A 56656-nucleotide genomic window follows, 5' to 3' on the forward strand; every position below is an offset into this window, starting at 1 on the left:
AAGGCGCTGTACACGCGCCTGGGCGGGGCGCGCAGCACGCGGTGCAGGGTGACGGTGCGGGGGCTTGTGTCAGAGCTCATGTCAGAAGCCCAGGGTCTGGCCGTCGGGGTTGCGCGGGTCGGAGTAGCCGTACATCACGCCGTCGCGCACCTGGATGGTCTGCGTGCGGCCCATGGCGGCCTTGAGCGCCAGCTTGTGGCCCTTGCCCTTGAGCAGTGCCAGCGTGTCGGGGCTGAAGCCTTTTTCGATGCGCAGCTCATCGGGCTGCCACTGGTGGTGGAAGCGCGGCGTGGCGGCAGCTTCGGCCGGGTTCATGCCGAAATCGATGGCGTCAACGACGGTTTCCAGCACGGTGGTGATGATGCGCGCGCCGCCCGGGCTTCCGGTGACCAGCCAGGGCTTGCCGTCCTTGAGCACAAACGTCGGCGTCATGGACGACAGCGGGCGCTTGCCGGCCTGGATGGCGTTGGCGTCGCCACCGATCAGTCCGTAGGCGTTGGCCACGCCGGGCTTGGCGCTGAAATCGTCCATTTCGTTGTTCAGCACGATGCCCGTGCCGGGCGCGACGATGCCGCTGCCGAAGTTGGTGTTGAGCGTGTAGGTCACGGCCACGGCGTTGCCGGCGGAATCGACCACCGAGAAGTGCGTGGTCTGGTCGCTCTCGTAGGGCTGCGGCTTGCCGGGTTTGATCTCGGCCGCCGGGCGCGCGCGGTCAGGGTTGATCGTGGCGGCCAGCTGCTTCGCGTAGGCTTTTGAGATCAGGCCCTGCGTGGGCACCTTGACGAAATCGGTGTCGCCCAGGTATTCGGAGCGGTCGGCGTAAGCCAGCTTCATGGCCTCGGCCATGTGGTGGAGGGTGGCCGCGCTGCCCGCGCCCCACTGGGCCATCGGCCAGCCTTCCATCATGTTCAGAATCTGCACCAGGTGGATGCCGCCCGAGCTGGGCGGCGGCATGGTCACGACCTGATAGCCCCGGTAGCTGCCGGTGATGGGCTTGCGCTCGACGACCTTGTAGTTTTTCAGGTCATCGGCCGTGATCAGGCCCCCCGCCTTGGCCATTTCGGCGACGATTTTCTCGCCGATGGGGCCGGTGTAAAACGCGCTGGCGCCGTCTTTGGCGATCAGGCGCATGGACTGCGCCAGATCCTTCTGCACCAGCAGATCGCCCACCTTCATGGGCTCGCCGTTGCGCCAGAAAATGGCTTGGGTGGCGTCCGATTTGGCCATGGTTTTCTTCTCCTGGCCCAGCACCTTGGCCAGAGTTTCGCTGACCGGGTAGCCCTTGTCAGCCAGCTCGATGGCGGGCGCCATGACCTTGTCCAGCGGCAGGCTGCCCCAGCGCTTGAGAGCGTGGGTCAGACCGGCCACGCTGCCGGGCACGCCCACGGCCAGGTGGGTGTAGAGCGAGCGCCCATCGACCACATTGCCCTTGTCATCCAGATACATGTTGCGGCTGGCGCGGCCGGGGGCCATTTCGCGGAAATCCAGCGCGATGTCCTGGCCGGTTTTTGCGTCGTGGACCATCATGAAACCGCCGCCGCCCAGGTTGCCCGCGTTGGGCAGGGCCACGGCCAGGGCAAAGCCCATGGCGACCGCCGCGTCCACGGCGTTACCGCCCTCCTGCAGCATTTTCAGGCCAGCGCGCGAGGCCAGTTCCTGCTCGCTGGCGACCATGCCCTTGCGCGCCACCACGGGGTGGAACACGTCCATATCAAAGTCATACGCCTTGGCGGCGGCCTGCGCGGCGGCGGTCTGCTGCATCGGCGGCGCCGAAGCGGCCGGGGCCATGCCCATGGGGGCGCTGGCGCAGGCGGCCAGGAAGGCCGAAAGGCTCAGGACGAGCATCGTGCGGGTGGGTGTCATGTCTGTCTCCTGTGTTTTTTGATCGGTTCAGCCCGGTTCAGTCCGGTTGGGCTCAGTTTGTCTCAGTTGGGGTTGCCGTAAAAGATGTACTGGGTGAAATCGCTGATTTCAAAGTACACGCGCTTCTCGCCCGGATCGACCAGGCCGTTGTTGTTGGCGTCGTAAATGCCATAGCCGAAGCGGTACTGGCGGAAGCCGCCGTCGCTGGTGCCCGTGGCGGTGGACAGCTTGTCGATTTTCAGGAAGCGGCGCACCACGGTGCCTCCGCTGTAGATCTCCAGAATGCCGTCGGTGCCGGTCCAGTTCTGGACGCTGCGCTTCATCTGGTTCTGCTGCTCCTGCGTGCAGGACGCCAGCAGGGCGCTGGCGCCGATCAGGCCGATCAGGGCGGCGCGCCTCAGGGGGAATTGTTTCATCGCGGTCTCCTTGGGGTGTTGGGGGTCTCTGTCGGGATCAGTCGAGTTTGGTGCCGAAAATCTTGTCGCCCGCATCGCCCAGGCCAGGCACGATGTAGGCGTTTTCGTCCAGATGGCTGTCGATGGCCGCTGTCCAGCAGCGCACGTCGGGGTGGGCCTCGTAGAGGCGCTGGATGCCCTCGGGCGCGGCGACCAGCACCAGCGCGCGGATGTCCTGGCAGCCCTGGCGCTTGAGCATGTCGATGGTGGCGATCATCGAGCCCGCCGTCGCCAGCATGGGATCCAGGATGAGGGCGGTGCGCTCGCTCAGGTGGCCGACAAAGCGCTCGAAATAGGGCTCGGGCTGCAGCGTTTCGTGGTTGCGCGACAGGCCCACCACGCTGACTTTGGCGCTGGGGATCATGTCCAGCACGCCGTCCAGCATGCCCACGCCCGCGCGCAGGATGGGCACCACGGTGACTTTGCGCCCGCTGAGCTGCTGCACCTCCACCGGGCCGCACCAGCCGGTCAGCGTGGCGGTTTCCAGCGGGAAATCGGCCGTGGCCTCGTAGGCCAGCAGGCGGGCGAGTTCCTGGGTGACTTCGCGGAATTTCTTGGTCGAGATGGGGTGTTCGCGCAGCAGGCCGATCTTGTGCTGGACCAGCGGGTGGCGCACGGCGATGACATTGGGCAGGGACATGAAAAAGCTCCGGACAGGTCAGGGATTCAGCCAGCTGGCTTGCGCTGGCGCAGGGTTTCGTAGAGGCAGATGCCGGCGGCGACAGACACGTTGAGGCTGTCTACCGTGCCGCGCATGGGAATGTGGACCAGATGGTCGCAGGTTTTGCGCGTGAGCTGACGCATGCCCGGGCCTTCGGCGCCCAGCACCCAGGCCACCGGGCCGGACAGGTCGATGTCGTAGAGCGAATCGGGCGCATCGTCGCTGGTGCCGATGATGCGGATGTCGCGCTCTTTCAGCTCGGTCAGGCTGCGCGCCAGGTTGGTCACCATCAGGAAGGGCATGACCTCGGCCGCGCCGCTGGCCACCTTGGACACCGTGGCGTTCAGGCCGACCGCGTGGTCCTTGGGCACGACGACCGCGTGCGCGCCCGCCCCATCGGCCACGCGCAGGCAGGCGCCCATATTGTGCGGATCGGTCACGCCGTCCAGCACCAGCAGAAGCGGTGGGCCTTCCACCTCGTCCAGCACCGCGTCCAGGCTGTGCTGACGTGGCAGCTCCTGCACCTGCGCGACCACGCCCTGGTGGCGGTCATTGCCCGCGAGCTGGCGCAGGCGCGTGGCATCGGCGTGCTGCACAGTCAGGCCCGCGGCCTCGGCGCGCTGCAGCAGCTGGCGCATGCGGCCGTCGTGGCGCTCGGGCTGCACATACAGCGCGCCCACCGTGGCCGGAGCCACCTTGAGGCGGACCGTCACCGCATGAAAACCGAACAGAATGCGCGTGCCAGCCATGGCCGTTTCCTTTCTTCAGACTCCGACCCAATGGCGCAGAGCCCACAGGCCGCCCAGCAGCAGCGGCTGGTGCAGCAGATAAATGCTCAGCGTGTGCGAACCCAGCCAGCGCAGGCCAGCCGGTCCGGCCGGACAATGGCGCAGTTGCCGCACCCAGCCCGGGCGCCGCTGCAGCGCCTGCGCGCAAGCATACCCGATGAAAAAGGGCGCCAGCCACGGGGCCAGCGGCACGTAATCTTCCGTGATGGGCTTGTGCGTCACAAGGCCCAGGGGATTGGTCCAGCGCGTGTCAAACCACGGGTGCTGCACGCCCAGCCACAGCGCCAGCACAGCCGCCGCCAGAGCCAGCCACAGCAGCGGCTGCGCGGCCAGCGCCCTGCCAGCCGGGCCGCCCCAGCGCAGCAGCACCGCGCGCAGCCCACGCTGGATCAGCAGCATCGCCGCCACCGCGTGCAGCACGCCAAAGCTGATCCAGCTGCCCGGAAAAATCGCCCACGAGCCCAGGCTGACCAGCGCCGCACTGCCCGCAATCTGCGCCCAGCGCCGCCAGAAGCGCCCCGCCCCGCGCTGCGTGGCATCGCCCAGCGCCACCGCCGCGCCCGAGCACAGCAGAAACAGGCTGACGATGGCCACGCGCTGCAGCGTCCAGATCGGGTCGGTGTAGAAGTTGAACGGCGGCCGGATGAAGCCCAGCCAGTTCAGATCAAAGCTGAAGTGAAACGCCACCATCCACAGCACGGCCAGGCCGCGCAGCGCGTCGAGCTGCGGCGTGCGGCCATCACCCGGCATGGGCGGCCCCTTCGGCTGAGGCCACACCGGCCAGATCGGCCAGCCACTGCTGCACCTCGGGCCAGCGCTGCAGCCGCGTCATGGGCGGCAGCGCGCCCAGCAACTGGCGGCCATACGATTTCTGCACCAGACGCACATCGGCGATGACCAGCAGACCACGATCGGTTTCGGTGCGGATCAGCCGCCCCGCGCCCTGCTTGAGCGCAATCGCCGCATCCACGAGCTGCAGTTGCGCGAAGGCATTGCCGCCTGATTCGGTGACGCGGCGCTCGCGCGCCCGGAAAATCGGGTCGTCCGGCGGATTGAACGGCAGCTTGTCGATGACCACGCACTGCAGCGCTTCGCCGGGCACGTCCACGCCCTCCCAGAAGGTGTGCGAACCCACCAGCACCGCGCGGCCCTGCAGAAAGCCTTCGACCAGCGCCGATTTGGGCTGTTCGCCCTGGACCCAGACGGTGAGCGGCGGCGCCAGCGGCCCGCCCGGGTCCAGCGCGGCCTGCGTGGCGCGCAGTTCGGCCAGCGTGGTGCGCAGCAGCTCGCCGATCTGGCGCATGGCGCGCAGCGAGGTCACCAGCACAAAGGTGCGTCCGCCCAAGCGGTGCGCCAGGTGGGCGCCCATGCGCGCCACGCTGTCGGTGTGCGCCGGATCGCCCGGCAGCGCCAGGTGCGAGGGCACCCACAGGCGGGCGTTTTTGGGGTAATCGAAGGGGCTGGGCACCACCAGGCGCTGCGCCCACTCCAGCCCGGCGGCGTGCGAGAACCAGCGCAACTGGGGCTCGTTCCCCAGCGTCGCCGAGGTGTAGACCCAGGCGCGCGGCCCCAGCGCCCGCTGCTGCGCCAGCAGGTCGCGGATGTCCAGCGGAGACTGCAGCCAGCGCAGCTGCTGGCCGACCTCCAGCCAGCGCACGTGGTCCAGCGGCAGCGGCTGGGCCAGCGTCTGCACGCGGGCCAGCAGCTCGTTGCCGCGCTCGATCAGGGCGTCGATGTCGGGGCTGATCTCGCGCACCGACTGCAGCGCCGCCTGCCAGCGCTGGAAATCCTGCGCCCAGGACCAGTCCAGCTCGGCCCAGTCCAGCGTGTCGGCCGGGATGCGCAGCGGCTGCTCCTGGCGCGTGGGCAGGCGCGTGACGTCGTGGCCCATTTCGGCCAGACGGGCAAAAGCGCGGTCGGCGAAAGCGGCGGCGCTGCGTTCCAGCGCCAGCAGCAGCTCGTCCCAGGGCTGCAGGCCTTTGGCGTGCAACGCGGCCACGGGGTGGGCCTCGCGGGCCAGCTCCAGCACCTGCGCGGTGCTGAACTGCACGCCCAGAAACGCCACGCCCACGTCGATGAGCTGGTGGGCCTCGTCGAAAACCACGGTTTCCACACTGGGCAGCAGCTCGGCAAAGCCGGTCTCGCGCAGCGCCGCATCGGCAAAAAACAGGTGGTGATTGATGACGACCACGTCAGCGTCCATGGCGTTGCGCCGGGCGCGGTTGACGAAGCAATCCTTCGCGTGCGGACAATCGGCGCCCAGGCAGCTCTCGCGGGTCGAGGTGACGCGGGCGCGCAACTGCACCGCCTGCTCGATGCCCGGCATGTGCGACAGATCACCGTCCATGGTGCGGCTGGCCCAGCGGGTGATGCGCTCCAGCAGTTTCTGCTCCCAGACCGCCAGCGGCATGTCGGGGCCGTCCTGCAGCTGGGCCAGATGCTCCTGGCACAGATAGTTGGCCCGGCCCTTGAGCAGCGCCACCTGCACCGGCACGCCCAAAAGATCCCGCAGGCGCGGAATATCGCGGGCGAAAAGCTGGTCCTGCAGGCTTTTGGTCGCTGTGCTGATCAGGGCGCGGCGCCCGGACAGCATCACCGGCACCAGATAGCCGTAGGTCTTGCCCACGCCCGTACCGGCTTCAACCAGCAGCGTGTCGCTGGCTGCGATGGCCTGCGACACCGCCTGCGCCATGTCCTGCTGGCCGGGGCGCGGCTGGTAGGTCACGCCGCCCAGATGGGCCGCCAGCGACAGCGTGCCGCCGGGCGCAAACACATGCGCCACCTGCGCCGCCAGGTCGCCCCCGCCGCCGCTGCCCTCAACCTTTGCGCTGTCCGTGCCTTGCATGCCCTGCCCTTTCAGGCCCGCATTGTGCCTGCATGTGGGCCGCAGATGCCCGGGGAATCAGGCCCTGTTCGAACGACCATCCCTGTCCGCACCACGGGGCTTTGGGCTAAGCTAGACAACCATGAGCCAGACCCTCGCCGCGCCCCCTGCCACGCCTGCCCCAGCCGCCCAAGCCTCGAAAAAAGGCCACCGGCTGGAGATCGTCACCGCCATCAACCAGGGCGACCGCGAATACCAGCAGGATCAGGTCGAAATGGTGCCGCACCACCGCGTCAACGGCTGCCTGGCGCTGCTGCTGGCCGACGGCATGGGCGGCAAAAGCGGCGGGCGCAAGGCGTCCGAGCAGGTCATCATGACCTCGCGGCAGATTTTCGACCGCTTCGTCGTCGGTCAGGACAAGGCCACCAGCATCCTGCTGCAGATGGTCAGCGAATCGCACCTGATGATCCGCCTGACGGCCATCACGTCCGAGGAAGAACCGCACAGCACCTTTGCCGGCTGCATCATCGAACCCGACCTGACCCTGAGCATCGCGCACGCGGGCGACAGCCGCGTCTACCACTTCCGCGACGGGAAAATGCTCAGCTGCACCAAAGATCATTCCTACGTGCAGCAGCTGGTTGACGAGGGCCGCGTGCCGCTGGCCGAAGCCGCAGCCCACCCGCAGGCCAACCTGCTGGTCGGCTGTCTGGGCACCCAGCACGAGCCGCCGCAGACGTCCAGCACGGCGCAGCTTGCCGTGGGCGACTGCGTGCTGGTCTGCAGCGACGGCTTGTGGCATTACTACAAGCCCGAAGAGTTCGCCCGCGTCCTGACCGCCCTGGCGCCGCGTGCCGCTGCCGAGCTGTTGATGACCAAGGCCCGCACCCGCGCCAACGGCCGGGGCGACAACCTGAGCATGGCGCTGGTGCGCGTCGTGCCCATGCCCTGACGCTTCAGTTTCAGCGACTGCGGCGCTTCAGGCCAGGGCCAGAATCTCCTGCGTGATCACCGCCCAGTGGGCGGACTCGACGGGCATCACCGACAGCCGGTTGCCGCGCGCCAGCACGCGCAGACCCTGCAGCGCCGGGTGCGCGCGCAGTTCCGCCGGGGCGACCAGGCGGGTGCGCGCCACAAAGCGCACGTCGCGCTGCAGCCAGCGCGGCGCGTCCGGGCGGCTGGCCGCATCAAAGTACGGGCTGGCCGGATCGAACTGCGTCGGGTCAGGAACCGCAGGCGAGATGATCTCGCACAGCCCCGCAATGCCGGGCTGCGGGCACGACGAATGCCAGAACAGCGCCAGATCGCCCTCGCGCATGGCGTCGCGGATGAAGTTGCGCGCCTGGTAATTGCGCACGCCAAACCAGGGAAAGGCCGCCTGCGGCTGTGCCTCCAGGTGCTGGATGCCGACCTCGTCGGGCTCGGATTTCATCAGCCAGCAGCTGGCGCCCTCAATGGTGGCGCGCTGCAGTCGTTCGGCCAAGGTGCTTCGGCTTGGGTTTTGGGTCATCCGGGCGTCTCCAGCAGGCTCAGGCGCTGCGTGGCACAATCGCCAGCGCCTGATTGACAACAATCAAATTCACCACCAAACACCAAGGATAGACCATGGAACGCACCCTGCCCGCCCTGCCTTACGCCATCGACGCGCTGGCCCCGCACTACTCGCAGGAAACGCTGGAGTACCACCACGGCAAGCACCACAACGCCTACGTGGTCAACCTGAACAACCTGCAAAAGGGCACCGAGTTTGAAGAGATGGCGCTGGAAGACGTCGTGCGCAAATCCAGCGGCGGCATCTACAACAACGCCGCGCAAATCTGGAACCACACCTTCTTCTGGAACTGCATGAAGCCCCAGGGCGGCGGCCAGCCCAGCGGTGCGCTGGCGGCAGCCATCAATGCCAAGTGGGGCAGCTACGACGCCTTCAAGGAAGCCTTCGCCAAGAGCGCCGTGGGCAACTTCGGCAGCGGCTGGACCTGGCTGGTCAAGAAGGCCGATGGCAGCGTGGACATCGTCAACACCGGCGCGGCGGGCACCCCACTGACCACCGGTGACACCGCCCTGCTGACGGTCGACGTGTGGGAACACGCCTACTACATTGACTACCGCAACGCGCGTCCCAAGTTCGTCGAGACTTTCCTCAGCAGCCTGGTCAACTGGTCTTTCGCTGAAAAGAACTACGGCTGATGACTGCCCCTGCCACCGCCGCACCTGAAAACGCCGCCCCCGAAAGCGCCGATACGGTCAGTGACCTGCTGGATGCCGTCTGCCCGGTGCCGCAGGACGAAACCGTCGTCATCCTGCAGGGCGGCGGCGCCCTGGGCGCCTACCAGGGCGGCGTGCTGGAAGGTCTGCTGCCCGCGCTGGAGGCGCGCGGCCGTGAGATCGACTGGGTGGTGGGCACGTCCATCGGCGCGATCAACGCGGCGCTGGTCGCGGGCAACCCGCCCCAGCAGCGCCTTGAGCGCCTGCACGCCTTCTGGGATCGCGTCAGCCAGCCCGACATCGAGAGCCTGAGCGACAACCCCTGGACGCGCTGGGCGCAGTCCTGGGGCAGCGCCTGGTCGCAGTTCCTGGATCTTCCCGCGACAGCGCAGGCCCCGTCACCCGCGCCGGACGCAGGCGGCGCCACGCCCGAGCAGCAGCTACAGGCCACGCGCCAGGCGCTGGTCACCATGGCGCGCGGCGTGCCCGGCTTTTTTGTGCCCGGCACGCAGACGTCCAGCCATCTGGCAACGCTGTCGCCATTCATCTTCAACCCCGATCTGCCACCCGAACAGGTGGGCGTTTACGACACCTCGCCGCTGCGCGAAACGCTGCTGGAGCTGGTGGATTTTGACTGGCTCAACAGCCCGCAGGCGCCGCGCCTGACGGTGACCGCCGTCAACATCCGCACGGGCCAGCCTGCGCAGTTCGACAGCCGCCACACGCGCATCGGCCCCGAGCACATCATGGCCAGCGGTGCGCTGCCGCCGGGCTTTCCGCCTGTGGCCGTCGAGGGCGAGCTGTACTGGGACGGCGGAATTTACTCCAACTCGCCGCTGGACATCCTTCTGGAAGACCCGGCGCGCAACAACACCCTGTGCTTCCTGGTCGACCTGTGGGACGCCAAGGAAGAGGCGCCTGTCAACCTGGCGCAGACGCTGCGCCGCGCCAAAGACATCCAGTTCGCCAGCCGCACCTGCGAGCAGCTGCGCCAGTACCAGCAGCTGCAGTCGCTGCGCCGGGGCCTGGCGCGCCTGGCCGAGCACCTGCCCGACGAGGTGGTGATGGATCCGGCGATGCGCGAGCTGCTGGGCCAGGCCTGCCGCCACAGCACCGACATTGTTCACCTGACCATGGACGCGCTGCCTGGCGACACCCAGTTCAAGGACATCGATTTCAGCCAGCACACCGTGCGCACGCGCTGGGACATGGGCCGCGCCGACATCGCCCGCGCCATGCGCGCCAGACGCTGGCGCAGCGAGAACGACGACCCGCTGGGCCTGCGCATTCACGCCTTCTGATCAGCCCAGCACGCTGGCCGGGCCGGAGGCCTCGTCGCTGCGCGGCATGGCGCGGCAGGCTTGTAGCGCCTGCTCGAAAGCGGCAAAGTGGTTGCTCTCGCCCACCAGTTTCAGAATGCCACCGCGTTTCAGCCGCGCCTGCACGCGCTCACTGGCACCCGACAGCATCACCCGCACGCCTTTGGCCTGAAAGCTGCGGATGACCCCGGCGAGTGTTTCCAGCCCCGTCGCGTCGATGTATGGCACCCAGCGCAGGCGCAGGATCAGCACTTTGGGTGTCACCAGCGCCGATTCCAGCGCGCGTCGGAAGTTGTCGGCAGCGCCAAAAAAGAAGGGGCCATCCACGTTGAAGACCAGCAGGCCTTCGGGCAGCGCCTGGCCCGCATCCAGCCCGGCCTGCTGACCGATTTCCTCGGCGCTGGCCTGACGCACCTCCATGCTGGCCGCCATGCGCCGCAGAAAATGGAAGCTGGCCAGGATCACGCCAATGTTCACCGCGATGACCAGATCCGCAAACACCGTCAGCGCCAGAGTCACCAGCAGGATGACGATGTCGGCGCGCGGCGCGTGGCGCAGCAGGTGGACCAGGTGCGGCAGCTCGGACATATTCCAGGCCACGACGAAAAGAATGGCCGCCAGCGCCGCCAGCGGCACGTTTTTGGCCAGCGGCGCCAGAAAAAGCAGCACCGCCACCAGTGTCAGCGCATGCACCACACCCGCCAGCGGGCTGGTTCCGCCATTGCGGATGTTGGTCGCCGTGCGCGCGATCGCGCCCGTGGCCGCAAAGCCGCCAAACAGCGGCGAGAGCACGTTGGCCACGCCCTGCCCGATCAACTCCTGGTTGGAATCGTGGCGCGTGCCCGCCATGCCGTCAGCCACCACCGCCGACAGCAGCGACTCGATGGCGCCCAGCATGGCGATGGTGAAGGCCGGGCCGATGAGCTCGACCAGGCGCGCGAAAGTCATCTCCGGCCACTGCAGCGTGGGCAGGCCGGACGGGAGCTCGCCAAACGCCGAACCAATCGTGTTCACGCCCTGAAACTGAAAAATACCCTGAGCAATCGTGGCCACCACCAGCGCCACCAAAGGCCCGGGCACGCGCGCCATGCCCGGGATTTTTTTCGAGAAAATCACCAAGGCCAGCGACATCAGGGCCAGCAGCGTGGTCGTCACATGAAACTGCGGCAACGACTGCAGCAGGTGCCAGAACTTCTCGTGAAAATGACCGCCGCTGACGGCGGGCAGCCCGAAAAACTCCTTCCACTGCCCCACCCAGATGATGATGGCGATGCCCGTGGTAAAGCCCGTGATGACCGGCGCCGGAATAAAGCGGATCACCGCGCCAAAGCGCGCCAGCCCCATCAGCAGCAGCATCACCCCGGCCATCAGCGTGGCCACCTGCAGCCCGGCGATGCCGTAGCGCGCCGTAATGTCCGCCAGAATGACGATGAAAGCGCCGGTCGGCCCGGCGATCTGCAACCGGCTGCCGCCCAGCAGCGACACCGCCAGACCCGCCACGATGGCGGTGTAAAGGCCCTGCTCGGGCTTGGCGCCCGAGGCGATGGCAAAGGCCATGGACAGCGGCAGCGCCACCACCCCGACAATCACCCCGGCGACCAGGTTGGCGCCCCAATGCCTGCGCTGCAGTAGCCCGGCTCGGGCCGCTTCAAGGATGACGATCATGCCGGTGCTCCCCACCAGCGTCCTGCTGGCCCGTGTACCACCGGCGCATTCTAGGCACGGCAGGCCTGGTGCAGGCTGACGGCCGGGTTGATCAGGCCCAGGCCGACCAGCCCTGCTCGACAGCCTGGACGGCGGCGTCGCGCACAGCCGCATCGACAAAAGACGCCTGCGCGGCAGCCAGCGTCATCCCGCGCAGCTGCGCCGGGCTCAGGCCCAGGCGGGTGTGGGCGGTGCGCAGCTCGTCGGTGAGCGTCACGCGCGACATCAGCCGGTTGTCGGTGTTCACCGACGCGGACAGACCCGCCTGCAGCATGGCGGGCAGCGGGTGCTGCTCCAGACGGGGCACGGCGCCGGTGTGCACATTGCTGCTGGGGCAGACCTCGAAGTGCAGGCCCATGGCCCGGGCCTGCTGCAGCCAGGCGGTCTGCTGCAGGGGCTCCAGTGCATGCATGACATGAATGCCATGGCCGATGCGCCGGGCGCCCTGCTGACCGGCTTCGAGCACGCGGTCGCCGCTGTCGGCCTCGCCCGCGTGCAAGGTCAGCGCCAGACCTGCCTCGCGGCACAGCGCCAGCGCCCCGGCGTGCTTGTGCGCCGGGTGACCGCGCTCGGGGCCCGCCAGGTCGAAAGCGACGACGGGCCAGCCCTCGTCGCGCAGCGCAATGGCGGTGCGCGCCATCTCCAGCGTCATCCAGGCGCTTTCGTGGCGCATGGCGCAGAAAATGAACCCCGTCGGCAGCGCACTGGCCTTCAGGCCGCGCATCAACGCACGGGCGGCATCGGCGGCGTCCAGATCCGGGCCCACCAGCAGCGAGGGCGCCATGCGAAACTCGGCCAGCACGCAGCCCTCCAGACGGGCGTCCTCGGCGGCCTCGAAAGCCACGCGCTCGGCGGCGGGCACGGTCGCCATGGCGCGCACCGTCAGATCAAAGCCCTTCAGATACTCCAGCAGGCTGCCCGAATCGGCGTTGGCCGCCATCCAGGCGCCCAGCGCTTCGGGGCCGTCGCAGGGCACGGCAATATCGGCCTGCTGGCACAGCGCCCACAGCGTGTCGGGCCGCAGCCCGCCGTCCAGATGCTCGTGCAGCAGCACCTTGGGCAATGTGGGCAGGGCCGCGAGGAAGGCGGCGTCCGTGTGCGGAGGATTCAGGGGAGAAGAAGTCATGGTGTGCGGGCCTGTCGGCCGTCGTCAGAATCAGCCGCGACACTAGCAGAGGCTGTGACGCGGGGCAAATCGGGGCATGCTCTTTATGGTTTCAGACACCCTGTCCGCCCGGGTCTCGTGACGGTCAAACATCCGGATGGCGATATCCCGACACCCACGCTATACAGCATCCAGCGCCAGGCGGGCTGGCGCAAGTAAACCAATCAGGTGGCCACCATGAAATTCACAGTTGTTCTGCACTCGGACGATGGCCTGCGCTACGGCGTGTGTGTTCCCGATCTTCCGGGGTGTTTTTCAGCAGGAGATGACCTGGATGATGCGCTCGCCAGTGTGCAGGAAGCCATTGATCTTCATGTCGAAACGCTGATCGAAGATGGCTCGGATATTCCGGCCAGGGCGCCTATTGCGCAGCATCAGGCCAATCCGGATTACGCGAACGGCGTGTGGGCGGTCGTCGATGTTCCGGTGGAAAAGTACCTGGGACCGGCTGAAAAAATCAACATCACCGTGCCCAGACTGCTGCTGGGCCGGATCGACGAATACGCCCGGTCGCAGGGGGCCACGCGCAGCGGTTTTCTGGTTCAGGCGGCGCGTGCCGCCATGGCGGCGGGCAAAAGAGTCTGAAGCGGACAGCGCCGCCCAGCGCAATCAGGATCGCTCACACCGGCCCCCGCCCCAGCAGCACTTCCAGCACGAAGCGCGATCCGGCATAAGCCAGCAGCAGCAGCAGGGCCGAGGCGTACAGCCAGCGCCGGGCAGTGGCGCCGCGCCAGCCCTGGCGCCAGCGGCCCAGCAGCAGCACGGCCAGAACGGCCCAGGACAGCAGCGAGAACACCGTCTTGTGCGTCCACGCCCAGTCCGGGCCCGAGACCGCGCCCAGCACGATGGCCAAAGCCAGCACGGCACAGCCCGCCTGGACGAAGCGGAAGGTCAGCCGCTCCAGCCGCAGCAGCGGCATGCCGCGCAGCCAGGGCGGCGGGTGGCCGTGGCGCAGCGCGCGCTCGGCGCGACCCAGCAGCACGGCGTGAACCACCGCCACCGCCACCAGGGCGTAGGCGCACACGCCCATCAGCCAGTGCAGAGGGGCCCAGATATTGGCCGCGCTGGCCTGGTATTCGCCCGGGAAAAGCAGCGCCAGCATTACCCCGGCCAGGCCCAGCAGGGCCAGCGGCTGGCGCAGCGTCTGCCAGGGCGAACCCAGGCCTTCCATCAGGTGCACCAGCAGCACCAGCCACACCGTGGCGGAGAGCACAGACCCGAAACCGAAGTGCGGCCCCGGCTGCAGCTCGCGCAGGCCGGTCAGATCAAAGGCCAGCAGCAGGCCGTGCATCAGCCAGGCCAGCAGCAGCACGCGGTCGCGCACGGGCTGGGCGGGGGCCGCATCGGGCGCAGCGTGTGCAGCAGGCAAGGGCTGGACGGAGCGGCTGGCGCGCAGGTAAGCCAGCAGCGCGACCCCGGCGGCCAGCCAGGCCACCAGGGCGAGGACGTGGGCGCTCGACGGCCAGGCGTTGGGGTTCGCTAGAATCATGGGCCAAGTTTACTCCGGCGACCTGTGTCCCTGCGGGGCGCCCCCTGGACAGGCTTGTCCGGTCTCTTTTTCTGATTTTTCGCGAAAGCCACCATGGCCTCCAACCTGTCCGACCGCCTGTCCAGGCTGGTCAAAACCATGCGCGGTCAGGCGCGTATCACCGAAACCAACGTCGCGGACATGATGCGCGAGGTGCGCATGGCGCTGCTCGAGGCCGACGTCGCGCTGCCCGTGGTGCGCGATTTCATCGCCCGCGTGAAGGAAAAGGCGCTGGGCCAGGAGGTTGTGGGCTCGCTCAACCCCGGCCAGGTGCTGGTGTCCATCGTCCACAAAGAGCTGGCGCGCACCATGGGCGAGGGCCAGCAGGAGCTGCACTTCCCCGCCAACCCGCCCATGGTCATCCTGATGGCCGGTCTGCAGGGCGCGGGCAAAACCACGACCACGGCCAAGCTGACGCGCTGGCTGATCGAGAAGAAAAAGAAGAAAGTCCTCACCGTCTCGACCGACGTCTACCGCCCGGCGGCCATGGACCAGCTGCGCACCGTGACCGCTCAGGCGGGCGGCGAGTGCTTCCCGGCCCGGCCCGACCAGAAGCCGGTGGACATCGCCCTGGCCGCGCTGGACCAGTGCCGTCGCCAGTACTTTGACGTGCTGATTGTCGATACCGCCGGGCGCCTGGCCATCGACGAGGCGCTGATGGCCGAGATTCGCGACCTGCACGCCGCCGTGCGCCCCACTGAGACGCTCTTCGTGGTCGACGCCATGCAGGGCCAGGACGCGATGAACACCGCGCGCGCCTTCAAGGACGTGCTGCCGCTGACCGGCATCGTGCTGACCAAGCTGGACGGCGATTCGCGCGGCGGCGCGGCGCTGTCGGTGCAGCAGGTGACGCAGACGCCGATCAAGTTCGCGGGCGTCTCCGAGAAAATCGACGGTCTGGAGGCCTTCGACCCGGATCGCCACGCCGGACGCGTGCTGGGCATGGGCGACATCGTTTCGCTGGTCGAGAGCGTGCAGCAGAACGTGGACGTGGCCGCCGCGCAGAAGCTGGCGGCCAAGGTCAAATCGGGCGAGAGCTTTGATCTGAACGATTTCCTCAGCCAGCTCGGTCAGATGAAGAACATGGGCGGCCTGTCCAGCCTGATGGACAAGCTGCCCGCGCAGCTCGCCAGCAAGGCCGGGAATCTGGACATGGACAAGGCCGAGCGCGACGTGCGCCGCATGGAGGCCGTCATCCTGTCGATGACGCCGCTGGAGCGCACGAAGCCCGATCTCATCAAGGCCAGCCGCAAGCGCCGCATCGCCGCCGGAGCGGGCGTGCACGTGCAGGAGGTCAACAAGCTGCTCAAGCAGTTCGAGCAGATGCGCGACATGATGAAGAAAATGAAGGGCGGCGGCATGATGAAAATGCTCAAGCGCATGGGCGGCATGCGCGGCATGTTGCCGGGCATGTAAACCGCCATGGCTTACGACCACGGCAGCCGCGACCTGGGCCTGTCCAACCCGCTGCGGCTGGAAGGCCTGCTGCGCGCCATCGCCAGCGGCCTGATCGCCCTGGTCGGCGCCTGGGTGCTGCTGCGCGTTTTTGGGGATCTGGGCCGTCACCCGCTGCAGGCCTGGGTGAATGCCGGGGCGGGCCTGGCGCTGCTGCTGTGGGGCCTGAAGGGCCTGGCGGGCGGACTGCAGTCCACGCTGCGATTTTTTGTCGGGCGATCGGTGCCGGTGTCGCTGGCGCGCAATCTCAACCCCAGCGAAGCGCGCAACGCCGAGGCCGAAGCGCCGCACACCGCCTACGCCGCCCGCGACCTGGAAGCCATGCTCATGGGGCGCAAAAACCCCACGCTGGGCGAGCCCGTCGGCGTGCTGGCGCAACTGCTGCACAGCCTGTGGCCGCGCCTGATCGGTCTGCCCTGGGCGCTGCGCAACATGGCGCAGGACCTGGCCGGGCTGATCGCCGACAGCCTGATCGCCGTGCTGTGCGCGGCGCTGGCTGCGGGCGTGGCGCGCTCGGGGCTGATGGGGGCGGCCGGGCAGGTGCTGGCGCCGCTGCTGTCCATCATCCTGCTGGTCTACCTGCTGGCGCTGTGGCTGAGCCGCAGCAGCGACCTGGCGCGCACGACCACCGTGCTGCAGCCCAGCCGCAGTCTGGCCAGCCTGCTGTGGGTGCCCGCGCTGGCGCTGCTGGCCCCGGCGGCGCTGGTCTGGGTTTATGGCGGGCTGGGGGCGGCGGCACGCGCGCAGCTGCAGACTTTTTCAGCCGCACTGGGCCAGCTCAACGCGGGCGGGCTGCTGGCCATGCTCTTCATTGCGGGCACCGTGGTCTGCGCCATCACCGTGCTGCTGCTGCGCGAGCGCCTGCGCGGTGTGGATGCGCAGACCGAGGTCAGCGAACACCGCAGCCACCTGCAGGAGGCCGTCCACCCCGGCGACATCTTCATCCATCTGGAAAACCAGGTGCTGGCCAACCGGCGTTACCGCGACATCCCCAACCGCATCTACCAGAGCCTGGAGCCCGAACTCAGCGACGCCAGCCAGGGCAAGGGCAGCTTTCGCGGACAGCTTCTGGCGGAAACGCAACCGGCCTGGGCGCCGCTGTCGCTCTCGCCCGCCACCCGGCAGCTGCGCCTGCTGGGCAGCGGTGTGGGTCTGGCGCTGACGGTGCTGGCCGCGCTGTGTCTGGCCTGGCTGGCTGGCGCCGTGGGTCCGCTGGCCGATCACCTGCGCAATCCGGTGGAGGGCCGACCGCTCGCGCTGCAATCCGAGCTGTCCAACCTGTTCCAGCTGGCCTGTCTGGGGCTGGGGCTGCTCGCGCTGGGCCAGGTGCTGGTGCGCGCCACCCACGTTTTCTGGGCGGAGATGACCTTCGACAGCCTGCTGCTGTGGGTGCGCGCCGAGGGCACCTGGACGGAAAGCCGCCTGTCCACCGGCATGGCGCTGCACGATTCGACCCGCTCCGAGAACGTCGTCGTGCGCGCCAGCATCAGCCCGTGGATCCTGTGCGCGCGCCTGGTGACCAGCACGCAGGCCAGCAGCGGCACGAACAACCTGGAGCAGCCGCGCCTGGTGCTGGCGCTGCACCCGACGCCGGACGAGCTGGGCGGCATCGTCGATGAGATCAGCCACTTCCTGCGCCAGCGCGAGAACCTGGCCGGCATCGTCAACGCGGGCGACCTGGGCCAGGCGCACACCCTGCACCAGATCAACCAGCACAGCCGGCACGGCGGCACTTCGCCCCACGACGACGCGGCCGCCGCCCGTCTGCCCCGCACCAGCGACGCGCCCGGGTCCACCGGCGACGCGGGCCTGAACGGGGCGCGCTTTCATCCTGACGACGACATCCGCTGATTTTTCTCCCTATTTTCTGACCGGATTTTTATGACTGCCACACCGCACATCCCCGCTCACGTTTTCAAGGCCTACGACATCCGGGGCACTTCCGGCACAGCGCTGACACCCGATTTCGCCTTCCTGCTGGGCTGGGCTTTTGGCGCACGCGCGCAGGAACTGGGCGAGCGCCAGGTCGTGGTCGGCCGCGACGGCCGCCTGTCCGGCCCGGAACTGGCGCAGGCGCTGCGCGAGGGGCTGATGGCGTCCGGCGTGCGCGTGCTCGATCTGGGCGCCGTGACCACGCCCATGCTCTACTTCGGGGCCGCCACCGCTGCGCCTGATCTGGGCACCTCGGGCATCCAGGTGACCGGCAGCCACAACCCGCGCGACGACAACGGCTTCAAAATGGTCATGCAGGGTCGCGCCATTTACGGCGACGAAATTCAGGGCCTGCGCCGCCACATGGACGCCGCCGTGGCCGCGGGCCGCGCCACCTGGCCCACGGCCGATGACGCCAACGTGGCCCGCCTGCTGAGCCAGCTGGACATCGAAACCGCCTACCGCGAGCGCATCACCAGCGACTGCCGCCTGGCGCGGCCGCTCAAAATCGTGGTCGATTCGGGCCATGGCATTTCGGGCGCCAGCTCGCCCGCCGTACTGCGCGCGCTGGGCTGCGAGGTGATCGAGCTGTACAGCAACGTGGATGGCAACTTCCCCGATCACCATCCCGATCCGTCCAAGCCCGAAAACCTGGCCGACCTGATCCGCACCGTGAAGGACAGCGGCGCAGACCTTGGCATCGCCTTTGACGGCGACGGCGACCGCCTGGGCCTGGTCACCCGCGGCGGCACCATCATCTACCCCGACCGCCAGATCATGCTTTACGTGCAGGACATCCTGCGTGCGCGGCCCGGCGGTACCATCATCTATGACGTGAAATGCAGCCAGCGCCTGCGCCCCTGGATCGAGGCGGCGGGCGGCCAGGCGCTGATGTGGAAAACCGGCCACTCGCTGATCAAGGAGCAGATGCGCCAGCGTCAGGCCGTGTTTGGCGGCGAGATGAGCGGGCACATTTTCTTCGCCGACCGCTGGTACGGCTTTGACGACGCCACCTACAGCGCGGCGCGGCTGCTGGAGATTCTGTCGCGCCACGACGACCCCAGCGCCGTGCTGGACGCCCTGCCCGACAGCCACAGCACGCCCGAGCTGAACGTCGCCTGCCGCGAAGGCGAGGCGCCGCAAGTGGTGCAGGCGCTGCTGGCCCAGCCCGCCATGCCGGGCGAGCTGGAACGCATCACGCTGGACGGCCTGCGCATCGAGTTCGCTGACGGCTTTGGCCTGATCCGCGCCTCCAATACCACACCGGTGCTGGTGCTGCGCTTCGAGGGAACCAGCCCCGAGGCGCTGCGGCGCATCCAGGACGGCTTCATGCAGGCGCTGCGCCAGGTCAAGCCCGACGCGCAGGTCGGCCAGGCCGCGCACTGACCGCGCCATCGATGCCGGTGCCGGTCCTGAGTCTGCGCCAGCGCCTGGCCCTGGCCGCTTACGGCCTGGCCACGACGCTGCTCACGCCCCTGGTGCTGCTGCGCCTGGTGCTGCGAAGCCGCGTCGAGCCGCTCTACCGCCACGCTCTGGCGCGGCGTCTGGCGCTGGGGCCGCGTCCTCAGGCGGCGGGGCCCGGTACACCGCGCCTGTGGCTGCACGCCGTCTCGCTGGGCGAAACCCGCGCCGCGATTCCGCTGCTGAATGCGCTGCGCCAGCAGCATCCCGGCCTGCAGCTGCTGCTGACGCACAGCACCGCCACTGGCTGGGAGGCCGGGCGGGCAATCCTGCAGCCCGGCGATCACCAGACCTGGCTGCCCTGGGACAGCCCAGGCGCCACGCGGCGCTTCATCCGCACCTGGCAACCCACGCTGGGCGTGATGATGGAGACCGAACTCTGGCCCCTGCTCGTGCGCCGCGCCACGCAGGGCGGCGTGCCCATCGTCATCGCCAACGCCCGCCTGAGCGAGCGCAGCCTGCGCCGCGGCCAGCGTTTCGCCGCGCTGCTGCAACCCGCCGCGAGCTGTCTGGCCGGGGCGCTGGCGCAATCCGCAGACGATGCGGCCCGACTGGCCCGCATGGGTGTATCGAGCGTCCCCGTCTGCGGCAACCTGAAGTTTGATCTGGCCCCGCCCGCCGCCCGCCTGGCCCAGGGCCGCGCCTGGCGGGCGCAGCACGGCCGCCCTGTGCTGCTGGCCGCCGCCACCCGCGAGGGCGAGGAGGCCGAGCTGCTCGCCGTGTGGCGGCAGGCTTTCGCGGCGCACAAATTGGCACAGGTCGAAAGCACGGCATTGGGCGACAGCGCGGCTCAGGGCGAAAGCGCCTGGCCCACGCTGCTGCTGGTGCCGCGCCACCCGCAGCGCTTTGACGAGGTCGCCCGGCTGATCGAAGCCAGCGGTGCCCGTCTGCTGCGGCGCAGCGCGCTGGATGACAGCCTGCAGGCCGCAGAGCCCGCAGAGCAAACTGCCACAGCCGCATCGTCCGGGCCGACTGTGCTCCTGGGCGACAGCCTGGGCGAGATGCCCATGTACTACGCCATGGCCGATCTGGCCCTGCTGGGCGGCAGCTTCCAGCCGCTGGGCGGGCAGAACCTGATCGAATCGCTGGCCTGCCACTGCCCGATTGTGCTGGGCCCTTCGACCTTCAACTTCGCGCAGGCGGCCAACTGGGCGCTGCAGCACGGTCTGGCCCGACGCTCCACGGGGCTGGAGGCTGCCGTGACGCTGGTGCTGGCCGCACTCGCTGCGTGGAATACCGCCCCGACAGCCCCTCAGCAACTGCCCTGGCCGCGCCCTTCAAGCCGGGATTTTGATGTCGCGCTGGCCGAGCACCGGGGCGCGGCGCAGCGTCAGGCGCTGGCGCTGGCGCCCTGGCTGCCCCAAAGCGCGGCGCGGCGCACGCCGGGCTGAACTCCCCCTTCCAGCCTCGCGGCCTTCCCCATCTGGAGGATACGCGCCCAAGGGGTCCTCCCCTAAAATGTCAGGATGAATCATCCTCACACGCCTGCCTCACCCCGGTTGCTGGACGGGCACGGCCGTCACATCCACTATTTGCGCGTCTCGGTCACCGACCGCTGCGACATGCGCTGCACCTACTGCATCCCCGAAGGATTCCGGGGGTTTGAAGAGCCCGAACACTGGCTGACGCTGGACGAAATGGCCCGCCTGGTCGGTGTTTTTGTCGGCATGGGCGTGAACAAGGTGCGCCTGACCGGCGGCGAGCCGCTGCTGCGCCGGGGCGTGACCGGTCTGGCCGCCACCATCAGCGCCCTGCCCGGCCTGCAGGATCTGTCGCTGACCACCAACGCCTCGCAGCTGCACCGCATGGCGCAGGGCCTGAAAGACGCGGGCGTGAGCCGCCTGAACGTCAGCCTGGACAGCCTGCGCCGCGAGCGCTTTGCCGCCATCACCAAACGCGACGTGCTGGACGATGTGCTGCGCGGCATCGCCACCGCCAGCCGCGTCGGTCTGGCGCCGGTCAAAATCAACACCGTGGTTCAGGCCGGGGTGAACGACGACGAACTGGACGATCTGGTGGCGTTCGCGCTGGAACACGGCCTGATCCTGCGCCTGATCGAGCCCATGCCCATGGGCCACACCGGCCAGGCCGCGACCGGGCTGGACCTGACGCAGCGTGGCGCCGAGCTGGCCCAGCGCTTTGGCTTGATCCCCGAGGCCGACCCCATGGCTGCGGACAGCAGCGCGCGCTCTGCGCTCGAAGCACCCGGCGCGGGCCCGGCGCGCTACTGGCACGCCCCCAAGAGCGCCGCCCGGAACAGCACTGCAGGCCGCATGAGCCTGGGCGTCATCACCCCGCTGTCGCAGCATTTCTGCGCCACCTGCAACCGCGTGCGTCTGGGCGTGGACGGCACGCTTTACCTGTGCCTGGGCCAGAACGATGCCGTGCCGCTGGGCCGGCAGTTGCGCGAAGGCGCCAGCGACGCCGACCTGCGCGACGCCATCCTGCAGGCACTGGCCCACAAGCCCGAGCGCCATCACTTTGTCGAAACGCCCGGGCAGATCGTGCGTTTCATGTCCCAGACCGGAGGCTGAACGTGGCCGAACCCCTGATCAGCGTCGATGATTTCATCGCGCAGCTGCCGCGCTGGCTGACCGAGCCAGGCTGGCGCGCCCGCGACGGCGCAGCGCAATCCCTGCCGCTGGACCACCTGCTGAGCCGCCACCTGGCGCAGGACGTGATCGCGCCCATGGCCGTGCCCGCATTTGACAACAGCGCCATGGATGGCTATGCGCTGGCTGCGCCTGAAGGCGATAACGCACAAACCGCGCGCTACACCGTGACACAGCGCATCGCCGCCGGGCAGACCGGCCAGCCGCTGGCGCCCGGAGAAGCGGCGCGCATTTTCACCGGCGCGCCCGTGCCGCCCGGCAGCACGCACATCGTCATGCAGGAGCACGCGCAAGTCAGCGACGGCGTTCTGGTGCTGGACGAGCGCCCGCTCTACCCCGGCCAGCACATCCGCCGCCGGGGCGAAGACCTGACGCAGGGCCAGACCGTGCTGCGCGCGCAGCAGGCGCTGCAGGCCGTTGATCTGGCGCTGCTGGCCTCGCTGGGCCTGAGCCACGCCAGCGTGCGGCCGCGCCTGCGCGTCGCGCTGCTGACCACCGGCGACGAGCTGACCGAGCCCGGCCAGCCGCTGGCGCACGGTGGCGTCTACAGCAGCACGCGCCACGCGCTGCGCCCGCTGCTGACCGCCTGGGACGCTGAGCTGGTTCAGGTCGTGCACGTGCGCGACAACTTCGACGCGATGCGCCAGAGCCTGCTCGACGCCGCCGCCTGCGCCGATCTGGTGCTGAGCACCGGCGGCGTTTCGGTGGGGGGCGAGGATCACGTCAAGGACGCGCTGGAGGCTGTCGGCGCGCTGCACAGCTGGCGCGTGGCCATGAAGCCCGGCAAGCCGCTGGCGCTGGGCCGCATCAGCACGGCGCAGGGTGCCGTGCCCTTCATCGGCCTGCCCGGCAACCCGGTGTCCAGCCTGGTCACGGCGCTGCTTTTCGTGCGTCCGGCGCTGGCGCTGCTGGGCCTGCCCGCAGCCGGGCTGGATCGCCTGGCGCACCGGCCCGGTCTGCAGCTCTGGCCGCAGGCGGTGGGCGGCGTGCTGGCGCAGGATGTGCAGGGCGATCTCAAACGCTGCGAGTTCCTGCGCCTGACGCCCGATGCCGACGGCCGCCTGCGCCCGCTGAGCCGCCAGGGCTCGGGCGTGCTGAGCAGCGTCGCGCAGGCCAGCCACCTGATCCGCGTGGATGCGGGACAGACTCTGGCGGGCAGCAGCGTCCAGCCCATCTGGTCGCTGCACGAACTGATGACGCGGCCTCTGGATCTGTCCACCCAGATCGCCGCCGGAGACGCTTCATGCTGACCGTGCTGCTGCTGGCTTCGCTGCGCGAGCGCCTGGGCTGCGCCCGGCTGGAAGTGCCACTGCCCTCGCCGGCTCCTGACGCCCAGGCGCCCACGGTGCGCGAGCTGCTGGCCGATCTGCACACGCGCGGCAACGACTGGGCCGAAGCGCTGGCCGAGGGCGGCCCCTGGCGCGTGGCCGTCAACCAGCGCTTCGCACGACTGGATCAGGCCGTAGCGGATGGCGACGAGATCGCCTTCCTGCCACCCGTCACCGGAGGCTGAAATGGATCAGACCCCGACTCACCTCCCCACCACCGTCCACATTGCCGTCCAGGCAGAAGCCTTTGACGTGGGCGCCGCCTATGGCGCGCTGGCCGGCCGGGCGGACGTGGGCGCCGTGGTGCAGTTTGTCGGGCGCGTGCGCGACCTGCCCGGCAGCCCCACGCAGGCGCTGGAGCTGGAGCACTACCCCGGCATGACCGAGCACGCCCTGCACGATCTGGCGCAGGCCGCGCAGGCGCGCTGGCCGCTGCAGCACATCAGCATCGTCCACCGCATCGGGCGGCTGGAAGCGGCCGAGGACATCGTGCTGGTGCAGTGCGCCAGCGCCCACCGCGCCGCCGCTTTCGAGGCCGCACAGTTCCTGATGGACCGCCTGAAAACCGACGCGCCCTTCTGGAAGAAAAACCACAGCGCCGACGGCAGCCACTGGGTGGACGCCAAAGCCAGCGACGAGACCGCCGCACAGCGCTGGGTCTGATCGCCCGCCGCCGCGTCAGGCCCGGAACTGCGACGTAATCGGGTAGCGCCAGTCGCGACCGAAGGCACGGTGCGTCACGCGCGTGCCGGGCGCCGACTGGCGGCGCTTGTACTCGTTGATCTTGATCAGGCGGGTGATGCGCTCGACGTCTTCCGGCTTGTGGCCCAGCGCGACGATCTCGGCGATGCTGCGGTTGTCCTGCATCCAGTGCGCCAGGATGTCGTCCAGCACCTCGTAAGGCGGCAGGCTGTCCTGATCAGTCTGGTCGGGACGCAGTTCAGCCGAAGGCGCCCGCGTGATGATGCGGTCGGGGATGACCCAGGTGTGCTGCGCCATGCCGTGGTGGGCATGGCCGGGGTCGTGCGCCACGCTGTCATCCCTGACCGGCTGCAGCACCAGCCCGGGCGGTGCGGGCTGCAGATTGCGCCAGCGCGACAGGCGGTAAACGCGCGTCTTGCAGACATCCTTCAGGGGCGCAAAACCGCCGGCCATATCGCCATAGAGCGTGCAGTAGCCGGTGGCCATTTCGCTCTTGTTGCCGGTGGTCAGCACCATACCGCCCAGCTTGTTGGACAGCGCCATCAGCACCATGCCGCGCGCGCGCGCCTGCAGGTTCTCCTCGGTGGCGTCCAGCGGGCGGCCTTCAAACAGCGGAGCCAGACTGGCCTCAAAGGGCGCGACCAGCGGCGCAATCGCCACCACATCGTGGCGCACACCCAGACGCCGGGCCATGATGGCCGCGTCCGACTGCGAAATGTCGGCGGTGTAGTCCGACGGCATCATCACCGTGCGCACGCGGGCCGCGCCCAGCGCCTCGACGGCCAGCGCCAGCACCAGCGCCGAATCGATGCCGCCCGACAGCCCCAGCAGCACCGAGGGGAATCGGTTGTGATCGACGTAATCGCGCAGGCCCAGGACCAGCGCGTCCCAGATCTGGCGGTCCTCGTCGGGCAGCGGAGCGATGTCGCCCGCGAAAGCCAGGCCCGCGCCGGACGTCCCAGCCACAGCCCGCGACAGCAGCAGCGTCACCTCCTGGAACGACGGCGCACGCGCCGTGATCTTCCCCTGCGCATCCAGCGCGAAGGAGGCGCCGTCAAACACCAGCTCGTCCTGGCCACCGATGCCGTGGGCGTAAACCACCGGCAGGCCGCAGTGGCGGGCCAGATCGGCCATGCGGTGCTCGCGGTCCTGCGCCTTGTTCAGGTGGAAGGGCGAGGCGTTGAGCACCGCCAGCACCTGCGCGCCTGCGTCGCGCAGCAGCAGGCCGGTGCGGTCGAACCAGGCGTCTTCGCAGATCATCAGCCCGACGCGCACGCCGTTCACGGTGAAAACCAGTGGTTCCAGCCCCAGGTCAAAGCCGCTGGCGTAGTAGCGGCGCTCGTCAAACACCTGGTAATTGGGCAGCTCGCGCTTGACCGCACGCGCCAGCACCTGGCCGCCCGCCAGCACCGAAGCGGCGTTGACGCACAGCGGCTGCTGGCGCGACTGCGGGAAATCGCTGGGCGGCACGGGCAGCGGCGCGGGGTGGCCCAGCGCCAGGTGCAGGCCGTCGCAATCGGCGAGATCGCGCGCCAGGGCGCCCAGCGCGTCGTCGCAGGCCTGCATGAAGGCGGGCCGCAGCTGGAGATCCTCAGGGGGATAACCACACAGCGCCAGCTCGGGCGCCAGCACCAGGCGCGCGCCCTGCTGCCAGGCGGCGCGGGCCTGGTGGGCCAGGCGGCGCGCATTGCCATCCAGATCGCCCAGCACCGGATGGAACTGCAGCACGGCCAGCCATGGCCCGGGGGAATTCAAGTCTGTCATGATGACGCCATGTCTACGGATCGCACGGATTATCTCATCACCCTGGCCAGCGACCCGGCGCAGATCCCCGCCGCGCAGTGGGACGATCTGCTGGCGCGCCAGGCCCGGCCCACGCCCTTCATGCGCCACGCCGCGCTGGCCGCCATGCACCACAGCGGCAGCGCCTGCACGGACACCGGCTGGCAGCCGGCCTTCATCGCGCTGTTCGACGCCGCGCAGCCCGAGCGCCTGCGCGCCGCCTGCCCGATGTACATCAAGAGCCATTCCTACGGCGAATACGTCTTCGACTGGGCCTGGGCCAACGCCTACGCCCGCCATGGGCTGGATTACTACCCCAAGGCGCTGATCGCTGTGCCCTTCACGCCCGTGCCGGGCAGCCGCCTGCTGGCCGACAGCCCCGCCGACCGCGCCGCGCTTTTGCGCGTGGCGCTGCAGGTGGTGCGACGCAACGGGATGTCCTCGCTGCACCTGCTGCTGGGCGACGACGCCGACCGCGCGGCGGTGCTGGCCAATCAGGCCACGGAGGCCTCGCTGGATGAGGCCAGCGACGCCCCGCCCACCTTCCTGCTGCGCGACGGGCTGCAGTTCCACTGGCAGCGCAGCGACATGCCGGGCGTGAGCGATTTCGACGATTACCTGTCGCGCCTGCAGCGCAAAAAGCGCAAAAACATCGTCCAGGAACGCCGCCAGGTGGCGCAGGCGGGCGCTGTCGGCACGGTGCGCCTGCTGGCCGATCTGGATGCGGACGAGCTGCAGGACCTGGTCACCTGCTACGCCCACACCTATCACGAGCGCGGCAACCCGCCCTATCTGACGCCTGCTTTTTTCGAAGCCATGCACCGCGACATGGGCCGCCAGTGGCTGGTCTCGCAGGCTTGGCTGGGCCAGCCCCTGCAGCGCGAGCGCCTGCTGGCCAGCGCCCTGCTGGGTCTGGACGAAGGCCCCACGCCGCGCATTTACGGCCGCAGCTGGGGGCGCCACCCGCAGCACGCGCACCTGGATCTGCCCGGTCTGCACTTCGAGACCTGCTACTACCAGCCGCTGGAGTGGGCGCTGGCTAACAAAGTGTCGGTGTTCGAGGGTGGCGCGCAGGGCGAGCACAAAATGGCGCGCGGCTTTCTGCCCGTGCCGACCTGGTCGGCGCACCACATCGTCCAGCGCGATTTCGCCCGCGCCATCGCCGATTTCGTCGACCGTGAAGGCGAGGCCGTGCAGGATCATCTGGATGAGCTGGCGCGGCGAACGCCGCTGCGCACCGATCACAACAAGGAGACACCATGACATCCGATGCCTCTTCCCGCGCCGCCAGAACAGCGTTTCAGGACAAACTCCGCACCCCCGCCGAGGCGATCGGGCTGCTGCGCAGCGGCGACACGGTCGTCGTGCCCACCGGCGCGGCCGAGCCGCCTGCGCTGCTGACGGCGCTGTCTGATGCGCGCCAGCGGCTGGAGGACATCAGGATCAGCCAGATCCTGCCCGCACGCCACTACGGCTATATGAATGAGGCCAGCGCGGCGAACGTGCGCGCCAGCGCCTACTTTCTGAGCGGCGCCGTCCGGCCCGCCGTGCAAGGCGGCTGGGCGGATTTCATCCCCTGCCATTTCTCGGAGATTCCGCTGCTGATCCGCCAGGGCCTGCTGCCCGCCGACGTGGTCTTCAGTCTGGCCTCGCCCATGGACGAGCACGGCTATTTCTCGCTGGGCCTGGCCGCCGACTACACGCTGGCCGCCATCGTCCGCGCCCGCGTCGTGGTGCTGGAGGTGAATCCGCTGGTGCCCTTCACCCACGGCAGCTGCCAGGTGCATGTGTCGCAGATCAGCGCCTGCGTCGAAGACAGCACGCCGCTTTTTCAGGTGGGGCTGCCCGCCATCGGCGCGGTGCAGCAGGCGATAGGTGGCCACGTCGCCGACATGATCGCGGATGGCGACACGCTGCAGATCGGCTACGGCGCCATTCCTGATGCGGTCGTGATGCAGTTGACCGACAAGCGCGACCTGGGCATCCACACCGAAATGCTGGGCGACGGCCTGCTGCGCCTGATCGAAGCCGGGGTGGTGACCAACCAGCGCAAGACGCAGCACCCGGGCAAGAGCATCGCCACCTTCGCGCTGGGCTCGCAGGCGCTCTACCGCCACATGCACCGCAACCCGGGCATCGAGCTGCACCCCGCCGACATCACCAACGACCCCGCGCTGGCCGGTCTGAACGACCATCTGGTCGCCATCAACGCCACGCTGCAGATCGATCTTCTGGGCCAGTGCGGCTCGGAAAGTCTGGGCGGCACGCCCTATTCCGGCACCGGTGGCCAGTGCGATTTCGTCCGCGCGGCCAACCGGTCCAAAGGCGGAAAAGCCATCATCGTGCTGCCTTCCACCGCCAAAAACGACACACTGTCGCGCATCGTGCCTACGCTCACGCCCGGCACGCATGTCAGCACCGGCAAGAACGAGGTCAACTACGTCGTCACTGAATACGGCGTGGCCCAGCTGCGCGGCAAAAGCGCCCGCCAGCGCGCCCAGGAGCTGATCGCCATCGCCCACCCCGATTTCCGCGCCGAACTGCGCGACGGGGCGAAGCGGCTGGGGGTGATGTGAGGGGGTCGGTCGCTGCGTATGATCAGCGACGGCATCCCACAAAATGAGCAAGGCGCCGTGGACGCCGAAACCATTGATCTGGTCTGATCCGCCACGGAGAAAACGCATGGACACTCGCCCCATACACCCCATCCGCACTGACGCAGACTGCAGGGCCGCCTCCGGCGACTGCACCAGCGCCTGGGTATCCCTGCAGAGGTGCTCATTGCGCCAACGGCGACAGGATGATTTGAGAGAGCCGCCGGGGTGATCACCGCACCCCCTGGGGTTACACCCGATACAACGATTTTGCTCAGGCTTCCTATGATGGCGGAAATTTTTCGCAATGCCATCGAATTTCAGGATGGATATCTTTCCTGGAGAAGTCTGAATGAAAAAATCAACTCGAAACCGCGCGCAGGCGCTGACTTTGGGCCTGGCGGGTGCGCTGGCCCTGGCGGCCTGCGGTGCTGGGCTGAACAGCGTCGTACCTGCCCTGCCGCAGGCCAGTGCGCTGAAAGACTGGCCCAGCAGCATCGCCAGCGTCATCGTGCCCGATGCGGCGCAGGAGGCTGAAATCAGCCGCATCGTGGCGGGCATGTCGCTGGCGCAGAAAGTGGGCCAGATGACGCAGGCTGACATCCGCTCCATCACGCCGGAAGAGGTCAAAACGTACTACATCGGCTCGGTGCTCAACGGCGGCGGTGCCTGGCCCAACAACAGCAAGCAGGCCAGCGTGGCCGACTGGCTGGCGCTGGCCGACAGCTACTGGCAGGCGTCGATGGACACCGACATGGCCGTCAAGATTCCGGTCATCTGGGGCACGGACGCGGTCCATGGCCACAACAATGTGTACGGCGCGACGCTCTTCCCGCACAACATCGGCCTGGGCGCCGCGCACGATCCCGATCTGGTCGAGCGCATCGGCGCCGCCGTAGCGCGCCAGGTGGTCGCCACCGGCATCGACTGGACCTTCGCGCCCACGCTGGCCGTCGTGCGCGACGACCGCTGGGGCCGCACCTACGAGGGCTTTTCGGAAGACCCGGAGATCGTCGCCAGCTACGGCGGGCGTTACACCACCGGGCTGCAGGGCCGCTTCGCCGCGTCGGGCCGCCCGACCGTGGTGGCCACCGCCAAGCACTTCATGGGCGACGGCGGCACCGACATGGGCAAGGACCAGGGCGAAACCAAGGCCAGCGTGCTGGACATGATCAACATCCACGCCCCCGGCTACACCACCGCGCTGGCGGCGGGCGCGCAGACGGTGATGGCCTCGTTCAGCAGCTGGACCTACCAGGGCCCGGCGCCCGACGGCACGCCGCTGAACTTCAAAAACGTCAAGATGCACGGCAACAAATACCTGCTGACCGACGTGCTCAAGAACAAAATGGGCTTTGACGGCCTCGTGGTTTCGGACTGGGATGGCATCGGCCAGGTGAAATACACCGACGCCAGCGGCGTGGAAAAGCAGTGCAGCAACGCCTCGTGCCCGGCCGCGATCAACGCGGGCATCGACCTCATCATGGTGCCCAACGACTGGAAGGCCTTCATCGCCAACACCATCGCCTCGGTGCAGGCGGGCGAGATCCCGCAGGCGCGCATCGACGACGCCGTGAGCCGCATCCTGCGCGTGAAAATGCGCTCCGGCCTCATGAAGGTGCAAGGCGGCCAGACCGTTTCGACCAAGCCCTCGCAGCGCAGCGGCGCCGGAGACGCCAGCGCCCTGCAGGCGCGCGATCTGGCCCGCGAAGCGGTGCGCAAATCGCTGGTTCTGCTCAAGAACAAGGGCGGCGTGCTGCCGCTGGCGCGTGGCCAGAAAATTCTGGTTGTGGGCAAGAACGCCGACAGCCTGGCCAACCAGAACGGCGGCTGGTCGCTGAGCTGGCAGGGCACGGGCAACACCAACGCCGATTTCCCCAACGCCGATTCGGTGCTGGCGGGCATCCGCGAAGCGGCGGGTGAGAGCAACGTCGTCTACTCGGCTACGGGCAAGAACGTCAACATCAGCGATTTCAAGGCCGTCATCGCGGTGATCGGCGAAACGCCTTACGCCGAAGGCGTGGGCGACATCGGCAAGGCCGGAACGCTGGCGCACGCGCAGCGTTATCCCGAAGACCTGGCCGCACTGGACGCCGTCAGCGGCAAAGGCGTGCCGGTGATCACCGTGCTGGAAAGCGGCCGCCCCGTCTGGGTCAACCGCGAGATCAACCGCAGCGACGCCTTTGTCGCCGCCTGGCTGCCCGGCACCGAAGGCAAGGGCGTGGCCGACGTGCTGTTCCGCAAAGCGGATGGCAGCGTCAACTTCGATTTCAGCGGGCGCCTGTCCTTCTCCTGGCCCAAAACCGCCTGTCAGGAGCCACTGAACCGCGGCGACGCCAGCTACGATCCGCTCTTCGCCTACGGCTACGGGCTGAACTACACCAGCAGCAGTACCGACGTGGCTGCCCTCGACGAAACCGTGCCCACGCTGGGCTGCGGCCAGAGCGCCGCCACCGGCCCGGCCGCGACCGACGATCTGGTCGTTTTCCGCCAGGCCGAAACCGCGCTCTACCCGCTCTTCATCGGCACCCCGGCCAACTGGGCGATGCCGGTGGGCAGCGATCTGAACGCGGTGGTGAAATCGTCGGACGGCAACGTCACGGTCCAGACCAGCCAGCTCAACGTGCAGCAGGACGCCAAAAAAGTCACCTGGACGTCCACCGGCCAGTTCATGGCGCAGTCAGTCGGCGTCAAAACCGACTACAACGGCTATCTCAGCGCCAACGCCGCGCTGGTCTTTGACGTGGCGGTGCACCAGGCGCCCCAGGGCAACGTGAAAATGCGGGTGGACTGCGGCTACCCCTGCATCGGCGAGGTCGATACCACCCGAGCGCTGCGCAGCCTGCCGCTGGACACGAAGAGCACGGTGAAAATTCCGCTGTCCTGCTTCATGGCCAAGGGCACCGATTTCTCGGCGGTGGATGTGCCTTTCCTGGTCTTCACCGAGAAGCCCTTCTCGGCCACCTTCGCCAACATCCGCTGGCAGATCGGTGCCGCGAACGATGCCGACGCGCAGACCTGCGACAGCCTGGTTCCGCCGCCCGCCGCCACGGTAGACCCCCTGCCCGGCCCCAGCGCCACGCTGTTCGGCCCGGATGGCAGCACGCTGGGCGGCTTTGCGCTGGCCACCTGGTCGTCCAACAACAGCCACGTGGTCGCCGACACCGCCACCACGCCGGGGGTGATGGACCTGAACTTCCTGGCCGACGGCGCCAACGGCACCGCGACCCTCAGCGGAGGCCCCGTCAATCTGGCCAGTTACGCGGCCAGCGGCCTGCTGACGCTGGACGTGAAGGTGCTCAGCTGGGGCAGCAACACCAAGGGCCTGGCCCTGAAAATGGAAAGCCCCGGGACCGACTGCCGCAACATCGACTACGGCGTGCCGCAATCCGCCATCCCGGCCGACGGGCAGTTCCACAGCCTGTCGCTGAAAATCGCCGACATCGCCGCGCAGAAGGCCGCCGACTGCTTCTCGCTGGAGAACATCTCGGTGCCCTTTGGCATTTTCCCGGTCTGGGACGACCAGCAGGGCGTGCACATCCAGGTGCGCAACGTGCGGATCAGCACGCAGTAAGCCCGCGCGACCAGCGTGGGCCAGCGCCCGCCACGGCCTGGGCCGGGCGGGCGTTTTTCATGGGCGCGAGATAATCCGGGCTTCGCTCACTGCCTCGCCCCATCGCCCATGCCCACCCTCATCCTCGCCGGAGCCGGTCACGCCCACCTCGCCCTGCTGCAGCGCCTGCGCCGCCAGACGCTGCCGTCCGGCTGGCGCGTGGTGCTGGTCTCGCCGCCGGAGCCCCTCACCTACTCGGGGATGCTGCCCGGCTGGCTGGCCGGGCACTACGCGCTGGACGAGCTGCAGATTCCGCTGCAGCGCCTGATCGCGGACGGGCCGGTCGAACTGCACCCCGGCCTGATCGTGCGGCTGGACGCGGCACAGCATCAGATTCATCTCGCCAGCGGCGAAGCACTGGGCTACGACCTTCTTTCACTCGATGTCGGCGGCGTGCTGGCGGATTTTTCGTCCGCGAAGCCCGGTCCGCACGGCGCGAAGCCCGGTCCGGTGGGCGCGATGCAGATCCTGCCGGTGCGCCCGCTGGACACCTTCATCGCGGGCTGGCAGGCCTTTGTGGATGGCCGGGAAGCACAGGCCGGGGCGCAGTCAAGCCCAGCCTTCGCGAGAATCGCCGTGGCCGGGGGCGGCGCCGGGGCCATCGAGCTGGCGCTGGCCGCTGCCCACACACTGCGCCGCTGGCCGAAGATCGAAGTCCACCTGATCGCACCGCAGAGCAGCCTGCTGGCCGGGCACGCTCCGGGCGTGCGACGGGCGGCGATCCAGGAACTCGGCAGGGCGGGCATAGCCCGGGTCGATGCCCGCCTGGTGCGCGGGGCCAGCGGCCCGGCCCTGTCCACCGGCCAGGCGCTGGAGGCCGATCTGCTCATCGTCGCCACGGGCGCGCAGGCGCAGCCCTGGCTGGCGGACAGCGGTCTGGCTGTGGATTCGGGCGGCTTCGTCCAGGTCGATGCCACGCAGCGCAGCTCCAGCCACGCCGACGTTTACGCGGCTGGCGATGTCTGCGCGCGGGTGGATGGCCCGTTTGCGCGATCGGGCGTCCACGCCGTGAAGGCCGGCCCGGCGCTGACGGACAACCTGCTGGCGCGCATGGCCGGGCGGCCCGCCACAGCGCTGTACCGGCCGCGCCGCAGCACGCTGTATCTGCTGGCCTGCGGGCCACGCCGGGCGGTGCTGTCCTGGGGAAAGTGGCACAGTGCGGGCGCGCTGGAATGGCAGCTCAAGCGCTGGATCGACACGCGCTTCATGACCCGCCAGCGTTGTGGGCTGTAAGAAAGACGCCCGCCGCGCGTCTAAAGCAGAACACGCCCTGGGATTCATCCGCCCCAGGCCCTCGCAGCACCGCATCCGGCCCCATTCTTCATGAAAAAAATCCTCCTTCTTGCGGCGATCGCCGTCGCCATCGCCGCGTTTTTTGCGCTGGGCGGGCCGCATCTGCTGTCCCTGGACGCGCTGCGTCAGAACCATGCGGCGCTGCAGGCCTGGCGGGACGAATCGCCGCTGCTGGTGGCCGGGGCGTTTTTTGGGCTTTACACGCTGGTGACGGCGCTGTCCATGCCGGGCGCCGCCATCCTGACGCTGGCGGGCGGCGCGCTGTTTGGCCTGCCGCTGGGGCTGGGGCTGGTGTCTTTTGCCTCGTCGCTGGGCGCAACGCTGGCTTTCCTCAGTTCGCGCTACCTGCTGCGCGACAGCGTGCAGCGCCGCTTTGCCAGCACGCTGGCGGGCGTTAACGCGGGCATGGCACGCGATGGCGCGTTTTACCTGCTGACGATGCGCATGGTGCCGGTTTTCCCGTTTTTCCTGATCAACCTGGTGATGGGGCTGACGACCATCCGCGTCGGGACGTTTTACCTGGTCAGCCAGATCGGCATGCTGGCCGGAACGGCCGTGTACGTGAACGCGGGCACGCAACTGGCTGCGCTGAACAGCCTGTCGGACATCGCGTCACCCGGCCTGCTCGCGTCGCTGGCGCTGCTGGGCGTGTTCCCGCTGCTGGCGCGCTGGGTGCTGAACCTGCTGGCGCGCCGCCGTGTGTACGCGCGCTGGACGCGGCCGCGCCACTACGACCGCAATCTGGTCGTGATCGGCGCGGGCGCGGCCGGGCTGGTTTCGTCCTACATCGCCGCCACGGTGCAGGCCAAAGTCACTCTGGTCGAAGCCAGCCGCATGGGCGGCGACTGCCTGAACTACGGCTGCGTGCCCAGCAAAGCGCTGATCGCCAGCGCCAAAGCCGCGCACCAGATGCGCCACGCCAGCCGCTACGGCCTGCAGGATGTGGCCCCGGTGTTCTCTTTTGCCGACGTCATGGCGCGGGTGCAGCGCGTGATCCGGCAGATCGAACCGCACGACAGCATCGAGCGCTACACCGCGCTGGGCGTGGATGTGGCCCAGGGCCACGCGCGCATCGTCGACCCCTGGACGGTGCTGATCCGCCGCCCGGATGGCAGCGAGCAGCGCCTGACCACGCGCAGCATCGTCATCGCGGCGGGCGCGCGGCCCATCGTGCCCGATCTGCCGGGGCTGGATCAGGTCAGCCACTACACCAGCGACACGCTGTGGGAGGCTTTTGCCGCGCTGCCCGAGCTGCCGCGCCGCATCGTGCTGCTGGGCGGCGGGCCGATCGGCTGCGAGCTGGCGCAGGCCTTCGCCCGGCTGGGCGCGCAGGTGACGCAGGTCGAGCGCGGTGACGCGCTGATGGGCCGGGAGGACGAGGACGTCAGCGCCTTTGTCACCGGGCGCCTGCGCGCCGACGGCGTCACGGTGCTGACCGGCCACAGCGCGCTGCGCTGCGAAAAATCTCCGAATGGATCCGACGATGGCGGGCAGCGCCTGATCGTTCAGGACAAAAACGGTGGCGAGAGCGCCCTGCCCTTCGACGCCCTGATTCTGGCCGTGGGCCGTCAGGCGCGGCTGGAAGGCTACGGTCTGGAAGAACTGGGCATCACCACGGGCCGCACCGTGGTGACCAACGAGTATCTGGAAACGCTCTACCCCAACATCCTGGCCGCTGGCGACGTGGCCGGGCCCTTCCAGTTCACGCACGCCGCCGCGCATCAGGCCTGGACGGCCAGCGTCAATGCGCTGTTCGGGCACCTGCGCCGCTTTAAATCGGATCACCGCATCATGCCGCGCGTGACCTTCATCGACCCGGAAGTGGCCCGCGTGGGGCTGTCGGAGCGCGAGGCGCGCGACCAGGGCATCGCCGTCGAAGTCACCCGCTTCGCGCTGGATGATCTGGACCGCGCCCTGGCCGACGGCCAGACCCACGGCTTCATCAAGGTGCTGACGCCGCCGGGCAAAGACCGCATTCTGGGCGTGACGATTGCGGGCGCCCACGCGGGCGAGCTGCTGGCCGAATATGTGCTGGCCATGAAGCAGGGTCTGGGCCTGAACCGCGTGCTGGGCACAATACACAGCTATCCGACGATGGCCGAAGCCAACAAATACGTCGCGGGCGAATGGAAGCGCCAGCACGCGCCACAGGCCGTGCTGCGCTGGCTGGGCCGCTACCACCAGTGGCGCCTGGGGCGCGCGCCCTCCTGAGCCTCGGCCCGATCCCGCTGATTTTTCCCCAAAAAGGATGTCCTGATGATTCCGACCCCCCTGATTCAACGCCGCCGCCTCCTGCAGGGGCTGGGCCTTGGCCTGGCGGCGCTGAGCCCGCTGGCCCGTGCCAGCTCGCCAAAGGCGCCCCAGGCTTCAAAGGCAACCGCGGCCTGGTCCGCGATCGAGAGCGCCGCGCGCGGCCAGACCGTCTACTTCAACGCCTGGGGCGGCGGCGACACCAGCAACGCCTACATCGCCTGGGCCGCCGACGAAATCGCCCGGCGCTACGGCGTCACCCTGCGCCACGTCAAGGTCAGCGACACGGCGGACGTGGTGCGCCGCATCCAGCTGGAAAGCGCGCAGCGCCAGCCTGGCACGGTCGATCTGGTCTGGATCAACGGCGAGAACTTCAAAACGCTCAAAGACGGCCGGCTGCTCTTCGGCCCCTGGGCGCAGCAGCTGCCCAACTGGCCGCTGGTTGATACGCGCCTGCCGGTGATGCGCGATTTCTCCGAATCCACCGATGGCCTGGAATCGCCCTGGGGCAAGGCGCAGCTGACCTTCATCGCCGACCGCCGCCAGGTTAGCACGCCGCCGCGCTCGGCGGCCGAATGGCTGGCCTTTGCCCGCGCCAACCCCGGTCGCACCAGCTACCCACGCCCGCCCGATTTCCACGGCACGACCTTTCTCAAGCAGCTGCTGCTGGAACTGGCGCCCGACTCCGCCGTACTCGCCCAGCCCGTCAGCGACGCCCCGCTGGCCGCAGCGACCACCCCGCTGTGGGCCTGGCTGGACCAGATCCACCCGCTGCAGTGGCGCCAGGGCCGCGAGTTCCCGGCCAGCGCCGCCGAGATGAACCGCATGCTGGGCGATGGCGAGCTGAAGCTGTCGCTCACCTTCAACCCCACCGAAGCCGCGCACCTGATCCTGAAGGGCGATCTGCCCGCCACCTGCTACAGCTTTGGCTGGACCCGGGGCACGATAGGCAATGTGCACTTTCTGGCGATTCCGGCCAACGCGCGGGCACCGGCCGGGGCGCAGGTGGTGGCCAATTTCCTGCTGTCGCCGCAGGCGCAGGTGCGCAAGGCCGACGTGCGCGTCTGGGGCGATCCCAGCGTGCTGAAGCCCGAGGTGCTGGCGCAGGCCCAGAAAGCCCAGGGCGGCGCCGCGTCGCAGAATCTGCCCGGTCTGCTGACCGAGACCGTGCCCGTTCGGCCCGAGCCCCACGCCTCGTGGGTGAGCGCGCTGGAGCGCGAATGGCTCAAGCGCTACGGCACACGCTGAAGGGCGTGCTGTCGGGAACCGCTCTGCGCCAGAGCCTTTCCCCGCCCGGTCTCCTGGCCGTGGCCGGGATGGCGCTGGTCGTCCTGCCGCTGCTGCCGGGTCTGGCGCCGCTGCTGGCCGCCCAGACGGCGCAGTCCTGGCAGGCGCTGTTCTCCGACGACCAGACGCTGGCGGCGCTGCGCGTGACGCTGGTCTCTGCCCTGCTCAGCACCGGGCTGGCGACTGTGCTGGCGCTGCTGGTCACGGCCAGTGTCTACCCCGGCGCGGCCTGGTCCCGCCTGCAGCGCCGCCTGCCCGCCGTGCTGGCCCTGCCGCACGCGGCCTACGCCATCGGGGCGTTTTTTCTGCTGTCGCCCTCCGGCTGGCTGGCCCGGCTGATCAGCCCGCTGATGGGCTGGGACGCGCCACCCGACGTGGCCGTGGTACGCGACGCGCACGGCGTGGGCCTGGGCCTGCTGCTGGGGCTGAAGGAAGCGCTCTTCCTGCTGTGGGTGCTGGCCGCCGTGCTGCAGGAAGGCCCGCAGCAGCGCCAGATGACGCTACTACGCAGCATGGGTTACCGCAGCGGACAGATCTGGCTGCAGGTGCTGCTGCCGCAGCTGCTGCCGCGTCTGGCCTGGCCGCTGCTGGCGGTGCTGGCCTACAGCGTGTCGGTGGTCGATGTGGCGCTGATCCTGGGGCCAGGATCGCCGCCCAGCCTGGCCGTGCTGGCCTGGCGCTGGCTTTACGACGGCGATGCGGCCCTGCAGGCGCAAGGCGCCGCCGCCACGGCGCTGCTGCTGGGCGTTTTCCTGGCGCTGGTGGGGTTGGCGGGGCTGTTGTGGCGGGCGCTGCTGCTTGTGTGGCGCCAGCCCGGTGGTCGGCGCTGGCCCGCCCGCGGCCCGCGCGGACCCGTGCTGTCCCACGCGCTGATGGCTTTTTTCGCCGCCGTGGCGCTGGTGATTGCGCTGTGGTCGGTGGCCGGACCGTGGTTCTTCCCGGATGTGCTGCCCAGCCGCGTGACGCTGCAGGGCTGGCAGGACGCCAGCCTGGTTCCGCTGTGGACCGCGCTGGTGCTGGGCGCGGGCAGCGCGCTGCTGGGTGCGGCGCTGGTGCTGCTGTGGCTGGATTTCGGCCCGCGCACGCTGGACCGCTGGCTTTATCTGCCGCTGATCGTGCCCGCACTGCCGCTGGCCGCCGGGCAGTACCATGCGGTCCTGCTGGCCGGGCTGTCCGGCCATGTGCTCACCGTTTTGTGGGCCCACCTGCTGTGGGTGATTCCTTATATGCTGCTGACCCTGGCCGGCCCCCACGCGGGGCTGGATCCTCGCCTGATGAGCACTGCGCGCAGCCTGGGCCTGAGCCGCTGGCAGACCAGCTGGCGCGTGCGCTGGCCGCTGCTGCTGCGCCCGATTCTGGCCGCGCTGGCCATCGGCTTTGCCGTGAGCGTGGCGCAGTATCTGCCCACGCTGTTTGCGGGCGGCGGGCGCGTCGCCACCGTCACCACCGAAGCTGTGGCGCTGAGCAGCGGCGGCAACCGCCGCACCATCGCCGTACAGGCCGCGCTGCAGATGCTGCTGCCGCTGGCCGTTTTTGCCGCCGCCACGCTGGCCGGACAGTGGGCCGGGCGCCAGCGCCGGAGCTGGCGATGAAGCACGCCATGATGCTGGAGCTGCGCGACGCCCACCTGAGCCTGGACGGCCGCACGCTCTTCTCCCCTTTGAGCGCCCGCGTCGCGCCCGGCGAAGTCCTGACGCTGATGGGGCCGTCGGGCTGCGGCAAATCCACGCTGCTGTCCTGGATGCTGGGCGATCTGCCCGCCGCCTTCGCCGCCAGCGGCACGCTGTGGCTGGGCGATGAGCGCCTGGACACGCGGCCCATCGACCAGCGCCGCGTCGGCATTCTCTTCCAGGACGATCTGCTCTTCGGGCACCTGACAGTGCTGCAGAACCTGCTGCTGGCCATGCCGCCAAAATCCCGCGCGCAGACCCGCGCCGAGCGCCAGACCCAAGCGCTGGCGCTGCTGGAGACCGTGGGCCTGGCGGGCTTGGGCGGACGCGATCCGGCCACGCTGTCGGGCGGGCAGCGCGCCCGCGTCAGCCTGCTGCGCGCCCTGCTGGCCGAGCCGCGCGCCCTGCTGCTGGACGAGCCTTTCAGCCGCCTGGACATGGCGCTGCGCGCGCAGTTCCGTCAGTTTGTGTTTGATCAGATCGCCCAGCGCGGCATCCCCGCCGTGCTGGTCACCCACGACCCCGCAGACCAGCCACCCGGCGGACGCTGCATTTCACTGACGCCGCCTGAGAGTCTCCATGTTTGACAGCCAACTGCTCGCTTTGGGCAAAGCGCCTCTGGGCCGCCTGGCCGACACCCTGCACCGCCGGGGCTGGCACGCCGACACCGTCACCGGGTGCGGTTTTGTCGCCGCGCTGGTCGCCGCCGCGCTGATCGTGGCCGGTCACAGCACGCTGGCGCTGGTGGCCATCGCGGCCAATCGCCTGGCCGACGGCCTGGACGGCGAACTGGCGCGCCGCGCTGGGCCGACCGACCGGGGCGCCTTTCTGGACATCACGCTGGACTTTCTGTTTTACGCGATGATTCCGCTGGCCTTCGCGCTGGCCGACCCCGCCGCCAACGCCCTGGCCGCAGCGGTGCTGATTTTCAGCTTCATCGGCACAGGCACCAGCTTTCTGGCCTTCGCCATCCTGGCGCAGCGGCGCGGCCTGAGCAGCACGCGCTACCCCAGCAAAGGCTTTTACTACCTGGGCGGCCTGACCGAAGCCGGCGAAACGCTGGCGGTGTTCACGCTGATGGCGCTTTTTCCCGCCTGGTTTGTGCCGCTGGCTTACGGTTTTGCGCTGCTGTGCCTCATCAGCACCGCCTTGCGCATCCGCGCCGGGCTGGAGGCTTTCCAAGCGCCGGATTGATCCCGTTCAGACGTGCAGCAGCAGGTGCTCGCGCTCCCAGGGCGAGATCACTTTCATGAACTCTTCAAACTCCAGCTCCTTGATTTCCGAGTAGACGGTGATGAATTCGCGCCCCAGCACCTCGTGCAGATCGGTTTCGCGGCGCAGGCTCTCCAGCGCCTGCCCCAGCGACCGGGGCAGCGAATACGGCGACAGATAAGCGTCGCCCATCATCTGCGGTTTGGGTTCTATTTTCTGCACCAGGCCCAGATACCCGCAGGCCAGCGTCATCGCCATGGCGATATACGGGTTGGCATCTGCACCGATCACCCGGTTTTCAACCCGCCGCGCCGAAGGCGTTGAAATCGGCGAGCGTATGCCCACCGTGCGGTTATCCATGCCCCATTCGATATTGATGGGCGCCGCCGTATCGCGCGACAGGCGGCGGTAGCTGTTGACATAAGGCGCCACCAGCGCCATCGCCGCCGGAATATAGCGCTGCAAGCCACCGATATAATGCAGAAACTGCTGCGAGGGCGATCCATCCTCGTTGCTGAATACATTGTGGCCGGTCGTCGCATCCAGCAGACTCTGGTGAATATGCATGGCGCTGCCGGGCTCGCCCGCCACGGGCTTGGCCATGAAGGTGGCATACATATCGTGGCGCAGCGCGGCCTCGCGCACCGTGCGTTTGAACAGAAATACCTCGTCCGCCAGGCCCAGCGGCGAGGCGTGGAAGAAATTGATTTCCATCTGCCCGGCGCCGATCTCATGAATCAGCGTATCCACGTTCAAGGCCATGCGCTCGCAGTAATCGTAGATATCCTCGAAGAGCGGATCAAACTCGTTGACCGCATCGATGCTGTAGGCCTGGCGCGAAGTTTCCGCCCGCCCACTGCGGCCGACCGGAGCGCGCAGCGGCGTGTTGGGGTCGGTGTTGCGCGCGGTGAGATAAAACTCCAGCTCCGGCGCAACCACGGGCTGCAGGCCCAGATCGGCGTAAAGCCCGCAGACCCGGCGCAGCACCGAGCGCGGCGCAAACGGCACCAGCACGCCCGCGTGGTCAAAGCAGTCGTGGATGACCTGCGCCGTCGGGTCCACCGCCCAGGGCACGATGCGCGCCGTGGCCGGATCGGGCCGCAGCTGCATGTCCTTGTCGGTGGGGTCGATCACATCGTAATAGGGCCCGCTCTCGGGGAACTCGCCCGTCACGCCCATCGCCACGATGGCCTGCGGCAGCCGCATCCCGCGATCCTCGGTGAACTTCGCCCGAGGCAGAATCTTGCCCCGCGCCACCCCGGTCAGATCGGGCACCAGGCACTCGATCTCCGTCACCTTGCGCTGGTCCAGCCAGTGCTCCAGCTCGTTAAAACTGCCAATGGGCTCGTGTTTCATGCCTGCTCCCTGTGTGTCTCGTTGCGGGCCGCCGCCCCGGACAGCCTGGGCGGTATTGTGCCTGTGCGGGCGGGCAATTTCTGTGAAGCGCTGCTCTGGAATCAGCTCAAAAAGGGCAAATTCAAGGGGCTGGATTTTGACCGGCAGAAAGTCATCGGCAATATATTGTGGATTTGTATTGCACCGAGAAAATGCGGTCATTGCGGTGGACGGCAGCAGTCGCAATCACCTCACAGGGCCGGTTCATGCCACAGCATAGAATTTCATCAGCTCACAGGCGTCACCCAGTCTTCCAGCTTCAAGCCCTCAACGCGCTGAAACTCACGTGTGTTGTGAGTGACCAGGGTCGCGTTTTCCGCCAGGGCGTGGCAGGCGATCCAGAGGTCATTGGCGCCGATGGGGGTTCCGGCCTCTTTCAGGCGGGTGAACTGCCTTGCATAGTGCTGGCAGATGCGGATGCCGTCGGGATAGAGCACCGTCACTTGCCTGGCCAGCGCATCCAGCCGTCGAAGCACCTGGGGCTTGCGGGTGCTGCGCTCCGCGCCCTTAAGCAGTTCGGCCCAGGTGACAAAGGACATGCACAGACGAACATCCTGCGGCAATGCATCCACCCGCTGAGCAATGGCAGGCGGCTGGTTCTTGATCAAGTAGATCAGAATATGGGTGTCCAGCAGGTAAATCACAGCGCCTCGCGCTCCTGCAGGGGCTGGGTGTCAGCCCTGTCAGCCTCCAGCGCGGCAACGAAGTCTCCATCGGCCTCGCTCACACCCCGCAGAGCTGCGAGCAGGGCCGCGCCGCGCTCAGCCTGCAGTGGGTGGATGACCAGATCGCCATATTCATTGCGCGTGACGCTCACCCGGTCAGTGTCCAGACGGAACTCTGCCGGGATGCGCACAGCCTGGCTGTTGCCGTTGTTGAAGACGCGGGAAGTCAACGTTTCCATAAATATTCTCAGTGTGTACGTTTATGTGTGTATTTTGACGTTAGAACTGAAGAATTGCAAGCCAGACCCGCCTCCCTCAAACCAGATCCCGCAGCCTGTGCCACGCCATTCCCAGCACCAGGCTGGGGGTACGCAGCGCGGCCCCGCCGGGGAAGCGGTGGTGCTGAAGGCGGGCGAAGACGTCGAAGCGTTCGGCCTGACCGGCTACGGCCTGCGCCACCAGCTGTCCGGCCAGGCCGGTCAGCGCGACGCCGTGGCCGCTGAAGCCTTGCAGGTAGTAAATGTTGTCGCCCAGGCGGCCAAAATCGGGGGCGCGGTTCATGCTGATATCGACAAAACCGCCCCAGACGAAATCCACCGGCGTGCCGCGCAGCGCAGGGAAAACCTGGGCCATGCGCCGCGCCATGCGCTGGCCCAAGGCCAGCGGGGTGCGGGTGGAATAGCTCACCCGCCCGCCAAACAGCAGGCGGTGGTCGGCGCTGAAGCGGAAATAATCCAGCACGAAATTGTTGTCGCACACGGCGGCGTTGGACGGGATCAGGCGCTGGCGCAGTTCGGGCGCCAGCGGCGCGGTACCGATGATGTAGGTGCCCACGGGCATGATGCGGGCGCTCAGTTCCGGCGCGACGCCCGGGCCGTATTCGCCCAGCGTGCAGTTGCCCGCCAGCACGGCAAAATCGGCCGTCACGCGGCCCAGCGCGGTCTGCGCGACCACCTTGGGGTCGCGCTGCAGGGCGGTCACGGGCGAATGCTCGAACATCTGCACGCCAAGCGCCTGCGCGGCGCGCGCCAGCCCCAGGCCGTAGCGCAGCGGGTGCAGGTGGCCGGACACGGCCTCGTAGGCGCTGGCGCAGTAGCGCGGGCTCCCGATGTGCTGCGCCACGTCCGCGCCGCTGGCGAACTGGGTGGCCAGGCCGTAGTGCTGCCCCATATGCTGCATGTCGGCTTCCAGCGCGCGGGCCTTGCGCGGGCTGTCGGCCACGTACAGGTAGCCTTTGACCAGATCGCAGTCGATGTCGTGCGCGGCAACGCGCTCGTCGATCAGCTGGATGGCCTGCAGCGACATGTCCCAGGCCAGGCGGGCGTCGGCGGCGCCCAGCTGGCGCTCGAAGGGCTCCTGGCCGCTGGCGTAGCCGACGATGAACTGCCCACCGTTGCGCCCGGAGGCGCCCGCGCACAGGCGGTCGGCCTCCAGCAGCGCCACGCGGTAGCCGCGCTGCGCCAGCTCCAGCGCCGCCGACAGCCCGGCAAAGCCGCCGCCGACCACCAGCACGTCGGCGTGCACGTCGCCGCGCAGTGGCGCAAGCGCGGGCGGACGCTGCGCGCTGGCCTCGTAGTAGCTGGAGCGCTTCAGGGCGATATCGGCGTCGATCAGCATGGCGGCATCAGGGCATCAGGGCATCAGGGCATCAGGGCATCAGGGCATCAGGGCATCAGGGCATCAGGGCATCACGGGTTCAGGAGAGCTGGCGCTGGCGCGCGGCGTGGCGCACGGCCTGGGCGGACAGATAGGTCCACACAAAGGTGGCGGCGGCCTGGCTGGTCAGCTCGGCGTGGTCGTAGGCTGGGGCGACTTCGACGCAGTCCATGCCGATGAAGTTCAGGTCGCTCAGGCCTTCGAGGAAGGTCAGCACCTGCGAGCTGCTCAGGCCGCCGGGCTCGGGGGTGCCGGTGCCGGGCGCAAAAGCCGGGTCCAGGCAATCGATGTCCAGCGTCAGGTAGCAGGGCTGGGGGCCGATGCGGGTGCGAATGTCGGCCAGAAGTGAGCTCAGGCCTTCGCCGTCGCGGCCGCGCAGTTCGCGGGCGGTGTAAATGGCGCCGCCCTGCTCTTTCACGTAATCGCGCGCGGCGCGCTCGCCGCTGGACCGGATGCCGATCTGCACCGTGCGCTGCGGGTCAACCAGGCCTTCCTGAATGGCTTCATACGTCCAGGTGCCGTGGCCGGAAGGCTCGCCGAAGTGGTCGGTCCAGGTGTCGCAGTGGGCGTCGAAGTGGATCAGCGCCAGCGGCCCGTGCAGTGCGCGGGCGCAGCGCAGCAGGGGCAGCGTGACGGAGTGGTCGCCACCGATGAACACGCAGTGGTGCCGCGCCATCAGCGTGCTGGCCTGCGCTTCGATGGCGCGGCGCACGTCCGCCAGCGGCGAGGCATTGGGCAGCGCCATGTCGCGCGCGTCGCCCAGCAGCGCGACGGGGCTGACATCAAACACCGGGTGGATGCCGTCGCACAGCATCAGCGAGGCGCGGCGCACCTCCTGCGGGCCAAAGCGGGCGCCGGGCCGGTGGGTTACCGCGCCGTCAAACGGAATGCCGCAGATGGCCAGCGGCTGGTCCGCCAGCGCGGGCACGCCCAGAAAATGGTTGCCGTTGCTGGCGTAGGCAAAGTTTCCGGTGCTCATGAAGGTCTCCAGTGGGTCGCCTGATCAGGACGATGGGCTTGCCGCCTGCAGCGCATCCAGCGCCCTCTGTGCCGTTTGCGCAATGCTCGCCGCATCGACCTGAAAGTAAGCGCGCAGCGCCGCGCGCGTGTCGCTGCGGCCAAAGCCGTCGGTGCCCAGGGTGTGCAGGCGGCGGCCTTCGGGGACGAAGGCGCGCACGCTCTCGGGCACCAGGCGGACGTAGTCGCTGGCCGCCACAACCGGCCCAGCGCCGCCCGCCAGCAGGCGCGTCAGGTGCGATTGTGCGCCCTGCGCCTGACCGTCGCGGGCCAGTTCGCTCCAGCTGGTGATGCTCAGCACCTCAGACGCAATGCCCTGCCCGGCCAGAAGCTCGGCGGCGCGGATCACCTCGGTCAGGATGGCGCCCGAGCCCATCAGCGTCACGCGCTGCGCAGCGTCCTGCGGCCCGTACTGGCCGAAGCGGTAGCCGCCTTTAAGCACGCCCTCGTGCGCATCCGGCGGCAGATCGGGCTGGGCGTAGTTCTCGTTCATCAGGGTGACGTAGTAGAAAACGTCCTTCTGCTCGACCAGCATCTCGCGCAGGCCGTGGTCGATGATGACGGCCATCTCGCCCGCGAAGGCCGGATCGTACGCCCGGCAGTTGGGGATGGTGGACGCCACCAGGTGGCTGCTGCCGTCCTGGTGCTGCAGGCCCTCGCCGCCCAGCGTGGTGCGGCCGGATGTGGCGCCCAGCAGAAAGCCCCGCGCGCGCTGGTCGGCGGCGGCCCAGATGGCGTCGCCCACGCGCTGAAAGCCGAACATGCTGTAGTAGATGTAAAACGGCAGCATGGCCAGGCCGTGCACGCTGTAGCTGGTCGCGGCGGCCGTCCAGCTGGCCAGGGCGCCAGCTTCGCTGATGCCTTCTTCCAGGATCTGGCCGTCCAGCGCCTCGCGGTAACTGAGGATGGTGTCGATGTCTTCGGGGGCGTAGCGCTGGCCCACGCTGCTGTAGATGCCGACCTGCCGGAACAGGTTGGCCATGCCGAAGGTGCGCGCCTCGTCGGCCACGATGGGCACGATGCGGGGCCCGAGCTGCGGCTCTTTGAGCAGGCTGCCCAGCATGCGCACAAAAGCCGTGGTGGTGCTCATGACCTTGCCATCCGCCTGCAGCGCGAACTGCGCGTAGGCCTGCAGGGGCGGCACGGGCACCACGTCGCAGGCGGTCTCGCGGCGCGGCATGGCGCCGCCCAAGGCCTCGCGGTGCTGGCGCAGGTAGCGCATCTCGGGGCTGTCCTCCGCCGGGCGGAAGAAGGCCAGGCCCTGCGCCTGTTCGTCGCTCAGGGGCAGGCTGAAGCGGTTGCGGAACTCGATCAGGTCGGCGCCCTCGAACTTCTTCTGGCTGTGCGTGGTCATGCGGCCCTGGCCCGCGCTGCCCATGCCGTAGCCTTTTTTGGTGTGCGCCAGGATCACCGTGGGCTGGCCGGTGTGCGCCGCCGCCGCTGCGTAGGCCGCGTGAATCTTGACCAGATCGTGCCCGCCACGCTTCAGGCGATCGATCTGCTCGTCGGTCATGCCCTGCGCCAGCCGCGCCAGTTCCTCGTTCTGGCCGAAGAAGCTGTCGCGGTTGAAGCGGCCATCTTTGGCGGCGAAGGTCTGCATCTGGCCGTCCACCGTCTCAGCCAGTGCACGCAGCAAGGCGCCGCTGTGATCGCGGGCGAAGAGGCCGTCCCAGTCGCTGCCCCAGACCAGCTTGATGACGTTCCAGCCGGCCCCGGCGAAGAGTTTTTCCAGCTCGTCGATGATGCGGCCGTTGCCGCGCACCGGGCCGTCCAGGCGCTGCAGGTTGCAGTTCACCACCCAGACCAGGTTGTCCAGCTTTTCGCGGGCGGCCAGGGTGAGCGCGCTCATGCTCTCGGGCTCGTCCATTTCGCCGTCGCCAAACACGCCCCAGACCTTGCGTGGGCTGCAGTCGAGCAACTGCCGGTGCGTCAGGTAGCGCATGAAGCGCGCGTGGTAGATCGAGCTGATCGGGCCGATGCCCATGGAGCCGGTGGGGAACTGCCAGAAATCCGGCATCAGCCAGGGGTGCGGATAGCTGGACAGGCCGCGCGCGCCCGCCGCCGGGGCGGTGATCTCCTGGCGGTAGTGCAGCAGATCGTCCTCGCTCAGGCGGCCTTCCAGGTAGGCGCGGGCGTAAACGCCGGGCGCGCTGTGTGGCTGAAAGAAGACCAGGTCGCCGCCGTGCTGTTCGCTTTTCGCGTGGAAGAAGTGGTTGAAGCCGGTTTCGAACAGGTCGGCCGCGCTGGCGTAGCTGGCGATGTGGCCGCCCAGCTCGCCGTAGGCCTGGTTGGCGCGCACCACCATGGCCAGCGCGTTCCAGCGCATCAGCGACGCCAGGCGCTCCTCGATGGCCAGATCGCCCGGAAACACCGGCTGCTCATCGACCGCGATGGTGTTCATGTAGGGCGTGTTCAGATCGGGCTGCCAGCCCAGACGCTGCTGGCGCGCCACGCGGGCCAGCTCGTCCAGAATCTGGCGCGCACGCGGCGCGCCATCACGCTGCGCCAGGGTCAGCAGGGCCTCGCGCCACTCGGCGGTTTCGGCAGGATCGGGATCGGTCGGGGGCGTGATCCCGCTTGGGGGCAGATTATTCATGGCAGTCTCCTGCCTGGACTGTAGCGCAGTCTGGGGGCTTCAGGCAGCGTGGTCAGACCAGGATCACTGCGGATCCGGCTTTGTCGTCCCGCCCGCGTGCATCAGGTGACCGGCACGGCGCTCCACCAGCGCGCGCACGCGCCAGTTGATGTTGGGGTGGGTGTTGAAGAAGTTGTAGATCAGATCCCAGCGGCTGGTCTGCCTGACGTGGTCGTCCAGATACTGCTGGAAGTTGACCTGGCCGTACAGCTGCTTGCCCGCCGCCAGCATCAGCAGGCCTCGGTGGGCGCCCTCGCCCGCCATGCAGGCGCCCAGCTTGTCGCAGCCGTATTCGCGCGAGCGGCTCAGTGGCTGGCCCAGCACGAAGTTCAGCCCGGCAAAGCCCGCCGATACGGCCAGCAGGTTGTACCACCAGCGCACGTGGTTCAGGCGCACATGGCCCATCTCGTGGCCCAGGATGAAACGCAGCGAGGCCCAGTCCTGGTTGGCCAGACAGCGCTCCAGCAGGTCGGAATACACCACCGAATAGGCCCGCCAGCCCGGCACGCAGGTGGCAAAAGCGTTGAGCAGGCCGTTGCCATTGCGCACATACAGTTCGGGCGGGGGATTCATGTCCATTTTCGCGGCCATATCCACCCACATGGCCCAGACTTCCGGATACTGGTTCGGGCCGATTTTCACGCCATTGGCGCGCGATTCACCGTAAGTGCTGCCGATGAAATACAGCATATACAGCACCAGAGCCGCCGGAGCCAGAAGCACGATGGGCCAATGCAGCCACTGCAGGGCGTCGATCAGCTCGCGTTCTTCGCCACTGAGCTTTTTCAGCACATCGTCATCGGACAGGCTGGCAGATTCGGGGTGCGCCGCGTGGTAATCCTCGACCGCCGAGACTTGGGCCATATCGACCAGCTGGTCGTGGAAGAAAGACGCGCCCAGCGCCAGCAGAAAAACCGTCACTGAGATAATGGCGGCAATGGTCAGCAGCCGCAGTTCCAGCGGGTGCCGACAGCGGCGGATCATGTCGCGGGTTTCAGATTTCATGGGGGATTCCGTGGGGTTTATGGTTTATGGTTTACGTTTTCAAACAGAATCATCAGGAAACCTGATTGAATCCCCTCAGGCCACCCGGCCGCTTTCAGCCGCTGTTGCGCTGCAGCACCAGATCCCACACGCCGTGGCCCAGGCGCAGGCCGCGCGCTTCAAAGCGCGTTTCGGGGCGGTAATCGGGGCGCGGACTGTAGCCGTCGGGCTGCACGCCGGGCGCGCTGTGCCAGTCGGGTGCGGCCGACATCACGGCGCGCATCTGCTCGGCGTAGGGCTGCCAGTCGGTCGCCAGGTGCAGGTAGCCGCCCGGGCGCACATGGCGGGCCAGGTGGGCGACAAATTCGGGCTGGATCAGGCGGCGCTTGTGGTGGCGCGCCTTGTGCCAGGGGTCGGGGAAGAAGATGTGGACCCCGGCCAGGCTGGCGGGCGGGATCATGTGCTCCAGCACCTCGATGGCGTCGTGCTGCACGATGCGCACGTTGCCGAGCGAGCGCTCGCCGATCATTTTCAGCAGCGAACCCACGCCCGGCGTGTGGACTTCGGCGCCGATGAAATCCACCTCGGGTTTCAGCGCCGCAATGTGCGCCGTGGCGTGGCCCATGCCGAAACCGATCTCCAGCACACGCGGCGCCTGGCGGCCAAACACCGCAGCCCAGTCGGGCGGCTGCGCGGTGTGGGGCAGGACAAAGCGCGGGCCCAGCTCTTCCAGCGCGCGGACCTGGCCGCTGCCCATGCGCCCGGCGCGCAGCACAAAGGTGCGCACGCGGCGGTGGTGGGCGGGCGTGGTGGTGGTCCCGGGAGACGATTCGGGTGCAGGAGTTGGGGCGTCGGTCATGTCAGGGTCACTGGTGGAGGCTTGGGCGCTATTCTGCCGCATGCCTGTACACTGCCAGCCACCTGTTTCAGCCCCTGCCCCACCATGAGCCACGCAAGCCCGCACCCCGACTATCCCACCCTGGAAGACCTGATCGGCCACACGCCGCTCGTGCGCCTGCAGCGTCTGGCGCCGCAGTGGCTGCAGGATCGTGGCAATGTGCTGCTGGGCAAGCTGGAGGGCAACAACCCGGCCGGATCGGTGAAAGACCGCCCGGCGATGAACATGATCCGGCGCAGCCAGGAGCGCGGCGAGATCAAGCCCGGCGACACCCTGATCGAGGCCACCTCGGGCAACACCGGCATCGCGCTGGCCATGGCCGCCGCCATCCGCGGCTATCGCATGATCCTGATCATGCCGGAGGATCTGTCCATCGAGCGCGCCCAGACCATGCGCGCCTTTGGCGCCGAGCTGATCCTGACGCCCCGCTCCGGCGGCATGGAATACGCCCGCGATCTGGCCCTGCACATGCAGTCCCAGGGCCAAGGCAAGGTGCTGGACCAGTTCGGCAACGCCGACAACCCGGCCGCGCACGTCGAATCCACCGGCCCGGAAATCTGGAAGGACACCCACGGCCGCATCACCCACTTTGTGTCCGCCATGGGCACCACCGGCACCATCACCGGCGTGTCGCGCTACCTGAAGGGCCAGAACCCGCAGGTGAAAATCATCGGCGCGCAGCCCGCCGAAGGCTCGCGCATCCCCGGCATCCGCAAGTGGCCGCAGGCCTACCAGCCGGCCATTTTTGACGCCAGTGCGGTGGACGAAACCATCGAGGTCAACCAGAGCGATGCCGAAGACATGGCCCGCCGCCTGGCCCGCGAGGAAGGCCTGTTTGCAGGCATCTCCGCCGCCGGCGCCTGCTGGGCCGCGCTGCAGGTGGCCGCCACGGTAGAGAACGCCACGCTGGTGTTCATCGTCTGCGACCGGGGCGACCGGTATCTGTCGACGGGTGTTTTTCCGGCGTGATGCTGCCCTGAGTGGATTTGGGCTTTACAGCGGCGCCGCCAGCGCCGCATTCAGCTCGTCGCGCAGCGCCTGCGCCGCAGCACGCGCTGCCTGCGCAAAATCAGTGCCTGACCCGGCATAAATCACGGCGCGGCTGGCGTTGACCACCAGCGTGCCCGGCCCCGCCCAGCCCGCGCGGACCACAGCCGCCGCGTCGCCGCCCTGCGCGCCCACGCCGGGCACCAGCAGCGGCAGGCCGGGCGCCAGTTCGCGAACGCGGGCCAGCTCCTGCGGGTAGGTCGCTCCGACCACCAGGCCCGTCTGGCCGTGCGGATCCCACTGCGATGCGGCCAGACGCGCCACGCGCTCATACAGGCGCTCGCCGGGTGGCCCGGCCGCATCCTGCAAAGGCAGCTGCTGCAGATCATCTCCGCCCGGGTTGGACGTGCGGCACAGCAGGAACAGCCCGCGCTGCGGGTAATCCCAGTAGGGCGAGATCGAATCCGAGCCCATATAAGGCGACAGCGTCAGCGCGTCGGCCCCGTAGCGCTCGAAGGCCTCGCGGGCGTACTGCGCGGCGGTCGAGCCGATGTCGCCGCGCTTGGCGTCCAGAATGACGGGCACCTGCGGCGCCACGGCGCGGATGTGCGCCAGCAGGCGCTCCAGCTGCGCCTCGCCGCCGCTGTGCGCGGCAAAGTAGGCGATCTGCGGCTTGAAGGCGCAGACCCGGTCGGCGGTGGCGTCGACGATGGCGGCGCAGAAGGCAAAGAGCGCATCCGGCTGGTCACGCAGCGCTTCGGGCAGGCGCGAGGGCTCGGGGTCCAGGCCCACGCACAGCAGGCTGCGGTTCTGGCGCTGGGCCTGCTCCAGCTGGTGGCGGAAATCGGGGCGCGCCATGCTCAACGTCCGGCGCTCTGGCCATCGAGAAGGGCCAGCGCCTCACTCGCGGCGCGCTGCGCCAGCGCCTGCGCCTGGCCCACATAGGCCGCCGGGGTCATGGCCAGCAGTCGGGCCTTATCGGCCTCGGGCAGGGCCAGTTGGGGGTCGTTGACAAAGCCCTGCATCAGCTCGCGCGTCATGGGTTTGCCGCGCGTGTAGGCCTTGAGCTGCTCGTAGGGCTCAGGCAGGCCGTGGCGGCGCATGACGGTCTGGATGGGCTCGGCCAGCACCTCCCAGGCGCTGTCCAGATCGGCGTCCAGCGCGGCGGCGTTCAGTTCCAGCTTCGCCAGGCCTTTGTCCAGGCTGGCCAGCGCCAGCAGGCTGTAGCCCAGCGCCACGCCCATATTGCGCAGCACGGTGGAATCGGTCAGGTCGCGCTGCCAGCGGCTGATGGGCAGCTTGGCGCTCAGGTGGCCCAGCAGCGCGTTGGCCAGACCCAGGTTGCCTTCGGCGTTCTCGAAATCAATGGGGTTGACCTTGTGCGGCATGGTCGAGGATCCGACTTCGCCGTCTTTCAGCTTCTGCTTGAAATAACCCAGGCTGATGTAGCCCCAGACATCGCGGCTGAAATCGATCAGGATGGTGTTGAAACGGGCCAGCGCGTCAAAGAGGCGCGCCATGTAATCGTGCGGCTCGATCTGGATGGTGTAGGGGTTGAAGGCCAGGCCCAGACCCTGCTCGACCACCTGGCGGCTGAAGGCTTCCCAGTCAAAATCGGGCCAGGCGCTCAGGTGAGCGTTGTAATTACCCACAGCCCCATTCATTTTGGCCAGCAGCGCGACGCTGGCAAACTGCTGGCGCGCGTCCATCAGGCGCACCAGCACGTTGGCGATTTCCTTGCCCACCGTGGTCGGGCTGGCCGTCTGGCCGTGCGTGCGGCTGAGCATGGGCTGGGCCGCGTGCGTCTGCGCCATCGCCGCGAGGCGGCGCAGCACGCCGTCCATGGCGGGCAGCAGCACCTGGCTGCGCGCCTCGCCCAGCATCAGGGCGTGGCTGGTGTTGTTGATGTCCTCGCTGGTGCAGGCAAAGTGGACAAATTCCTTGGCCTGCGCCAGACCGCCGATGGCGTCCAGCTGCGCCTTCAGCCAGTATTCGACCGCCTTCACGTCGTGATTGGTCGTCTTCTCGGTGTCTTTGATCCATTGCGCGTCAGCCAGCGAGAACTGCTGGCCCAGCCCCATCAGCGCCGCATCCTGCGCGGCAGTCAGGGGCGGCAGCTCGGCAAAACCGGCGCGGGAGAGCTGGCGCAGCCACTCGATTTCGACACGCACGCGGCTGCGGATCAGCCCGAATTCGGAGAGATGGTCGCGCAACGCACCGACCTGGCGCTGGTAGCGGCCGTCCAGCGGCGACAGCGCCTGCAGCGCGGCAGCAGATTCGGGAGAGACCGGGTGACCGGCTGAAGAAGCAGCAAAAGAAGACATGGCAGCGGCAGCAATGACAGACAATGGCCAGCCGTCTGACCCTGGCCATGGGCCTGTCCCATGCAAACTTCTGCCCGGCGCCGTCTCATTCTGGCCACGTCCGTGGCTAAAATCGCCATCATACAACCTCAGGATGAGTGAACCATGAAGCTGTTGGGATCGCTGACCAGCCCGTTTGTGCGCAAGGTGCGCGTGGTGCTGGCCGAGAAAAAACTGGATTGCACCTTCGTGCCGGAAGACGTCTGGAACGAGGACAAAATCCTCAAAATCAACCCCTTGGGTCAGGTGCCCTGCCTGGTCATGGAAGGCGGCGAAGCCGTTTTTGATTCGCGCGTCATCGTCGAATACCTGGACACGCTCTCGCCCGTGGGCAAGCTGATTCCGCCCAGCGGCCGCGAGCGCCTGGAAGTGCGCATTTTCGAGGCGCTGTGCGACGGCATCATGGAAGCCACCGTGAAAGTCTTCCTGGAAAAGAACTGGAAGGGCCGCACCGACGCCCAGCGCAGCCCCGCCTGGATCGAGCGCCAGATGGGCAAAATCAACGCGGCGCTGGACATGCTGGCCGACCGCGTGGGCGAGCGCAACTGGTGCACCGGACAGCACTTCTCCATGGCCGACGTGACGGCCGGCTGTGCGCTCGATTACCTGGTGTTGCGCTGCCCGGACCTCGACTGGCGCAGCCGCCACCCGTCGCTCGTGCGCCTGCAGGAGAAACTGTCGCAGCGCCCCAGCTTCCAGGCCACCCGGCCGCCGCAGCCCTGATGGCCGAAGCAGCCAAAGCGGTGCCGGAGCAGCGCCTCACCCTGCCCGGCCCCATCACCTTGCGCAGCGGCCAGACGGTCGGCCCCATCGAACTGGTTTACGAGACGCACGGGCAGCTGAACGCCGACGCCAGCAACGCCGTGCTGGTTTGCCATGCGCTCAACGCCAGCCACCACATCGCCGGGGTCAACGCCGCCGGTCAGACGGGCTGGTGGGACAACCTGATCGGCCCGGGCAAAGCGGTGGACACCCAGCGCTTTTTCGTCATCGGCGTGAACAACCCCGGCTCGTGTTTTGGCTCGACCGGGCCCATGCACACCAACCCGGCCACCGGCCAGCCTTACGGCGCCGATTTCCCGGTGATGACGGTGGAAGACTGGGTGATGATCCAGGCGATGCTGCTCGATCACCTGGGCATCCGCCAGCTGGCCGCTGTGCTGGGCGGCAGCCTGGGCGGGATGCAGGCGCTGGCCTGGTCGCTGCAGTACCCGCAGCGCCTGCGCCACTGCGTGGCCGTGGCCACCGCGCCCAGCCTGTCGGCGCAGAACATCGCTTTCAACGAGGTGGCGCGCCGCGCCATCATCACCGACCCCGATTTCCACGGCGGCCACTTCTACGCCCATGGCGTCGTGCCGCAGCGCGGCCTGCGCGTGGCGCGCATGATCGGGCACATCACCTACCTGTCCGACGACAGCATGGAAGCGCGCTTTGGCCGCACCACGCGCCGCGACAGTCTGGCCAGAAAGGCCGGCGGCGCAGGCGACACCAGCTACGGCTACACCACGCAGGACATCGAGTTCGAGGTCGAAAGCTATCTGCGCCACCAAGGCGAAAAGTTCAGCGGCTATTTCGACGCCAACACCTACCTGCTGATCACGCGGGCGCTGGATTATTTCGATCCGGCGCGCGAACACGGCGGCGATCTGTCCAAAGCCTTCGCGCACGCGACGGCGCAGTTCCTGGTGATCAGCTTCAGCACCGACTGGCGCTTTTCGCCGCTGCGCTCGCGCGAGATCGTCCAGGCGCTGGTCGACAACCGCCACACCGTCAGCTACGCCGAAATCGACGCGCCGCACGGCCACGACGCCTTCCTGCTGGACGACGCGCGCTACCACGGCGTGGTCGCGGCCTACTTCGGCCGGATCGCGCAGGCGCTGCCTGCTGTCCGCAACACGGCCGGGAGCGCCGCATGAATCCCGTCATGTCCACCCTGCCCGACGACCTGGCGGCCATCGCCACCCTGGTGCCCTGGGGCTCGCGCGTGCTCGATCTGGGCTGTGGCCCCGGCCATCTGCTGCGCCACCTGCTGCAGGACAGGCAGTGCAGCGGCTACGGGGTCGAGCTGGATGACGCCAACGTGCTGGCCTGCGTGCAGCAGGGCCTGCCCGTGCTGCAGCGCGATCTGGAAGAAGGTTTGCAGATGTTTGGTGACCAGACTTTCGATGTGGTGCTGCAGCTGCAGACGCTGCAGAGCCTGCGCAACGTCGAAGCCATGCTGCGCGAGATCGCCCGCGTGGGTCGCACCGGCATCGTCAGCTTCCCCAACTTCGCGCACTGGCCGCACCGCCTGAGCGTACTGCGCGGGCGCATGCCCGTCAGCAAAAGCCTGCCTTTCGAGTGGTACGACACGCCCAACATCCGTGTCGGCACCTACGCCGATTTCGGCCATCTGGCCACGCGCAACGGCCTGAAAATCACCGACGCCTTCGGCCTGGACCGGGGCCGCGTCATCCGCCACGGCATCAACTGGCGTGCCAGCCTGGCGGTGTTCAAGCTGGCCCGCGCCTGAAAGACCCTGCCCCATGAGCACGACCTCCGCTTCCACTTCCGTCGCCTTCGCGGGCCTGGGCGTCATGGGCTTCCCCATGGCCGGGCACCTGGTGCGCGCCGGGCACAGCGTCAGCGTCTGGAACCGCAGCGCAGAAAAAGCCAGCCGCTGGGTTCAGGCCCACCCGCAGGGCCAGAGTGCCGCCACCCCCGCCGACGCCGCCCGCACCGCCCGCGTGGTGCTGATGTGCCTGGGCAACGACGACGACGTGCGCGCCGTGGTTTATGGCGACAGCGGTCTGCTGGCCGGCATCGCGCCGGGCAGCGTGCTGGTCGATCACACCACCGCCTCGGTCGAGCTGGCTCAGGAGCTTCACGCGCGCTGCCAGGAGCGCGGCGTGGGCTTTGTCGATGCCCCGGTATCGGGCGGCCAGGCGGGCGCCGAAAACGGCCAGCTCACCATCATGTGCGGCGGGTCGCAAGACGACTTCTCCGCCGCGCAGCCCGTCATGGCCGCTTACGCCCGAGCCGTCACGCGCCTGGGCGATTGCGGCAGTGGCCAGAAGGCCAAAATGGTCAACCAGATCGCCATCGCCGGGCTGCTGCAGGGCCTGGCCGAAGCCATCTCTTTTGGCGAGCGCGCCGGGCTGCCCATGCACCAGGTCATCGACGTGATCAGCCAGGGCGCTGCGCAGAGCTGGCAGATGAACAACCGCGCCCACACCATGATCGACGGCCGGTTCGATTTCGGCTTCGCCATCGACTGGATGGCCAAGGATCTGGGCCTGGTCCTGCAGGAAGCGCGCCGCAATGGCGCCACCCTGCCCGTCACCGCGCTGGTCGACCAGTTCTACAGCGAACTGCGCCGCGAGGGCCTGGGCCGCAGCGACACCTCGGTGCTGATCGAGCGTCTGCGCGAGAAAAGCTGAACCGGCTTCATCCAGGAAGATCGCCCAGGTCGAGCACCCAGGGTGCGCTGTCCCGACCGCGCGTTACGGTGACGCGGCCACCGTCGAGCTGATAGCTCAGGAAGCAGGCCACGCGCGGGTCTGAGAGCCGATCCGGATGCAGGATGGCGGCGTTCCAGCCGCTGTTCCAGGCCGCGCTGCGGCGCGCCGAGCGCACCAGCAGGCCCGGGTGTCCTTCGCGGTGCAGTCGCGCGCCCAGCGCCTGCGATAGCGAATAATCCCGCCGGTCCAGAATGCCGAGCCCGGGCTCGGCCGTGCGGCGCAGGTCGGCCAGCAGCGCTGTGCAGCGCACCAGGTAGACCTTGCGCTCGGCCTGCACGCTGTGCTGCTGCAGCCCCGCGTCGGCCAGAAAGCCGTTCGCCCAGTGGTGGACGGTTTCGTAGATTGTGGTCTCGACGGTGTCCGAGCCGTACCATACGCCAAACTGCCCGTCCGAAAAGCGGCTGGCGCCGGGGTGATCGAAGGGCCACTGCACCGCGCCCATCCAGGCCGCTTCCTCGAAGGGCCGGTGGATGACAGGCTGCGGCGAGACATGGCTGCGCGGCCGCGCCTGGTGCTCGGCCTGCTGGGCGATGCGCCAGTCGGCGGGGCTGTCGCTGAGGTCGTCGAACAAGTCCTGCGATTCGCGCAGCGACACGATGTTGCGCGCCAGATCCTGATCCAGATCGCACAGGCTGGCGCCGTCGAGCACGCCCATTAGCGGCCCCGCGCCCGGTCCAGGTAGCCGCGCACCGCCAGCAGCCCGGCAAAACCCAGATCGCAGATCAGATCAACGGGCGTGCGCTGATCGAAAGCGCGGTTGGGCCGCGACATCCAGCCGTAGGCCAGTGCGCGGTCGTGCGGAAACAGCAGGCGCAGATTTTTGTGGATGGCCAGCAGGTGGCCCACGCGATCC

Annotated in this window: 50 protein-coding genes (2 of these 50 only partly in view); 26 read left to right on the top strand and 24 right to left on the bottom strand. The window is 68.4% G+C overall.

Annotated features, from left to right (window positions below; translation table 11 throughout):
* The 7 genes from RV045_RS02475 to yoaA all read right to left on the bottom strand — a co-directional run.
* On the bottom strand, positions 1-80 hold the 5' portion of the coding sequence (locus RV045_RS02475; protein ID WP_423234179.1) for an SRPBCC family protein. 379 nt of this gene lie to the left of the window's left edge; 80 of the gene's 459 nt are visible here — the first part of the coding sequence; it begins with the start codon at positions 78-80; the stop codon falls past the left edge of the window.
* 1 nt (position 81) lies between these two features.
* Entirely contained in the window at positions 82-1863 is a 1782-nt protein-coding gene (gene ggt, locus RV045_RS02480) for a gamma-glutamyltransferase (protein WP_423234180.1), read from the bottom strand.
* Between the two features lie 62 nt (positions 1864-1925).
* Entirely contained in the window at positions 1926-2279 is a 354-nt protein-coding gene (locus RV045_RS02485) for a hypothetical protein (RefSeq protein ID WP_423234181.1), read from the bottom strand.
* Between the two features lie 37 nt (positions 2280-2316).
* Positions 2317-2958 carry a uracil phosphoribosyltransferase gene (gene upp, locus RV045_RS02490; RefSeq protein WP_423234182.1) on the bottom strand — a complete coding sequence of 214 codons (642 nt, stop codon included), beginning with the start codon at positions 2956-2958 and terminating at the stop codon, positions 2317-2319.
* A gap of 26 nt (positions 2959-2984) precedes the next feature.
* Positions 2985-3728, bottom strand: coding sequence for a 23S rRNA (guanosine(2251)-2'-O)-methyltransferase RlmB (gene rlmB, locus RV045_RS02495; RefSeq protein WP_423234183.1), 744 nt, complete (start codon positions 3726-3728; stop codon positions 2985-2987).
* Positions 3729-3743: 15 nt separating this feature from the next.
* Positions 3744-4517 (bottom strand): heparan-alpha-glucosaminide N-acetyltransferase, encoded by a 774-nt coding sequence (locus tag RV045_RS02500; RefSeq protein ID WP_423234184.1) that lies wholly within the window; start codon positions 4515-4517, stop codon positions 3744-3746.
* On the bottom strand, positions 4507-6612 hold the full coding sequence (gene yoaA, locus RV045_RS02505; RefSeq protein ID WP_423234185.1) for a DNA repair helicase YoaA: 2106 nt from the start codon (positions 6610-6612) through the stop codon (positions 4507-4509). The genes RV045_RS02500 and yoaA overlap by 11 nt, the downstream gene beginning before the upstream one ends.
* A gap of 121 nt (positions 6613-6733) precedes the next feature.
* Here yoaA and RV045_RS02510 point away from each other — a divergent pair, with 121 nt between their 5' ends.
* Positions 6734-7543 carry a PP2C family protein-serine/threonine phosphatase gene (locus RV045_RS02510; protein WP_423234186.1) on the top strand — a complete coding sequence of 270 codons (810 nt, stop codon included), beginning with the start codon at positions 6734-6736 and terminating at the stop codon, positions 7541-7543.
* Positions 7544-7570: 27 nt separating this feature from the next.
* Here RV045_RS02510 and RV045_RS02515 read toward each other — a convergent pair whose 3' ends face one another.
* Entirely contained in the window at positions 7571-8023 is a 453-nt protein-coding gene (locus RV045_RS02515; protein WP_423234325.1) for an EVE domain-containing protein, read from the bottom strand.
* Between the two features lie 173 nt (positions 8024-8196).
* Here RV045_RS02515 and RV045_RS02520 point away from each other — a divergent pair, with 173 nt between their 5' ends.
* On the top strand, positions 8197-8778 hold the full coding sequence (locus RV045_RS02520; RefSeq protein ID WP_423234187.1) for a superoxide dismutase: 582 nt from the start codon (positions 8197-8199) through the stop codon (positions 8776-8778).
* Positions 8778-10097, top strand: a complete 1320-nt coding sequence (locus tag RV045_RS02525; RefSeq protein WP_423234188.1) for a patatin-like phospholipase family protein — start codon at positions 8778-8780, stop codon at positions 10095-10097. The genes RV045_RS02520 and RV045_RS02525 overlap by 1 nt, the downstream gene beginning before the upstream one ends.
* On the opposite strand, the gene RV045_RS02530 is transcribed toward RV045_RS02525, so the two are convergent.
* Together RV045_RS02530 and RV045_RS02535 are read right to left on the bottom strand one after the other, a co-directional pair.
* A complete protein-coding gene (locus RV045_RS02530) occupies positions 10098-11780 on the bottom strand; it encodes a SulP family inorganic anion transporter (protein ID WP_423234189.1) in 1683 nt (560 codons plus the stop codon).
* Positions 11781-11871: 91 nt separating this feature from the next.
* Positions 11872-12945, bottom strand: a complete 1074-nt coding sequence (locus RV045_RS02535; protein WP_423234190.1) for an adenosine deaminase family protein — start codon at positions 12943-12945, stop codon at positions 11872-11874.
* A gap of 216 nt (positions 12946-13161) precedes the next feature.
* Here RV045_RS02535 and RV045_RS02540 point away from each other — a divergent pair, with 216 nt between their 5' ends.
* Positions 13162-13569 (top strand): type II toxin-antitoxin system HicB family antitoxin, encoded by a 408-nt coding sequence (locus RV045_RS02540; protein ID WP_423234326.1) that lies wholly within the window; start codon positions 13162-13164, stop codon positions 13567-13569.
* 34 nt (positions 13570-13603) lie between these two features.
* Here the strand turns inward: RV045_RS02540 and RV045_RS02545 are convergent, their stop codons facing one another.
* Entirely contained in the window at positions 13604-14473 is an 870-nt protein-coding gene (locus RV045_RS02545; protein ID WP_423234191.1) for a cytochrome C assembly family protein, read from the bottom strand.
* Positions 14474-14566: 93 nt separating this feature from the next.
* Here RV045_RS02545 and ffh point away from each other — a divergent pair, with 93 nt between their 5' ends.
* The 8 genes from ffh to moaE all read left to right on the top strand — a co-directional run bounded on the left by ffh (position 14567) and on the right by moaE (position 23963).
* Positions 14567-15928 (top strand): signal recognition particle protein, encoded by a 1362-nt coding sequence (gene ffh, locus RV045_RS02550; RefSeq protein ID WP_423234192.1) that lies wholly within the window; start codon positions 14567-14569, stop codon positions 15926-15928.
* Positions 15929-15934: 6 nt separating this feature from the next.
* Complete coding sequence (locus tag RV045_RS02555) at positions 15935-17818, top strand: hypothetical protein (RefSeq protein WP_423234193.1); 1884 nt, start codon at positions 15935-15937, stop codon at positions 17816-17818.
* Positions 17819-17848: 30 nt separating this feature from the next.
* Positions 17849-19285 (top strand): phosphomannomutase/phosphoglucomutase, encoded by a 1437-nt coding sequence (locus RV045_RS02560; RefSeq protein ID WP_423234194.1) that lies wholly within the window; start codon positions 17849-17851, stop codon positions 19283-19285.
* Positions 19286-19296: 11 nt separating this feature from the next.
* Entirely contained in the window at positions 19297-20751 is a 1455-nt protein-coding gene (locus tag RV045_RS02565) for a 3-deoxy-D-manno-octulosonic acid transferase (RefSeq protein WP_423234195.1), read from the top strand.
* Between the two features lie 75 nt (positions 20752-20826).
* Positions 20827-21894, top strand: coding sequence for a GTP 3',8-cyclase MoaA (moaA, locus tag RV045_RS02570; protein ID WP_423234196.1), 1068 nt, complete (start codon positions 20827-20829; stop codon positions 21892-21894).
* A gap of 2 nt (positions 21895-21896) precedes the next feature.
* On the top strand, positions 21897-23222 hold the full coding sequence (locus RV045_RS02575) for a molybdopterin molybdotransferase MoeA (protein ID WP_423234197.1): 1326 nt from the start codon (positions 21897-21899) through the stop codon (positions 23220-23222).
* The gene (locus RV045_RS02580) at positions 23216-23485 is read left to right on the top strand and encodes a MoaD/ThiS family protein (protein ID WP_423234198.1); all 270 of its coding nucleotides are present in this window, start codon (positions 23216-23218) and stop codon (positions 23483-23485) included. The genes RV045_RS02575 and RV045_RS02580 overlap by 7 nt, the downstream gene beginning before the upstream one ends.
* A 1-nt stretch (position 23486) precedes the next feature.
* Positions 23487-23963, top strand: a complete 477-nt coding sequence (gene moaE, locus RV045_RS02585) for a molybdopterin synthase catalytic subunit MoaE (protein ID WP_423234199.1) — start codon at positions 23487-23489, stop codon at positions 23961-23963.
* A 15-nt stretch (positions 23964-23978) separates the two neighbouring features.
* Here moaE and RV045_RS02590 read toward each other — a convergent pair whose 3' ends face one another.
* Positions 23979-25766: an NAD+ synthase gene (locus tag RV045_RS02590; RefSeq protein ID WP_423234200.1), complete on the bottom strand. Its 1788-nt coding sequence runs from the start codon at positions 25764-25766 to the stop codon at positions 23979-23981.
* 9 nt (positions 25767-25775) lie between these two features.
* On the opposite strand from RV045_RS02590, the gene RV045_RS02595 reads away from it, so the two are divergent.
* The 9 genes from RV045_RS02595 (at position 25776) to RV045_RS02635 (ending at position 39685) form a co-directional block, all read left to right on the top strand.
* Positions 25776-27047, top strand: a complete 1272-nt coding sequence (locus RV045_RS02595; RefSeq protein WP_423234201.1) for a GNAT family N-acetyltransferase — start codon at positions 25776-25778, stop codon at positions 27045-27047.
* Positions 27044-28360 carry an acetyl-CoA hydrolase/transferase family protein gene (locus tag RV045_RS02600; protein WP_423234202.1) on the top strand — a complete coding sequence of 439 codons (1317 nt, stop codon included), beginning with the start codon at positions 27044-27046 and terminating at the stop codon, positions 28358-28360. The genes RV045_RS02595 and RV045_RS02600 overlap by 4 nt, the downstream gene beginning before the upstream one ends.
* Positions 28361-28730: 370 nt before the next feature.
* Positions 28731-31952, top strand: a complete 3222-nt coding sequence (locus tag RV045_RS02605; protein ID WP_423234203.1) for a glycoside hydrolase family 3 N-terminal domain-containing protein — start codon at positions 28731-28733, stop codon at positions 31950-31952.
* A 108-nt stretch (positions 31953-32060) separates the two neighbouring features.
* Positions 32061-33224, top strand: a complete 1164-nt coding sequence (locus tag RV045_RS02610; RefSeq protein WP_423234204.1) for an FAD-dependent oxidoreductase — start codon at positions 32061-32063, stop codon at positions 33222-33224.
* Positions 33225-33314: 90 nt separating this feature from the next.
* Positions 33315-35495, top strand: a complete 2181-nt coding sequence (locus RV045_RS02615; RefSeq protein WP_423234205.1) for an FAD-dependent oxidoreductase — start codon at positions 33315-33317, stop codon at positions 35493-35495.
* 45 nt (positions 35496-35540) lie between these two features.
* On the top strand, positions 35541-36782 hold the full coding sequence (locus RV045_RS02620; protein WP_423234206.1) for an ABC transporter substrate-binding protein: 1242 nt from the start codon (positions 35541-35543) through the stop codon (positions 36780-36782).
* Positions 36755-38413, top strand: a complete 1659-nt coding sequence (locus tag RV045_RS02625) for an ABC transporter permease (RefSeq protein WP_423234207.1) — start codon at positions 36755-36757, stop codon at positions 38411-38413. The genes RV045_RS02620 and RV045_RS02625 overlap by 28 nt, the downstream gene beginning before the upstream one ends.
* Entirely contained in the window at positions 38410-39078 is a 669-nt protein-coding gene (locus RV045_RS02630) for an ATP-binding cassette domain-containing protein (RefSeq protein WP_423234208.1), read from the top strand. The genes RV045_RS02625 and RV045_RS02630 overlap by 4 nt, the downstream gene beginning before the upstream one ends.
* The gene (locus RV045_RS02635; protein ID WP_423234209.1) at positions 39071-39685 is read left to right on the top strand and encodes a CDP-alcohol phosphatidyltransferase family protein; all 615 of its coding nucleotides are present in this window, start codon (positions 39071-39073) and stop codon (positions 39683-39685) included. Before RV045_RS02630 ends, RV045_RS02635 begins: the two co-directional genes overlap by 8 nt.
* A gap of 6 nt (positions 39686-39691) precedes the next feature.
* Here the strand turns inward: RV045_RS02635 and RV045_RS02640 are convergent, their stop codons facing one another.
* The 8 genes from RV045_RS02640 to trmB all read right to left on the bottom strand — a co-directional run bounded on the left by RV045_RS02640 (position 39692) and on the right by trmB (position 48914).
* On the bottom strand, positions 39692-41059 hold the full coding sequence (locus tag RV045_RS02640) for a glutamine synthetase family protein (protein ID WP_423234210.1): 1368 nt from the start codon (positions 41057-41059) through the stop codon (positions 39692-39694).
* Positions 41060-41325: 266 nt separating this feature from the next.
* Positions 41326-41742, bottom strand: coding sequence for a type II toxin-antitoxin system VapC family toxin (locus RV045_RS02645; RefSeq protein ID WP_423234211.1), 417 nt, complete (start codon positions 41740-41742; stop codon positions 41326-41328).
* Entirely contained in the window at positions 41739-42002 is a 264-nt protein-coding gene (locus RV045_RS02650; RefSeq protein WP_423234212.1) for an antitoxin, read from the bottom strand. Before RV045_RS02650 ends, RV045_RS02645 begins: the two co-directional genes overlap by 4 nt.
* Positions 42003-42078: 76 nt before the next feature.
* The gene (locus RV045_RS02655) at positions 42079-43380 is read right to left on the bottom strand and encodes an NAD(P)/FAD-dependent oxidoreductase (protein WP_423234213.1); all 1302 of its coding nucleotides are present in this window, start codon (positions 43378-43380) and stop codon (positions 42079-42081) included.
* Between the two features lie 79 nt (positions 43381-43459).
* Positions 43460-44398, bottom strand: coding sequence for an agmatinase (gene speB, locus RV045_RS02660; protein ID WP_423234214.1), 939 nt, complete (start codon positions 44396-44398; stop codon positions 43460-43462).
* Positions 44399-44422: 24 nt separating this feature from the next.
* Complete coding sequence (gene mdeB, locus RV045_RS02665; protein WP_423234215.1) at positions 44423-47032, bottom strand: alpha-ketoglutarate dehydrogenase; 2610 nt, start codon at positions 47030-47032, stop codon at positions 44423-44425.
* A gap of 63 nt (positions 47033-47095) precedes the next feature.
* Complete coding sequence (locus RV045_RS02670) at positions 47096-48076, bottom strand: M48 family metallopeptidase (protein ID WP_423234216.1); 981 nt, start codon at positions 48074-48076, stop codon at positions 47096-47098.
* 94 nt (positions 48077-48170) lie between these two features.
* Positions 48171-48914, bottom strand: a complete 744-nt coding sequence (gene trmB / locus RV045_RS02675; RefSeq protein ID WP_423234217.1) for a tRNA (guanosine(46)-N7)-methyltransferase TrmB — start codon at positions 48912-48914, stop codon at positions 48171-48173.
* Between the two features lie 84 nt (positions 48915-48998).
* Here trmB and cysM point away from each other — a divergent pair, with 84 nt between their 5' ends.
* Positions 48999-49922, top strand: a complete 924-nt coding sequence (cysM, locus tag RV045_RS02680) for a cysteine synthase CysM (protein ID WP_423234218.1) — start codon at positions 48999-49001, stop codon at positions 49920-49922.
* A 24-nt stretch (positions 49923-49946) separates the two neighbouring features.
* Here the strand turns inward: cysM and pyrF are convergent, their stop codons facing one another.
* Entirely contained in the window at positions 49947-50798 is an 852-nt protein-coding gene (pyrF, locus tag RV045_RS02685; RefSeq protein ID WP_423234219.1) for an orotidine-5'-phosphate decarboxylase, read from the bottom strand.
* A 2-nt stretch (positions 50799-50800) separates the two neighbouring features.
* A complete protein-coding gene (gene purB, locus RV045_RS02690) occupies positions 50801-52264 on the bottom strand; it encodes an adenylosuccinate lyase (protein WP_423234220.1) in 1464 nt (487 codons plus the stop codon).
* A 144-nt stretch (positions 52265-52408) separates the two neighbouring features.
* On the opposite strand from purB, the gene RV045_RS02695 reads away from it, so the two are divergent.
* Genes RV045_RS02695 through RV045_RS02710 form a run of 4 tightly spaced genes read left to right on the top strand, consistent with a single transcriptional unit; the run spans position 52409 to position 55722 of the window.
* Positions 52409-53026, top strand: coding sequence for a glutathione S-transferase family protein (locus tag RV045_RS02695; RefSeq protein ID WP_423234221.1), 618 nt, complete (start codon positions 52409-52411; stop codon positions 53024-53026).
* Positions 53026-54219 (top strand): homoserine O-succinyltransferase MetX, encoded by a 1194-nt coding sequence (gene metX / locus RV045_RS02700; protein WP_423234222.1) that lies wholly within the window; start codon positions 53026-53028, stop codon positions 54217-54219. The genes RV045_RS02695 and metX overlap by 1 nt, the downstream gene beginning before the upstream one ends.
* Entirely contained in the window at positions 54216-54815 is a 600-nt protein-coding gene (metW, locus tag RV045_RS02705) for a methionine biosynthesis protein MetW (RefSeq protein ID WP_423234223.1), read from the top strand. The genes metX and metW overlap by 4 nt, the downstream gene beginning before the upstream one ends.
* Before the next feature lie 13 nt (positions 54816-54828).
* On the top strand, positions 54829-55722 hold the full coding sequence (locus tag RV045_RS02710) for an NAD(P)-dependent oxidoreductase (protein WP_423234224.1): 894 nt from the start codon (positions 54829-54831) through the stop codon (positions 55720-55722).
* 7 nt (positions 55723-55729) lie between these two features.
* Here RV045_RS02710 and RV045_RS02715 read toward each other — a convergent pair whose 3' ends face one another.
* Positions 55730-56458, bottom strand: coding sequence for an RES family NAD+ phosphorylase (locus RV045_RS02715; RefSeq protein ID WP_423234225.1), 729 nt, complete (start codon positions 56456-56458; stop codon positions 55730-55732).
* On the bottom strand, positions 56458-56656 hold the 3' portion of the coding sequence (locus RV045_RS02720; protein WP_423234226.1) for an antitoxin Xre/MbcA/ParS toxin-binding domain-containing protein. 236 nt of this gene lie beyond the right edge of the window; 199 of the gene's 435 nt are visible here — the last part of the coding sequence; its start codon lies beyond the right edge, outside the window; it ends in the stop codon at positions 56458-56460. Before RV045_RS02720 ends, RV045_RS02715 begins: the two co-directional genes overlap by 1 nt.

This window comes from Amphibiibacter pelophylacis, from assembly GCF_037688875.1.
In the GTDB taxonomy this organism is placed as follows: Bacteria; Pseudomonadota; Gammaproteobacteria; order Burkholderiales; family Burkholderiaceae_C; genus Amphibiibacter; species Amphibiibacter pelophylacis.

What these genes read in the sequence shown, in the direction of transcription:
- ggt (WP_423234180.1), bottom strand. Translation starts at nt 1,863, where the DNA reads ATGACACCCACCCGCACGATGCTCGTCCTGAGCCTTTCGGCCTTCCTG.
- RV045_RS02485 (WP_423234181.1), bottom strand. Translation starts at nt 2,279, where the DNA reads ATGAAACAATTCCCCCTGAGGCGCGCCGCCCTGATCGGCCTGATCGGC.
- upp (WP_423234182.1), bottom strand. Translation starts at nt 2,958, where the DNA reads ATGTCCCTGCCCAATGTCATCGCCGTGCGCCACCCGCTGGTCCAGCAC.
- rlmB (WP_423234183.1), bottom strand. Translation starts at nt 3,728, where the DNA reads ATGGCTGGCACGCGCATTCTGTTCGGTTTTCATGCGGTGACGGTCCGC.
- RV045_RS02500 (WP_423234184.1), bottom strand. Translation starts at nt 4,517, where the DNA reads ATGCCGGGTGATGGCCGCACGCCGCAGCTCGACGCGCTGCGCGGCCTG.
- yoaA (WP_423234185.1), bottom strand. Translation starts at nt 6,612, where the DNA reads ATGCAAGGCACGGACAGCGCAAAGGTTGAGGGCAGCGGCGGCGGGGGC.
- RV045_RS02510 (WP_423234186.1), top strand. Translation starts at nt 6,734, where the DNA reads ATGAGCCAGACCCTCGCCGCGCCCCCTGCCACGCCTGCCCCAGCCGCC.
- RV045_RS02515 (WP_423234325.1), bottom strand. Translation starts at nt 8,023, where the DNA reads ATGAAATCCGAGCCCGACGAGGTCGGCATCCAGCACCTGGAGGCACAG.
- RV045_RS02520 (WP_423234187.1), top strand. Translation starts at nt 8,197, where the DNA reads ATGGAACGCACCCTGCCCGCCCTGCCTTACGCCATCGACGCGCTGGCC.
- RV045_RS02525 (WP_423234188.1), top strand. Translation starts at nt 8,778, where the DNA reads ATGACTGCCCCTGCCACCGCCGCACCTGAAAACGCCGCCCCCGAAAGC.
- RV045_RS02530 (WP_423234189.1), bottom strand. Translation starts at nt 11,780, where the DNA reads ATGATCGTCATCCTTGAAGCGGCCCGAGCCGGGCTACTGCAGCGCAGG.
- RV045_RS02535 (WP_423234190.1), bottom strand. Translation starts at nt 12,945, where the DNA reads ATGACTTCTTCTCCCCTGAATCCTCCGCACACGGACGCCGCCTTCCTC.
- RV045_RS02540 (WP_423234326.1), top strand. Translation starts at nt 13,162, where the DNA reads ATGAAATTCACAGTTGTTCTGCACTCGGACGATGGCCTGCGCTACGGC.
- RV045_RS02545 (WP_423234191.1), bottom strand. Translation starts at nt 14,473, where the DNA reads ATGATTCTAGCGAACCCCAACGCCTGGCCGTCGAGCGCCCACGTCCTC.
- ffh (WP_423234192.1), top strand. Translation starts at nt 14,567, where the DNA reads ATGGCCTCCAACCTGTCCGACCGCCTGTCCAGGCTGGTCAAAACCATG.
- RV045_RS02555 (WP_423234193.1), top strand. Translation starts at nt 15,935, where the DNA reads ATGGCTTACGACCACGGCAGCCGCGACCTGGGCCTGTCCAACCCGCTG.
- RV045_RS02560 (WP_423234194.1), top strand. Translation starts at nt 17,849, where the DNA reads ATGACTGCCACACCGCACATCCCCGCTCACGTTTTCAAGGCCTACGAC.
- RV045_RS02565 (WP_423234195.1), top strand. Translation starts at nt 19,297, where the DNA reads ATGCCGGTGCCGGTCCTGAGTCTGCGCCAGCGCCTGGCCCTGGCCGCT.
- moaA (WP_423234196.1), top strand. Translation starts at nt 20,827, where the DNA reads ATGAATCATCCTCACACGCCTGCCTCACCCCGGTTGCTGGACGGGCAC.
- RV045_RS02580 (WP_423234198.1), top strand. Translation starts at nt 23,216, where the DNA reads ATGCTGACCGTGCTGCTGCTGGCTTCGCTGCGCGAGCGCCTGGGCTGC.
- moaE (WP_423234199.1), top strand. Translation starts at nt 23,487, where the DNA reads ATGGATCAGACCCCGACTCACCTCCCCACCACCGTCCACATTGCCGTC.
- RV045_RS02590 (WP_423234200.1), bottom strand. Translation starts at nt 25,766, where the DNA reads ATGACAGACTTGAATTCCCCCGGGCCATGGCTGGCCGTGCTGCAGTTC.
- RV045_RS02595 (WP_423234201.1), top strand. Translation starts at nt 25,776, where the DNA reads ATGTCTACGGATCGCACGGATTATCTCATCACCCTGGCCAGCGACCCG.
- RV045_RS02600 (WP_423234202.1), top strand. Translation starts at nt 27,044, where the DNA reads ATGACATCCGATGCCTCTTCCCGCGCCGCCAGAACAGCGTTTCAGGAC.
- RV045_RS02605 (WP_423234203.1), top strand. Translation starts at nt 28,731, where the DNA reads ATGAAAAAATCAACTCGAAACCGCGCGCAGGCGCTGACTTTGGGCCTG.
- RV045_RS02610 (WP_423234204.1), top strand. Translation starts at nt 32,061, where the DNA reads ATGCCCACCCTCATCCTCGCCGGAGCCGGTCACGCCCACCTCGCCCTG.
- RV045_RS02615 (WP_423234205.1), top strand. Translation starts at nt 33,315, where the DNA reads ATGAAAAAAATCCTCCTTCTTGCGGCGATCGCCGTCGCCATCGCCGCG.
- RV045_RS02620 (WP_423234206.1), top strand. Translation starts at nt 35,541, where the DNA reads ATGATTCCGACCCCCCTGATTCAACGCCGCCGCCTCCTGCAGGGGCTG.
- RV045_RS02625 (WP_423234207.1), top strand. Translation starts at nt 36,755, where the DNA reads ATGGCTCAAGCGCTACGGCACACGCTGAAGGGCGTGCTGTCGGGAACC.
- RV045_RS02630 (WP_423234208.1), top strand. Translation starts at nt 38,410, where the DNA reads ATGAAGCACGCCATGATGCTGGAGCTGCGCGACGCCCACCTGAGCCTG.
- RV045_RS02635 (WP_423234209.1), top strand. Translation starts at nt 39,071, where the DNA reads ATGTTTGACAGCCAACTGCTCGCTTTGGGCAAAGCGCCTCTGGGCCGC.
- RV045_RS02640 (WP_423234210.1), bottom strand. Translation starts at nt 41,059, where the DNA reads ATGAAACACGAGCCCATTGGCAGTTTTAACGAGCTGGAGCACTGGCTG.
- RV045_RS02650 (WP_423234212.1), bottom strand. Translation starts at nt 42,002, where the DNA reads ATGGAAACGTTGACTTCCCGCGTCTTCAACAACGGCAACAGCCAGGCT.
- RV045_RS02655 (WP_423234213.1), bottom strand. Translation starts at nt 43,380, where the DNA reads ATGCTGATCGACGCCGATATCGCCCTGAAGCGCTCCAGCTACTACGAG.
- speB (WP_423234214.1), bottom strand. Translation starts at nt 44,398, where the DNA reads ATGAGCACCGGAAACTTTGCCTACGCCAGCAACGGCAACCATTTTCTG.
- mdeB (WP_423234215.1), bottom strand. Translation starts at nt 47,032, where the DNA reads ATGAATAATCTGCCCCCAAGCGGGATCACGCCCCCGACCGATCCCGAT.
- RV045_RS02670 (WP_423234216.1), bottom strand. Translation starts at nt 48,076, where the DNA reads ATGAAATCTGAAACCCGCGACATGATCCGCCGCTGTCGGCACCCGCTG.
- trmB (WP_423234217.1), bottom strand. Translation starts at nt 48,914, where the DNA reads ATGACCGACGCCCCAACTCCTGCACCCGAATCGTCTCCCGGGACCACC.
- cysM (WP_423234218.1), top strand. Translation starts at nt 48,999, where the DNA reads ATGAGCCACGCAAGCCCGCACCCCGACTATCCCACCCTGGAAGACCTG.
- pyrF (WP_423234219.1), bottom strand. Translation starts at nt 50,798, where the DNA reads ATGGCGCGCCCCGATTTCCGCCACCAGCTGGAGCAGGCCCAGCGCCAG.
- purB (WP_423234220.1), bottom strand. Translation starts at nt 52,264, where the DNA reads ATGTCTTCTTTTGCTGCTTCTTCAGCCGGTCACCCGGTCTCTCCCGAA.
- RV045_RS02695 (WP_423234221.1), top strand. Translation starts at nt 52,409, where the DNA reads ATGAAGCTGTTGGGATCGCTGACCAGCCCGTTTGTGCGCAAGGTGCGC.
- metX (WP_423234222.1), top strand. Translation starts at nt 53,026, where the DNA reads ATGGCCGAAGCAGCCAAAGCGGTGCCGGAGCAGCGCCTCACCCTGCCC.
- metW (WP_423234223.1), top strand. Translation starts at nt 54,216, where the DNA reads ATGAATCCCGTCATGTCCACCCTGCCCGACGACCTGGCGGCCATCGCC.
- RV045_RS02710 (WP_423234224.1), top strand. Translation starts at nt 54,829, where the DNA reads ATGAGCACGACCTCCGCTTCCACTTCCGTCGCCTTCGCGGGCCTGGGC.
- RV045_RS02715 (WP_423234225.1), bottom strand. Translation starts at nt 56,458, where the DNA reads ATGGGCGTGCTCGACGGCGCCAGCCTGTGCGATCTGGATCAGGATCTG.